Below are 57,671 nucleotides of genomic sequence, written 5' to 3' on the forward strand. Positions count from 1 at the left end.
ACCCGATATTGTTTCGCTTTGCCGTTTACCACATAACTGACTGTCGTGCGCGAAACGCCGGCCAGTTTCGCAAGCTCATCTAATTTCACATTAACTCCTTTCAAATGTCTGAAATTGCTAAAACGATTATAGCACCGATGATTTTGCCCCTTCAAAGTTCAAAGCGGCATAATTTGATCTTGCTCGCAAAAAATAAGTGCGGTGGAATTTAAATGAATTTCCGGTAATATCTCGCCAATGTTCAATAATACCGTTTATGTTTAAATTCCACCGCACTGAGACCGGTTAAGGATTTACAACAAGGCTTTCAGCGCGCTGCCGATTTCCGCCAGACTACGCACCGTTTTCACCCCGGCCGCCTCTAAGGCCGCAATTTTTTCCTCAGCGGTTCCCTTACCGCCGCTGATAATCGCCCCGGCATGTCCCATCCGTTTGCCTTTCGGTGCGGTAATGCCGGCAATATAACCGACCACCGGCTTGGTTACATGGGATTGAATGAATGCCGCCGCCTCTTCTTCCGCCGAACCGCCGATTTCGCCGATCATCACGATCGCATCGGTTTCCGCATCCTGCTGGAACCGTTTTAATATATCAATAAAATTCGAGCCCGGAATCGGATCACCGCCGATGCCTACGCAGGTGGATTGCCCCAGCCCTTCATCGGTGATTTGTTTTACCGCTTCATACGTTAAAGTGCCGGAGCGGGAAACAATTCCGACGCGGCCTTTTTTATGAATATTGCCCGGCATGATGCCGATTTTGCATTCCTCCGGCGTAATCACCCCCGGACAGTTCGGCCCGATCATCACCACATCGTCGCATTGATTAAGTTTCTGCTTAATCTGCAACATATCCAGCGTCGGAATCCCTTCGGTAATACAAACGATTAATTTCAGCCCTGCCGCAATCGCTTCCAACACGGCATCTTTACAAAACGGCGCCGGCACATAAATCACCGTTGCCGTCGCCCCGGTAGTTTCTACCGCTTCATGCACCGTATTAAACACCGGCAGCCCTAAATGCGTGGTGCCGCCTTTGCCCGGCGAAACGCCGCCGACTAACTGCGTGCCGTAGGCAAGCGCCTGCTCGGAATGGAAGGTTCCCTGTCCGCCGGTAAATCCCTGACAAATCACTTTAGTCGTTTTATTAATCAAAATTGCCATCGTTACGCTCCCGCCGCCGCATTCACTACCTGTAGCGCAGCGTTTTGTAAACTTTGCGCCGCCATAATATTTAAGCCGCTTTTCGCCAGAATATCGCGTCCCAGCGCGGCGTTGGTACCTTCCAGACGCACCACCACCGGCACGCCGACGCCCACTTCGTTCACTGCGGCGATTACCCCTTCGGCAATCAGATCGCAGCGTACAATACCGCCGAAAATATTCACCAGAATCGCTTTGACCGACTGATCGCTTAAAATAATCTTAAACGCTTCGGCCACCCGCTCTTTGGTCGCTCCGCCGCCCACATCAAGAAAATTAGCCGGTTCGCCGCCGTAGAGCTTCACAATATCCATAGTACCCATGGCCAGCCCGGCGCCGTTTACCATACAGCCGATATTGCCCTTCAGCGCCACATAATTCAGGTTCCATTCTTCCGCCGCCGCTTCGCGCGGGTCTTCCTGCGTCAAATCGCGCATTGCCAGCAAATCCGGATGACGGAACAGCGCATTACCGTCCACCACAATTTTCGCATCCAGACAGTGCAGTTCGCCGTTTTGCAAAATCACCAGCGGATTAATTTCCAGCAGAGCCAGATCTTTTTCAACGAATAACTGCCCCAGCTGGCAGAACAGGTGAGTAAACTGTTTTATCTGCGCACCGCTTAATCCCAGCTTGAATGCCAGTTCACGCCCCTGATACGGCATGGCGCCGACCAGCGGGTCGATCACCATTTTATGCACCAAGTGCGGTGTGTTTTGCGCCACTTCTTCAATATCGACGCCGCCTTCCGTCGAAGCCATAAAGACGACACGTTGCGAACTGCGATCCACCACCGCACTTAAATACAGTTCTTTTTCAATCTGTACGCAAGGCTCAAGATAAATGCTGTTGACCGGTTGTCCCTCGGCATCGGTCTGGAATGTTACCAACCGTTTGCCTAAAAACTTATCAAAAAACGACCGCACTTCCTGTTCGGATTTCAGCACCTGCACGCCGCCCGCTTTGCCGCGCCCGCCGGCATGAACCTGACATTTGGCGACCCACTGGCTGCCGCCCAGCTTCCGCATTGCTTCCAGCGCCTGTGCCGTGTTTTCGCAGATATAACCTTCGCTTACCGGCAAACCGTACTGCGCAAAGAGCTGTTTACTTTGGTATTCGTGTAAGTTCATATTCACCCTTTCACTTAACTGTTGATCTGTGTTTGCAATGTATTGGTTTATTTGAAACGGGACGGCAGTCCGCCCCGCGCTTTTCGCTAAAGAACGCCCAAACGGTTAAATTTCCAGCAATAAACGGGTCGGATCTTCAAGCAGCTCTTTTATCGTCACTAAAAATCCGACGCTTTCACGCCCGTCAATCAAGCGATGATCATAAGACAGCGCCAGATACATCATCGGACGAATCACCACCTGACCGTCAACCGCCACCGGACGTTCTTTAATGGCGTGCATGCCGAGAATGGCGCTTTGCGGCGGATTAATAATCGGGGTGGACATTAAAGAGCCGAACACGCCGCCGTTAGTGATGGTGAAATTACCGCCGGTCAGATCGTCCACCGTCAGCTTACCATCGCGACCTTTTTCGGCCAGAGCTTTAATCTCTTTTTCAATATCCGCCATGCTTAAGCGGTCACAGTTGCGCAGAACCGGGGTGACCAAACCGCGCGGCGTAGATACCGCAATGCTGATATCGAAATAATTGTGATATACCACATCGTCGCCGTCGATAGAGGCATTTACTTCCGGATAACGTTTCAGCGCTTCCACCACCGCTTTAATGTAAAAAGACATAAACCCTAAGCGGGTGCCGTGCTGTTTTTCAAATTTTTCGCCGTAGGTTTTACGCAGCCGCATAATCGGCTGCATATCCACTTCATTAAACGTGGTCAGCATGGCGGTGGTGTTTTTCGCTTCCAGCAGGCGCTCGGCAATGCGTTTACGCAAGCGGGTCATCGGCACCCGTTTTTCATCCCGCTGAGCAAGCGTCACGGCGGAAACCGACTGCGCCAATGCGGCGGCCGGTTCCTGCTGCTGCGCCGCTTGTTGTGCGATCACCCGTTCCACATCCTCACGGGTGAGGCGCCCACCGACACCGCTGCCTTTGATCTGTTGCGCGTCCAGCTCATGCTCCGCCAGCAAACGGCGCACACCGGGACTGACGGCGTCGCTGTTGGTCGGTTCGGAAGTCAGTTTTGCGGCGTAACGATCCGCCGGTGTTTTTTCCATACTCTGAACGGTATCTTTCGTTACCCCGCCGGCCACCGCCAACGCCGAGACCTTGCCTAACAGCTGTTTGCTCACCACCGTCGCCCCTTCCGGCTCCACAATGCTTTCCAGCACACCGTCTGCCGCCGCCGGCACTTCCAGCACGACTTTATCCGTCTCGATTTCAACCAGAATCTCATCGCGTTTAATCGTATCGCCGACTTTCTTATGCCAGGTCACCACGGTAGCGTCCGCGACAGACTCGGGTAAATCGGGGGTAATAATCTCAAAATCGCTCATATCCTGTTCCTTCTTGTCAAGTTTGCGAAAGTGCGGTGATTTTTACCGCACTTTTATCAGTTAAGCCAGTGCTTCAGTCACTAACGCCTGTTGTTGTTCCGTATGCAACGCCATATAGCCCACCGCCGGCGAAGCGGAAGCCGGACGGCCGACATAACGCAGTTTGCCCGCCGCCGGAAGCGATGTCACAAAATTATGCTGGCTACAATACCAAGCGCCTTGATTTAACGGTTCTTCCTGACACCAGACATAATCCGTGACGTGGTTATAAGGCGCCAGTGCCGCTTTCATTTCCTCATGCGGATAAGGATAAAGCTGCTCTACCCGGATAATGGCCACATCGGTCTGTTGATTTTTACGGCGTCGCTCCAGCAAATCATAATATACTTTGCCGGCACACAGCACGACCCGTTTGACCTTTTTCGGATTAAGCTCATCAATTTCACCGATGACATTACGGTATTTGCCCTGCACCAGTTCTTCTTTGCTGGAAACCGCCAACGGATGACGCAATAAGGATTTCGGCGTAATCACCACTAACGGGCGGCGCACCTTGCGCAGCATTTGACGGCGCAGTAAATGGTAAATCTGAGCCGGGGTGGACGGCACGCAAACCTGCATATTCTGCTGGGCGCAAAGTTGCAGATAGCGTTCTAGACGGGCGGAGGAATGCTCCGGCCCCTGTCCTTCATAACCGTGCGGCAGCAACATGACCAGCCCGCACATTCTGCCCCATTTCTGTTCGCCGGAGCTGATAAACTGATCCATCACCACCTGCGCCACATTGGCGAAATCGCCGAATTGCGCCTCCCATAGGGTTAAGGTGCGCGGGGTTGCGGTGGCATAACCGTATTCATATGCCAGCACCGCCTCTTCCGACAATACCGAATCCCAGACTTCAAAATGCCCCTGCTGACCATGCAGCTGGGTTAGCGGAATATATAACGTGCCGTCTTTCTGGCTGTGCAGCACCGCATGACGATGGAAGAACGTACCGCGCCCGCAATCCTCGCCGGACAAACGCACGTTATAGCCTTCGTCCAGCAGCGTGGCATAGGCCATGGTTTCCGCCATGCCCCAGTCAAACAGTTTCTCGCCTTTTGCCATCAACAGGCGATCGTCGTAAATTTTCTTCACCCGCGCATGCAGCGGATGAGAGGCCGGATACTCGCAGACCTTATTTGCCAGACCGTCGAACCGTTGCGGGTCGATACTGCTTTCGTATTCCGTCCATTCCTGACTGAGGAATCGGGTCCAGTCCATGGCCTCCATATCCATTTCGCGCCATTCCGACACCACACAATCACCGTTATCCAAGGCGTCGCGGTAGTTATTGATTAATTCCGTGACATATTCTTCGTCCACCACCCCGGCGGCCATTAAGCGATCGGCATAGACTTTGCGCGGCGTCGGGTGCCGTTTGACTTTTTCATACATCAACGGCTGAGTGACCGACGGTTCATCGGCTTCATTATGCCCGTGGCGACGGTAAGAAATCAGATCAATAAAAATATCGCGTTTAAATTTAACCCGGAATTCCACCGCCATACGCGCGGCATAAGCCACCGCCTCCGGATCATCGCCGTTGACATGAATCACCGGCGCTTCAATCATTTTAGCGATATCGGTACAGTATTCCGTCGAACGGGTATCATGCGGGTTGGAGGTGGTAAAGCCGATCTGATTATTGATTACCACCCGAATCGTACCGCCGACGAAATAACCGCGGGTCGCCGACATATTCAGCGTTTCCTGTACGACGCCCTGTCCGGCCACGGCGGAATCGCCATGCACCGTAATCGGCAGCACTTTAGCGCGTTCCGTATCCTGAATCCGGTTCTGGCGCGCCCGCACGGAACCTAACACCACCGGGTTGACGATCTCCAGATGCGACGGGTTAAACGCCAGCGCCAAATGAACAATACCGTTATCGGTCATAAAATCGGAGGAAAAACCCTGATGGTATTTCACATCGCCGGTGCCGTTGCCATGGTGTTTGCCGGCAAATTCGTCAAACAGTTCCGCCGGCTTTTTACCCAGCACGTTCACCAGCATATTCAAGCGTCCGCGGTGCGCCATGCCCATCACGATTTCATTGATCCCGTTGCGTCCGCCGTGGCGGATAATTTCTTTCATCAACAGAATAAACGCATCGCTGCCCTCTAACGAAAACCGTTTTGCGCCGGGAAATTTGGCGCCGAGATAACGCTCCAGCCCGTCGGCGGCGGTCAGTTCTTGCAGAAATTTAAGCTGTTCTTCTTTGTTAAACAACGGTTTATTCAACCGGTTTTCAAGTTTGCTCTGTAGCCAAGTGCGCGCCTCAAGATCATTGACGTGCATAAATTCCAGCCCGATGGTGCTGCAATACGTTTCTTTCAAAGCATGCGCCAAATCACGCAGGCTGATTTTATCTTTATCGTAAACATAACCGCCGATATCAAATTCTTCGTCCAGATCCGCATCGCTGAAACCGTAAAATTTATAGTCCAGCGTCGGGGCATCCATACGCTGCCACAGTTTGAGCGGGTCAAGATCCGCATGTAAATGCCCGCGGTTGCGGTGCCCGTTTATCCATTGCAGCACTTTGACCAGTCTGGCGCTGACGTTCGGGTCAATGACGGTGGCGCCGTTGTGCGATTTATCGCGCGCCAGCCGTTTAAAATAGTCACGAACCGGGGAATGGGGTTGTTCAAGTGCGGTTGATTTTGGAAGAGAATTAAAGATGTGTTGCCAGCTTTCATCGACGGAATCCGGATCCCGGAGGTAATCCTCATAAAGTTGTTCCACATAAGACTGATTTGCGCCGCCAAGCGCGCTGGAGGCTAACCATTCGCTGATTGGATTGTTTTGTTTCATTGCGACCACCTGATTCGATTTGATAGCGATATAGGGTGTAAAACCGTATTCAACCTATTATACATAGGATTCGGTAATAAACATCCTCTGTTTTAAGTTGAATAGTCACCCGAACAATTAAAAAACAAATTTCCCCGATAATCAACAAATTTACTTAACAAATTCTTAACATTTTTTCTATTTTTTGATCTCCCTCTCATTTTTAAAAATAACATTTATTTAACAAATATTTTTTTGCAAAATTATAAAGACAGTCGGTAAATAACAGGTTATATTGAACCAACTATAAAAAAGACACGCCTATACAAACACAACGTCAATCTTACTATTAAATTAAGAAGGAATATCCTATGACTGAATTAACCGCAAAACTTTCTCTCAGCGACGGTCGTGAACTGAATCTGCCTGTGCGTCAGGGTACGCTCGGTTACGACACCATTGATGTTCAACAATTGGTCAAAAATAAGTTATTTACCTTTGACCCGGGCTTTATGTCCACCGCCTCCTGCGCCTCGGAAATTACCTATATCGACGGCGACGAAGGTATTTTGCTGCACCGCGGCTATCCTATCGCCGATCTTGCGCAAAATGCGGATTATCTGGAAGTGGCTCACCTGCTGTTATTCGGCGAACGCCCGAATGCCGAAGAATATAAAAACTTCGTTCAGCTGGTACGCAAACACACGCTGGTTCACGAACAGATTTCCCGTTTCTTCCACGGTTTCCGCCGCGACTCGCACCCGATGGCGATCATGTGCGGGGTGAGCGGCGCGCTGGCGGCGTTCTATCATGATTCACTGGATATTAACGATATTGAACACCGTGAATTAACCGCCATCCGTTTATTGGCGAAAATGCCGACGCTGGCGGCGATGTGTTACAAATATTCCATCGGTCAGCCGTTTATGTTCCCGGTCAATAAACTGTCTTATTCCGGTAACTTCCTGCATATGATGTTCGCCACCCCTTGCGAACCTTACGAAGTCAATCCGGTGCTGGAACGGGCGATGGACAGAATTTTTATTCTGCACGCCGATCACGAACAAAACGCCTCCACCTCGACCGTGCGTACCGCCGCCTCTTCCGGCGCCAATCCGTTTGCCTGTATCGCGGCGGGCATTGCCTCCTTATGGGGGCCGGCGCACGGCGGGGCAAATGAAGCCTGCATCAATATGCTGGAAGAAATCGGCAGCGTCGATCGTATTCCGGAATATATCGCCCGGGCAAAAGACAGAAATGATCCGTTCCGCTTAATGGGCTTCGGCCACCGCGTATATAAAAACTACGACCCGCGCGCTAAAGTGATGCGTAAAACCTGTCATGAAGTGCTGCAGGAACTCGGTATTAGCACACCATTATTTGAAGTGGCCATGGAACTGGAACGTATCGCGTTAAGTGATCCGTATTTTATCGAACACAAACTCTACCCGAATGTGGATTTCTATTCCGGCATCATCTTAAAAGCCATCGGTATTCCTACCTCAATGTTCACCGTGATGTTCGCACTGGCAAGAACCGTCGGCTGGATCGCTCACTGGAAAGAAATGTTCAAACCTGGCAATATGAAAATCGTTCGCCCGCGCCAGCTTTATGTCGGCCATACCCAGCGTCCGTTCGAACCGATGGATAAAAGCTAATTAAAACACCGCAAAAAAATACCGCACTTATGTCTCACAGTGCGGTATTTTTTATCATCGATAAATTAATAAGTTAAATGCGGTGCGATTTGTTCAGCCGTTTTACGACCGATTCCCGGCACCTTGGATAAATCCGCGGCGGATTTGATTTTACCCGCTTTATTACGGTATTCGATAATCGCTTTCGCCTTTTCTTCACCGATGCCGGATAATTTCTGCAAAGTGGCGGAATCGGCTTTATTAATATTGATTTTACGTTTTACCGTCACCGTTTCTTTTTTCACTGCCGAACCGTGCTCAGTGACCACTTTTTTGACGTGAGTGGTTTTATCCACCGCATTGGAACGCACTTTTTCCACCGACTCGGTTTTCATCGTACCGGTTTTTTCTTTCACAGCCGCCGCTTTATCCTGCATATTCCGCTTCGCCGACTGCATTTCGCCGAGGCTTTCCTGCTTCATTGTCTGAGCAGTTTTTTTCGCACTATCCTGTGCACTCTGCATCGGATTTTCCGCCGCAAAAGATACCGCAGAAACCGCCAACGCGACACTTAATGCCAATACTGATTTTAATAATTTCATATAAGCTCCTTAGTTATTAAACAGTAACAAAACTGTAACGTTAGACTCACAAAATCCTCATTAGTTCAATCCGTTAATTATTTCCACCGCACTTTATGTACCGAAACGGCTTGATTTTATAGATAAAAAATAAAATATTTGTTAGATTTTTAAATCAATTATAAAAAAATAAACGCCTCTAATATTTCCGTAAAAATTCATTGCAAGCCGCGTCAATCTACTGTATATCTTTACTTCGTCTGTAACAAAATGCCGACGCAACATCGCTTAATTATGCTTAATTCACAATAGGAGCAACGATATGAAAAAATTACTAAAACTCTCTCTTATTGCCGGAATGGCCGCCACTGCGTTTTCCGTTCAGGCGGAAGACAAATTCGTGACCATCGGCACCGGCGGTCAAACCGGTGTGTACTATGTCGTGGGGCAGTCTATCTGTCAGCTGGTCAACCGCGATACCGCCAAAACTCAAATCAAATGCAATGCGCCGTCCACCGGCGCATCCGTGGCGAACCTGAATGCTATCGCCGCTCATCAAATGGAAATGGGTATTGCGCAATCCGACTGGCAATATCACGCCTATAACGGTACCAGCTCCTTTGCAGGGAAAAAGAATGACAAATTACGCGCCGTATTTTCCCTTCACCCGGAACCTTTTACACTCATGGCGCGTGATGATTCAGGCATTAACAGCTTTGATGATCTGAAAGGCAAACGCGTCAATGTCGGTGATCCGGGTTCCGGCACCCGTGCAACGATGAATGTCATTCTGGCGGCAAAGGGCTGGACCGATAAAGAGTTCAAAGTGGCTTCGGAACTAAAACCGGCGGAAATGGCCTCGGTTATGTGTGACAACAATTTAGATGCCATCACCTATAATGTCGGTCATCCGAACGGTGCGTTAAAAGAGGCGGCGGCATCCTGTAATGCTCATTTGGTACCGGTTTCCGGCGAAGCCATCGACAAACTGGTCGCCGATAATCCTTATTATGCCAAGGCGACGATTCCGGGCGGTTTATATAAAGGCACCGACAATCCGATAGACACATTCGGGGTGTACGCCACGTTAGTGACGTCTGCCGATGTGGATGACGATCGCGTTTATGCCGTCGTTAAAGCGGTATTCGATAATTTTGACCGTTTCAAACGCCTGCATCCGGCATTTGCCAATCTGAAAGAGCAGGATATGATCAAAAACGCCTTATCGGCACCGCTGCATGACGGTGCGGTACGTTATTATAAAGAACGCGGCTGGATACAATAACGCTGATCGCCGCCTCAGGCAGGCTTTGCCTGCCTGTTTCCTTTAATAAAACATCATTTTGACATCAATATCATTATTTCCGGAGAGCTTATGTCCGTAAAATCCAAAACCGTCGATTATGATGATTTGCAGGATATCGTCGCGTCCAATGATTCCGGCGGGCGTAATCCTGCCGGATTCACAAAAAAACTGATCATCGTGACTGCAATTTTATGGTCGCTTTTTCAACTTTATTACACCTCCCCTTTGCCTTATTGGTTACAGGAAGTTATCCGCGGCTGGGGATGGAATCTGAATGTAGTGATTGACGATACCAAAGCACGTTCCGTTCATCTGGCTTTTGCACTGTTTCTGGCTTATCTCGCCTTTCCCGCATTTGCCACATCGCCGAAAAACCGCGTACCCTATCAGGACTGGTTGTTCGCCGTACTGGGAGCGTTTTTAGGTGCATACTATATTTTCTTTTATGAAGGGCTGGTGACCCGTTTCGGCGCACCCAATATGCAGGATATTATTGCCGGCTGTCTGGGGGTCATCTTATTGCTGGAGGCCTGTCGCCGCAGTCTGGGCTTACCGTTAGTTATCATCGCCGTTGTATTTCTACTCTATAATTACTTTGGCCAGTATCTGCCGGGTGATTGGATCATCAGTCACCGTTCCGGATCGCTGTCACAAATCGTTAACCAGCAATGGGTCACCACAGAAGGCGTGTTCGGCGTTGCACTCGGTGTATCGACCAAATATGTGTTCTTGTTTGTGTTATTCGGCGCCTTATTGGATAAAGCCGGTGCCGGCAACTATTTTATCAAAACCGCATTCGCCTATCTGGGGCATTTACGTGGCGGCCCGGCCAAAGCGGCGGTGGTTTCTTCCGGCTTAACCGGTCTGATTTCCGGCTCCTCCATTGCAAATGTTGTCACCACCGGAACATTCACTATTCCCATGATGAAACGGGTCGGATTTTCCGCCGAGAAAGCCGGCGCGGTGGAAGTGGCCTCATCGGTCAACGGGCAGATTATGCCGCCGGTAATGGGAGCGGCTGCGTTCTTAATGATCGAATATGTCAACATGCCGTACAGTCAGCTCATTGTTCATGCCGCATTGCCGGCATTAATTTCCTATATCGCACTCGTGTATATCGTACATCTGGAAGCACTGAAAATGAATCTGCAAGGGCTGCCGCGCACGGATCCGCCGAGTTCACTGCCGGTAGTCTTGTTAAAAATCGTCACCGCAATATTAGTGGTGATCGGTCTGGTTATCGGTGTGAATTTCTCCCTCGGCTGGATCAAAGGGCTGACACCGGATTATGCGTTTTTCATCGTCTGCGCGATTCTTGCAGTGGTTTACCTTGTTTTGATTCGGCGTGTGGCAAAATTTCCCGATCTTGACATCGACGATCCGAATGCGCCGGTAATGCGTCTGCCTTCCGCCAAACCGACGGTTAACGCCGGGCTGCATTTTTTAATTCCGGTCGTGATCCTGATTTGGTGCTTAATGGTAGAAATGCTGTCGCCGGGGCTTTCCGCATTCTGGGGTATTGTTGCGCTGGCGGTGATTTTAGTTACGCAACGGCCGTTACTGAATTATTTCCGCCGCCAGCCCGTTAACGCACAGCAATTTCTTAGCGGTCTGCAAGCGTTTATTCAGGGATTGGAAACCGGCGCACGCAATATGATCGGTATCGGTATCGCTACCGCAACCGCGGGCATTATTGTCGGCGTCGTGTCATTAACCGGTTTCGGCGTACAGCTTTCCGGTATCATTGAAATGCTGTCCATGGGCAATATCGTACTGATGCTGATTCTGGTGGCGATCTTCAGTTTAATCCTCGGAATGGGGCTGCCGACCACGGCAAACTATATCGTCGTTTCCTCCCTAATGGCGCTGGTGATTGTCGAGGTGGGCAAACAAAACGGTTTAATTGTGCCTCTTATCGCCGTCCATTTGTTCGTGTTTTATTTCGGCATTATGGCGGATGTCACCCCGCCGGTCGGGCTGGCGTCTTTTGCGGCGGCGGCGGTCTCCGGCGGAAATCCGATCAAAACCGGTATGGTGGCGTTTTTCTATAGTCTGCGTACCGCAATTCTGCCTTTTCTGTTTATTTTCAACACGGATTTACTGCTGATCGATGTCGGCTGGGTTAAAGGCACGCTGGTCGCCGTAGTTTCCACCATCGCCATACTGGCATTCACCGCCGCCACAATGAACTATTTCTTTGTGAAAAACAAATGGTGGGAAACGCTGGGGCTGATTATTGCCGCCTTTATGATCTTCCGTCCGGGATTCTTTATGGAATATATCTCGCCGACCTCACATCATGTAGCGCCGGTGAATTTCGTGCAGGAGCTGGAAAACACACCGGCAGGAAAAACCGTCACGCTGAAAGTTGCCGGCGTCAATCCTTACGGCAAGGCGGTCGAGTTCTACTCCGAGCTTGAAGTGCCGGAAGGTGCAACAGGCGAAGCGCGCCTTAACGCACTGGGGCTAACCTTATTGAACACGCAGGAACAGATTGAAATCAACGGCAATACCAGCGATAAAATCATTATTGATATGGTGGAAATGGATTCGCCGGCGGCAAAAGCCGGTCTCAACTGGGATCAAACCCTGCTTGACGTTTCATTGCCGCTAGTTTCTGTACCGAAAGAATGGATGTTTATTCCCGGTTTAGTCATCATCGCCGCTCTCGGCTGGAACCAACGCCGCAGAGCGAAAAACGTGTAAAAAACAGACCGTACTTTTGCCCCGCTAAGTGCGGTTAATTCATCCCAAGGATATGCTATGTATAACAATCTTTTGATAGCCATTGATTTGAGTAACCTGACCAGCGCCAAATATGTCGTTGATACGGCGCTTAAGCTCACCGGCGATAATCCTGATACGATTTACCGCGTGGTCACGATTATCGAACCTATTGACGACAGTTTCATCTCGGCGTTTTTACCGAAAAATTTCGATAAATCCGTCATTGAAGAAGCCAATAAAACATTACATGAATTTACCCAGGCAAATTTCCCGCAAACGGCTAAAGTGCAGCACATTGTCGCACACGGCACGATTTATGAGGAAATCAACCGGATTGCCGAAGAAAAATCGGTAGATTTAATTATCATGCTGGCCAGCAGCAAACCGAATTCCAAAGGCCTGAGCAGCAACACGGTTAAGGTGGCGCGCAACGGTGACAAACCGATTCTGATTTTAAAATAGCCATAAGCAAAATGCGGTCAAAATTCTATCTGTTTTTTGACCGCACTTTTCAACTTTTCAATTAACGTATTCCGTGTCGGTTCGCCTTAACCTGCCGTCAGAAACGGGTTATGTTGTTTTTCCTGTCCGATTGTGGTGTAGGCGCCGTGTCCGGCGATAATGATCATGTCATCCCCCAAAGGGAATAATTTCTGCCGAATCGAATTTAACAGCGCCTGATGATCGCCGCCGGGAAAATCCGTTCTGCCGATGCTGTTTTGAAATAACACATCGCCGGTAAACGCCACCTGCTTACTGTGTTCAATAAAACCGATATGTCCCGGCGTATGTCCCGGCAGCTGTAAAACCTCCAGCTGTAATTGGCCGATGCGGATGATCTCGCCGTTTTCATTCAGCCAGCGATCGGGCCGAAAGCTGTCGACTTCAAATAACATACCGAATTTTTGCGACTGCTGCGGCAGATTGGCAAACCAGTAATCATCCGCCTGATTCGGCCCCCAAATCTCGACCTGAAAATGTGCCTTTAATTTCGGCGCCGCCCCGACATGATCCAGATGACCGTGAGTCAGTAAAATCCGTTTTAACTGTAATCCGAGCGCTTCGATACGGCGGATGAGTTTGTCCGCTTCGCCGCCCGGATCGATAATCGCAGCGTTCTTTTCCTCATCCCAGATTAACGAGCAATTTTGCTGAAATCCGGTAACCGGCATAATTTCAATTTCCATGTTATGTCCTTTTATTCCCAATAAACAAAACCGCAGTAAACTGCGGTTCCGGTAAAAATAGCGCCTGTGCGAATAATCAGCTGCCACTCCAGCTGCGCACCGGGCCGGTATCCACATGCACAAAATTACTGCGCGGATAATAGCCCACGCCACCGTTTTTCAGCCCTTCCGCCGCTTTTTTAACTTTCGCCAGCGAGACACCGTCGATGCGGAAATCGATCGCCTGACCGCGCATGTGATAACTATTGCTGGCAACCCCGCGGCTCTGGCGACGCATGGCCGCGTTACTGGCCGGCGAACGGTATCCGCAGATAATCTGAATTTCCGTGTGACGCAGTCCCAGACTGTTCTGAATACGATAAAATTTAGAAAACAGGTTAGGATCCATGCGGTGAATCTGATTATTGCGTTTATCGCGCAGCAAGTAATCCAATTTTTTCAAATGCGCGGAAGAAAAGCCTTTGCCAATACCGAACTCAGCGCTGAATTTATCGCCGGTATTGATATTTCTGAAACTGAGAATGCGCGGTTTAGGTGTGGACACCGTGGCTAACACGGAATGAGGTAAGAGAGACGCCCCTAAAATAATGCCGCCGAGCGATAACCATTTGCGGCGATGCTGATCAATTTCATTCATTATGTTGACTCTAAATTTACAATAATTTACTTACGGCAGTTATAATTACCATAAGTTGGTAAAAAGGTCAAAAAAATATCATTCTTAATAGCAAAAAAGCGGGAAGATTCACCGCTTTTTTGTTCTATACAGCTAAAAAGACAACGTGCCGCTCTCCTCTGCGCATTGATATATCATGCCGTAAATGAATCCGCAGCGGTTGAACGACGCCCGAACCGTCAGTTAGTGCAAATATTTTTTTACCGTCTGCCAGTTGATGTAACTTAAATTCGGGATCACATCATAGTCATAAATATCCGGCAGGGTGTAAATCTGCCCTTTATCCACCCAGCGGGTAACATAATATAAATAAACGGGATTGTCGGACTGAATATTCGCCCAAGTCGTCCGACGGCTGTCCAGCACCTTACGTTTTTTATCGGCGGACCAGCCGGCTTCGTTTAACAGAATTGTCGCCAGCTGATCGGATTGTTCCACCCGGATACAGCCGGAACTCAGCGCGCGGTCTTTCTGCTTAAATAAATTATGATTCGGCGTGTCATGCAGATAAATGGCATCCGAGCTTGGCATGTTGAATTTATAATTGCCCAGCGCGCTGTCGCCCGGCGCCTGACGCAGGCGATAAGGGAATTTACTGCCGATGGTTTCCCAGTTAATCGAATACGGATCAACCGCATTGCCTCTGGCATCCAGAATCGTGTAACCATTACGCGCCACATAACTCGGATCCCGTTTGATTTTCGGTACCAGATCCTCATTGATTAAACGGGTGGTCGGATTCCACGGCGGATTGACCACCACATTATTTAATTTACTGTACATCACCGGGGTTTTACGCGCCTTTTTCCCCACAATCACCCGCGAATCCAAAATTAAACGCCCGTCGCGGTAATAATTCAGTTTATAACTGGGAATATTCACAAAAATGCCGTTGTCAAAGCTCGGAATCACGCGCAGCCGCTGCGCGTTAATGGCCAATTTATATACGTCGGCAATATTGTTTCCTTCGCTGCCCACCAACATGGCGAGCTTATTAACCGTTTGTTTGTACAGACTGTTGCTGCTCGACAGCCGCGCCACAAATGCCGCATTTTCATTATGTTTCACCGCACCGAGCCAGTCTTGAACGGTGTTTTCATCGGGCAGCGCCGACTTATAGCCATTGGCCGAATACAACCATTTCTGTGCCGAATTCATGGCATTTTTCGAATAATACAGATAATCCAGAAAGGTATCGGTCAGTACAATATCATAAATCAGGCCGCCGGTTTGTGCGGCGGCGTCGATATGTTCTAAATTCTGCGCCGCGCGGCGGGAAATACCGCTGGCGACAAACGCGGCGTATTCATGCAGAAACTGCTTGCGTGCCGCCTCGTCTTCCCACAGCAGCACATAATCGTTTTGCGCATAAATTTTGGCGATTTCGGATTTAAACTGTAATTGCCGGGTATCGATCACATCGGCCAGACGCGATTCCGCCTGTTCCTGCTGTTCGGCGTAAAGGCGCGCTTCTTCCGCTTGTTTTTCTATCGCCAGTTGTTGTTCAATCGCCTTTTGTTCCACGGCCAACTGTTCGTCCGTCAGGGTAATGAGTTCCTTCGCCTCGGTAAGTCCCGCCTGCACAATCGGTGCGGGATCAATCACGCCGTTTTTCGCATCGGCGACCGCACTGCCGATATAAGCGCAAGACATCAATAAAGCCGCTGCATTTGCAAACTTGTATGAAGTCGGTTTTAACATTCCGTCGTTCCTTAAAATTAACAAAAAAACTACCGCACTTTGGGGTTGTGAAGAAAACAAAGTGCGGTCAAAAAATAATTAGTTTTTCACATTCGGCTGCGCGTCTCGGGTTTTCTCGCTGTCAATCCTCACCCAATCCGCCGCCATTTTCTCCGCTTCTTTCAGATAAAAATCCGGCCCTTCATAATCTTTCGGCAGGCTGTCGAGATCTTTCAGCGCTTTCCTGCCCTCCCGTTTAAAGCGGGCATTGAGATCTTTCAGCCGTTTCGCATCGTCTTTATCATTTTCCGCCTTGCGTTTGGCAAAGTTAAGGGATAAAAACTTACGCTCGCGGCGTTCATCACGAATGTTTAAATCTTCATTCAGGGTAATAAACTCCGGATCTTTGGCAATACGCGCAACATGTTTTTCCTGCAACGCGGCAACCGCATCGCGCGCATGACCGCTTTCGGAATAAGATGCCGGCGGCACTTTATCCCAAGGCAGGGCATTATCTTCTTTTTCCTCGCCGTTTTCCTTCGCATCAATCACTTCCGGGAAGGTAATATCCGGCGCCACACCTTTTAACTGCGTGCTGCCGCCGTTAATGCGATAAAATTTCTGCACCGTATATTGAATCAGTCCCAGCGGGGTTTGATCCAAATCGTACACAAAATTCAACGAACGGCTTTGCTGTACGGTGCCTTTACCGAACGTATTCTGTCCGATAATAATACCGCGGTTATAATCCTGAATCGCCGCCGCAAAAATTTCCGATGCCGAGGCGCTGAAACGGTTGATCATCACCAGTAACGGGCCGGCGTAAACCTGTGCGGTATCCGGATCTTCATGAATGCGGATACGTTGGTAAGCGTCGCGCACCTGAACCACCGGACCGTCGCTGATAAACAGCCCGCTGAGCCCTACCGCTTCGGTTAAGGCGCCGCCGCCGTTCTCACGCAGGTCGATGATCAGCGCACGGGCTTTTTTCTCTTTAATTTCCGCCAGCAATTTTCTGACGTCTTCCGTTAAGCCCAGATAAAAACTCGGGATTTTAATCACGGCGATCTTTTCACCATCAACCTTCTCAACCGTCAGTTTAGCGGCCTGATCCTCCAGCCGGACTTTATCGCGCACCAGCGTAATAATGCGGGATTTTCCGCCCTTCGCCGGTTCGATTTCGAGCCGGACTTTACTGCCTTTTTTCCCTTTAATCTTGTCAACGATATCTTCCAGACGCCAACCGACGACATCTTCAATTTCGCCGCTTGCCTGCCCGATACCGATAATCTTATCGCCCGCTTTAATCTTTTTGCTGCGTTCCGCCGGGGCGCCGGGCACTAAGGATTTAATCACGGTTTCATCATCTTCCGACTGCAAAGTCGCGCCGATGCCTTCCAGAGACAGATTCATGCTTTCGTTAAAACTTTTCGCGGTTCTCGGCGCCAGATAGCTGGTGTGCGGGTCAATTTCGCGGGCGAAAGCATTCAGATAAATCTGTACGATATCGTCCGCTTTGGTTTGGGTTAAGCGGCGGATCGCCAGATTATAACGGTTGGTCAGTTTGCTTTTGATTTCCGGCCATTTTTTATCTTTCAGTTTTAAACCGATAATATCGTTTTTAACCCGCTGTTCCCAAAGTTTATTCGCCTCTTGCTCGGTGGCCGGCCAAGCGGCTTTTTCACGATCGATTTCGATTTGGTCATCATCGTTCAGGCTCGGCTCTTTGTCCAGCAGCGACAACGCATATTTATAGCGTTCATAGCGGCGTTTGCTCATTAAATCGTACATCTCGAAAGCGATATTCAGTTTGCCTTCGTTCAGTTCATCATCAATTTTATCCGCATAGTTGGCGCGCATTTCATCCACATCGGATTGCAGAAAAGTATTACGGTTAAAATCCAGACTTTTCAGATAACGATCAAACACTTTGGTGGAAAATTCGTCATCCAGCTGGAATTTACGATAATGCGATTGGGTCAGACGTGTCGTGGCACGTTTGGTCGCCAGCATATTTTCTTCCGTCGGCTGAGGAATAATAATGTCCGTCGGTTTTAATTTAGGCGCAACCGCAACGGCCGGATTAACATTAATAAATAAAGTACCTAGCACCAGTGCGGCTAAATAACCTTTTGTTTTATTAAATCTCATGTAAACTTTCCTGGTTTTAGAAAAACGCCATACCATCGCAGGCACAGACATCGTCCCGCGTTGTGCGGGACGACACAATATTTTTAGGCAAACAACCGATCCGGCGTTACCGAGACGGTCAAACCGTTTTCCAGTGCGACCCGAACGCTGTCTTTATTGATCTCCAGCACAGTAGCCCGTTTGACGCTGTCACCGGCTTTCACTTTTACCCGGCTGCCTTTTTCCAGATTGCTCGGATCAATGGCGCATAAATCCGGTTTTGGCTTGCGCGGGGCTTTTTTGCCGAGCTCTTTTTTCGGTTCGCCCTGCCCATCAGCCTGACGGCGTGGCGACGGTTTTTTAGCGGCTTTCGGATTCGCGGCTTTTTCCGCCGCGCGCTGCTGCGCAATTCGGGCTTTTGCTTCGGCCAACTGCGCCGCCGCATGTTCTGCGTGTTCCGGTTCAAGAATACCGCTCGCTTCGCCGTTTAAGCCCACCCGCACGGCGCCGACTTTACAACCGTATAAATAACGCCAGTTTGAGGTATATTGACGCAACGCGTGGCGCAATTGGGTTTTGCTGACTTTCTCGTCATCCGCCAGTGCTTCTGCCAAATCCTGAAATATACCGATTTTCAACGGTTTCGCTTCGCCTTCCAGAGAAAAGCAAAGTGGGAATTTTTCCGCTAAATAGGCAATAATTTCTTTATTATTGGTTAATTTTTGGACTTCTGTCATTGTGATATTCCTGCGTACAGCCATTTTTAAATAGAAAAACGAGCGATATTTTAGCGTAAATTACGCGACAATGACAATTCTTTGATCCGAGAGAATCAGCATTTCATGCGAAATTAAGCGGCTTTATTTGAAAAAAAGTCAACTCGGTATAAAATGCGATCCCTTACGAAGGCAATTAACAGACAACATTCATGGCAAAAGCACCGGTTCACTTACAATATGCCAAATATCATATCGCATCCTGCGCAAACTGTGATGCGACGGTAGCCGTATCCGCATTGGCGCCGAATCAGCATGCCGAATGCCCGCGCTGTCATAATACGCTCAGTTCCGGCAGCCGCTGGGGATTACACCGCTGCGCCATGATTGCGCTGTCTATTTTAATTTTGATGCCTTTCGCACTGAACTATCCGCTGCTGAGTATTGATTTGCTCGGCACCCGAATCGACGCTTCGGTCTGGCAGGGCGTATGGAAAATGGCAACCCAGGGCTATCCTTATACGGCGTTTATGATTTTTTTCTGTGCGGTGTTTATGCCCATTGCGTTTGCCTTGCTGGTGATATTATTACGTCTGGCGCAGCTCATCGGGCTGAAACCGCGCAAAGTGCTGCTGGCATTGGGTTATATCAAGCCCTGGGTAATGTTCGACGTGTATCTGGTCGCCCTCGGCGTCACCATGTTTAAGGTGCGTGAATATGCCACGTTGCAAGTGGATATTTATTTGATCGCGTTTGTGTTTACCGCACTGCTGACTACGCTGCTGTTTATTAAACTGAACCTCAATGCACTATGGAACGACTTTTATCCGCAGCAACGCCTGCTGACCCGTCTGCCGCCGCAGGCGCCCTGCCTGTGTACGGAATGCCAATATACATTCCGTACGCCGCTTTTCGACAAAAAACACCGACCGCACTGTCCGCGTTGTGACAGCCGGCTGGACACACCGCCGGAAATTAAGCTACAGCGTACCTGGGCGACATTGATTGCGGGCATTATCATGATGTTCCCCGCCAATCTGCTGCCGATTTCGGTGATTTATCTCAACGGCGCAGCCTCCGCCAGCACGCTGATGTCGGGCGTTATTTCATTTGTCGAATCAGGCAGCTACTTTGTCGCTTTCGTGGTATTTACCGCCAGTATTTTCATTCCGGTCAGCAAAATATTTATTTTGCTGTATTTGCTGATTTGTGTACACTTTAATCTCAAACAGCCTATCCGGCGCCAGATGCGGTTACTGCATATCGTACATTTCGTCGGACGCTGGTCGATGCTGGATTTATTTGTGCTGGCGCTGATGATGTCATTGGTCACCCGCGGGCAGATTATTGATTTTTCCGTAGGCCCCGCCGCCTTTTATTTCGGCGCGGCGGTATTTTTAACCATGATTTCAGCGTCACAATTCGACAGCCGTTTACTTTGGAAAATTTATGACAGACAACAATCAAACCCACGCCAGCCGGGACAATGAAACCAAAATGACCGCCACAATCCGCCAGAACAGACATATCTCGCCGTTCTGGCTGCTGCCTTTCGTCGCATTTTGTATCGGGGCGATTTTATTTTTTCAGATCGTCCAGGAACAGGGTAACAGCATAAAAATCACCTTTGATAACGGCGACGGCTTAGTGGCGGATAAAACGCAGATTCGTTATCAGGGATTACAGATCGGGATTGTCAAAAAAGTCAACTTTACCGAAGATCTGAAAAAAGTCGAAGTGGTCGCCAATATTTACCCGGAAGCGAAAACCGTATTACGCAAAAACACCAAATTCTGGCTGGTACGCCCAAGCGCATCGCTGGCGGGCATTTCCGGCATTGATGCGCTGGTTTCCGGTAACTACATCACGCTACAGCCGGGAGACGGCGAAGAGGAAGACGAATTCGTGGCAGAAAGCGAAGGCCCGATCGCACAGGTTAACGACGGCGACCTGCTGATTCATCTGCTGGCCGATGATCTGGGTTCTATTTCGATCGGCGCATCGGTTTATTTTAAAAAGATCCCGGCGGGTAAAATTTATGATTACCGCTTCACCAAAGATCAGAAAAAAATCGAAATTGATGTCGTGATCGATAAGGCCTATACCCAGTTCGTTAAAAAAGACAGCCATTTCTGGAATGTCAGCGGCATTAACGCCACCGTCGGGCTTTACGGCATGCATGTCAATGTGGACAGCCTGAATGCGGTGGTTCAGGGCGCCGTCGCTTTCGACTCGCCGGCCAACAGCGCACCGGCGCAAAGCAACGAACGCTATACCCTGTATTCCAACTTACAGGCGGCGAAACGCGGCGTGGAGATTACGGTTTCGCTGCCGAATACGCCGGATTTACAGGCCGGACAGACCAGTGTGTATGCGCAGGATGTGCAAATCGGCGTGCTGTCGGAATTAAGTGCGGTGGAAAATGACGATAAAATTCTGACCGGTAAGCTGCTGATCGACCCGCACAATGCTGATTTATTTAAAGCCGGCACCAATATCGTGCTGCGCAACCAAAAGCCGAATCTGGGCGATATTACCAACTTTAAGAAAATTCTGCGCGGTCAGTATCTCGACGTGATTCCGGGCGGCGGAGAAGAAAAAACCGAGTTCACCGTTATCAAAGAAAGCGAATTGCTGCTCAAACAGCCGGATACGCTGATTGTCCACCTCACCGCCGCGGAAACCTACGGCATCAGCGAAGGTCAGGGCATTTATTACAATAATATGACCATCGGTCAAATCATCAGTCAGGATGTCCGGCCCGACGGCGTTACCTTCAAAGTGGCGATTGCCGGCGATTTCCGTTCACTGATTCATCAGGATACTCTGTTTATTGCAGCGTCGAATTTCGAGGTCAGTTTCGGCGTGGACGGTTTGCGTATGGAAGCCGCTTCGCCGGAAAAATGGCTGCAGGGCGGCATCCGCCTTATCAGCGGCAATAAACGGGGCAACGCGCGGGAAAGTTACCCGCTGTACCGGGATTTAGCCAACGCGGAAGCCGGCATTACCGACAATCAGCCGGCACCCAGCATTACCCTGACCACTAAAACCCTGCCGAGTATCAGCAAAGGCTCGCTGGTGCTGTATCGTCAGTTTGAAGTGGGCAAAATTCTGGATATCCGCCCGACCAGCAGTCATTTCGATATTGATGTGCTTATTTATCCGAAATACCAACATCTGCTGACGGCAAAAAGCCTGTTCTGGGTGGAAAGTGCGGCGCAAATCGACATCACGCCGAAGGGCATCAGCATTCAGGCTTCCCCGGTGGGACGCTCGCTGAAAGGCGCCATCAGCTTCGACAACAGCGGTTCGGGCGGCAATAAAACCCTGTATCCGAACGAACTGCGCGCCAAATCCGCAGGTCAGGTAATTACGTTAACCGCGGAAGACGCCACCAATCTGAGCAAAGGCATGAGTCTGCGCTATATGGGATTAAACGTGGGCGAAATCGACCAGATTCGTTTGTCAAAAGAACATAAAATTATCGCCACCGCTCTGATTAACCCGAATTACATGGCGCTTATCGCTAAAGAAGGCAGCAAATTCCGCCTGATTTCACCACAGATTTCCGCCGGCGGCATCGAAAATCTGGACAGTCTGCTGCAACCGTATATTGATGTGGAAACCAACGGCGGCAACCGAAAAACGGAATTCCGTCTGGCCCAGTCCGCGCCGGCTAACAATAAATACGGCAACGGTTTCCCGCTGGTGCTGGAAACCACCGATGCCACCAATATTACGGCCGGCTCGCCGGTGATGTACCGCGGCGTGCAGGTCGGCACAATCCGCTCGCTAGAACTGAACAGACTGGGCGATCGGGTGTTTGTGCATATTTTAATCGCCGACCAACATAAACAGCTGGTTCGCCAGAATTCGGAATTCTGGATTGCCGCCGGTTACGGCATGGAGCTGGGCTTAAACGGCCTTTCCATCAATACCGGTTCAATGCAGCAATTACTGAAAGGCGGCATTGCATTCTCCACGCCGTCAGGCACGGTGATACAGCCGCAGGCCAAACCGAATCAGCATTTCTTATTGCAGATAAAACGGCCGAAAGAGGCGCCGAACTGGAATTCCGGCGTATTGGAAAATTAATCTTACGGGCGGATAATCCGCCCCTCTTCGATTATCGGCGGCATCGCAGAAATCAACAAATTGCCCTGTCAGCATGCCGCGCGGAAGCGGAAAAAGCCAGATTCAATCCGCCGGCTCAAGCAGCCGAATATCAAAGGCGCACCGCCATGCCGTTTCCGCTAAACGATACGGCGTTTTCAGCGCCGGGCCGCAGGAGTTGGAGCCGATGCCGCTCATTTTATAATCCACACACAACAGCGTATAGCCGCTTTCCGTCAGCTCGTCATTATGCCTTTGAGATGCCAGTTCTTCCTGCGTATAAGGTGACAGATTAAAGCTGAACGGCTGCTCGGCACAAATATGAAGCGTCGTATTTTCCGACCGCACTTTAACCAACGAACAGCCGTAATGACTGCCGTTTTCCTGCGGTTTTAAATAAGGCTGATGATTTTGCCGCGGAGTGGTTCGATAAAAACCGAGTCCGGCGGCATGATGTTTGTCAATATAGCTTTCTGTAGGCCCGTAGCCGAAATATTCCGTTTGAGCAAACTCCGCCGGCAGATAAAAACGCAGCCCGAAGCGCGGCAGAAACGGTAAGTGCGGTGCTTTTTGCGCCTGAATTTCAATCCGCAAACCGCCATCGGCATCCAGCCGATAAACTACCGTTAAGCTGACAATGCGCGCTTTCGCCACCGCAACCAACGCACTTTTTACCCGCACAATCACCTGCCCCGCCTGCTGTCGGTACTCACATGCATAAGCGCGGCTATAAGCCTGATGATAACCCGCCTCAATCCAATGGGCTTTAATCAAACCATCGTTATCCAGCGGCGCACGCCAGATATTAAAATCCAGCGGCTGTTGCAGGATGCTGTTTTGCCGATAAATCAGCTGAGTTAAAATGCCTTTTTTCTTATCAAAAACATACCGCACTTTTTCGCTTTGTATGCTCAGCGTGGCGGCGCTTTCCTCAATGCGAAAACGCCGGAAACGCCCTGCCTGCGGCGGTGCCAACATTCTCGGCAGCATTCTGCGCCCGAACAAGGCCAGTTGATCAAACCCCAGTTGATGATTTTTCTCCACCAGCGGGGTGGCGTATTTCTGATAATAGATTAAATCCAGCAGCCATAAACTGCCGTTATCCTGCGGCAATTTCAGCGGCAAAAGTGCGGTCTGTTGCGGCGCAATTTGTAGGTTATCCAGATAGCCTTCTTCGGTGACAATGCCGTTTTCCGACAGGCGGTAATGCAGGGCGATAAAATCTTGGCTGTCGGTAAAATCCAGATAATTTTTCAGCTCGACACCCTGCTCGGTCAGCCTTGCCCGCAACGGGCGCTGGACGTTTTTCAGTTCAAGCAGACTGCTCTGAACCCGCCGATCCGCAGTGACCAGCCCGTCGGCGCAGAAATTGCCGTCGTGCATATTTTCGCCGAAATCGCCGCCATAGCCCATACGTTCGGAAGCGGGCAAATAAGGCGAATGATTGCACCATTCCCACACAAAACCGCCGCAGGCGCCGGGATATTGCTGCATCGCCTGAAAATAATCCTCCGCATCGCCGCAGGAATTGCCCATGGCGTGCAGATATTCGCATAACAGATAGGGTTTGCGGTTACGCCGGTCCGCAAAATAAGCCGCCATCTCTTCAGTCGAGGTGTACATTTCGCTGTGCAGATCTAAATTCGAACAATCGTTGCGATGTGCCGAATGCTGGAAAACGGCATTTTCATAATGCACCAAACGGCTCGGATCAAACGTTTTAATCCATTGCGCCGCCGCCTCGAAATTCTCGCCGTAGCCGCTTTCGTTGCCCAGCGACCAAATCACCACCGAGGGACGGTTTTTATCGCGCTGCACATTGGCGCAAGTGCGGTCTAAAATCGCTGCGTTAAATGCCGGGTCGCGCGCCATATAACAATAATTATCAATCATTTGCTGACGCACTTGGGCTTGATCCGCCGGCGGTTTGGCCGCGAGCAGAATGCTGCTTTCCGCATGTTTTACATATACCGCATTACTGCCGTGACTTTCGATATCCGCTTCGGCGATCAGATAAAAACCGTATTGATCACATAATTCCGCAAACCACGGCGCATTGGGATAATGGGCGGTACGGATTGCGTTGAAGTTATGCCGTTTCATCAGGCGCAAATCCTCCAGCGCCTGCGCACGGCTGATACAATAGCCGGTTTTCGGATCGCTGTCGTGACGATTGACGCCTTTAAATTTAATCGGCCGTGCGTTCAGCAACAGCACGCCGTCGCGCACCTCAATGCGGCGAAAACCGATACGCTGGCAAATCACTTCCGTTCCGCAGCGGAACAACAGCGTATAAAGCCGCGGCGCTTCCGCATGCCACAATTCCACTTTATGCAGGGTAAATTCAAACTGTTTTTCCGTCACCGCCGCCAACAGCACTTCGCCTTGCGGGTCACTCAGCTGCCAGCTGATTTCGCGGGTTTGCGGCATTGCAGGTAAACCGGCGAAAGAAACGTCGATTTTCAGCACCGCACTTTCCAGATCCGCCGACAGCTCGGTTTGAATAAAAAAATCCTGTACATAATGCCGATCCCGTTCCAGCAGATACACATCGCGGAAAATGCCGGACATCCGGAATTTGTCCTGATCTTCCAGATAACTGCCGTCGCACCATTTCAGCACCGCCACATCCAGACGGTTTTCGCCGCTCAGCAGATAATCGGTAATCTCAAATTCCGACGTGCAATGGCTTATCTGGCTATAGCCGACAAACTGCCCGTTAACGTATAAAAACAGGCAGCTGTCCACCCCTTCGAAATTCAGCAGGTAGCGCTTATCGCCTTGCGGTTCAAGGTAAAAATGCCGCCGATACAGCCCGCACGGATTTTGCTGCGGCACATAAGGCGGGTCAAACGGGAAAGGATAATTGACATTGCTATATTGGTGACGGTCGTAACCGTAATTCTGCCAGTTGGCGGGCACCGGTATGCGAGCCTCCATAGGCTGGGTCAGAAAATCCGCCGGCATATCCCAGTAGCTGTCAAAATAACGAAAACCCCAGTCGCCGTTTAAATCCATAAAACAGGCGGATAATTCGCGCGGATTTTTCACCGCACTTTCCACACTGCGGTGAGGAATAAAATAAGCGTGATGCGGCGTGGTATTGACATGCAGAATCTGCGGGTTCTGAAAATAATTCGGTAAGACCATGAGCGGTTCCTCGGCAGACAACGGATGACGGCACTATAACGTACTTTTAACGCCGAAATCCCGCCGGGACGGAAAAACTGTGAACGGTATCACAAACAAAAGGCTTATTCCGCGAATAAGCCTTGCAGTATGTCATGCCGACATTAGAAGCGATATGCCAGACCGGCAAAGAACACTAACGGATCCAGTTTGATTTTCACTTCGTGATCCAAACCCAGTGCGCTAAATTTAGCCGTTGTTTTAATATGGGTGTACCACACCGCGGTATTAAAATACACATTGTCCGCCAGCTTAATATCGATACCGGCGTTCACGACCGGCCCGAAGGAATGTTTTTTCACCTCTAAATTGGTAACGTTAGGATCCAGCGCTTTTGCGCCGAAGAAACGGGTATAGTTCAGACCAGCGCCGATATACGGGCGAGAACCGGCATCCTTATCCAGAAAATAATACTGCGCATACAGGCTCGGCGGTAACTGTTTCACTTTTACCGCATTCGGAAGATAAGCCGCAACCTTACCGTTGACTACCGCCTGCGCGTTAATTTTGTGCGAGAACGGCGTTGCGCCCAATAATTCCACCCCGATATTATCGGTCAGCATATAGGTGGCGGTTAATCCCAGCTGCTGATTGTTTTTCACGTCCAGATTGACATCGACATGCGCGCCGTTTTTATTCGGGTTTTGCGTGGTCGAATCCGAGTTGGCATACACGAACACGCCACCCAAACGGCCGATAACACTTCCCGCTTCATGTGCGCTGACCGAACCGGCAACCAACGCTGCCGCCATACCCAATGCTAATGCAGTTTTTTTCATATATGAATTCCTCTATATTCAAAAAATAAATGTTTTTATCTGAAAAGGGCGATATACCCATATAGAATTTGTGTCTATTTATGACGCCGTGCAATATACCACTTTATGATTAGCTTTTTCGTGACGGAGATCAAATTTTAAAAAATTTGTTAAATCATTTTAAACCGCACTTTACACAGTTTTTTCATTGTCGGACAATGTCATTTATTTGATCTAACGCAAAAATCATCATTTTTGTGCAATTCGGCGCAAACGTTGTATAATGCCGGCATTACATTTTATTCACAATTCGGATCGAGATAATGCCAATTAATTTCACGCAAATCTTTCAGGACAGCTGGAACTTTATGCGTAATCAGCAAAAGATTACGCTGCAATTCAGCGCCTTTTTCTTTGTTGTCGCGTTTGCCGTTAATCTGCTGGCGTCAAACCTGCTGCCGGCCAATATCATGCCGGATGAGGCGGGTTCCAACGCGGCGGATCTTGAGGTCGTCGGCAATCTTATGCTCAGTAAAGACATTGTGGTACTCGGCGTGGTTCAGGTGCTGCTGAATCTGTTTATTTCCTGCTGGGGCATCATGACCTTTCATCAATTAAGCGAACGCCGCAGGCTGTCACTCGGCCAAACGCTCAATATGACGGCAAAACGTTTTGCCGGGGTATTTTTCATTAACCTGATCATTGTCTTTCCGCTGGTCATCGGATTGGCGGAATCGCTGGTCGCGCTGATCGGCAAAAACGCCCCTTCGCTGTTTTCCGTTTTCACCATTACGCTGGGAATCTTCATTTTTATCCGCCTGAATCTTGCCACCGTCCATTATCTGATCACGCAAACGGGGCTGGCGCAAACCCTGAAAGTCATCTGGCTGAGCGGTTTTAAACGAACCGGTGTGTTATTTATTTACTGTTTACTGATTTACTTCGCCCTGCCGCTTATCGTCAGAAATATTGCGGCGTTGAGCGACAATATGCTGTTCGATATCGTTATTTCATTTATTATTTCGGCGATTAACGTCTTTTCATTAATCTTCAGTTATCGCTTTTATACTTTATTTATGCAAAAGGCTCAGGCATGAAACAATTATTAGAATTTATTCCGCTGATTTTATTTTTCGCCGTTTATAAGCTGGTCGGTATCCGTGAAGCGGCACTGACCTTAATTATCGCAACGGTTATTCAGCTGGTTGTACTGAAGCTCAAATACGGTAAAATCGAAAAACAGCAGCTGGTGATGGGCGTTGCGGTGGTCTTTTTCGGGACGCTGACCGCTTATTTCAACGAACTTGAATTTTTGAAATGGAAAGTCACCGTGGTGTACGCCGTCTTTGCTTTGGCGCTGCTTATTAGTCAATACGGTTTTAAAAAGCCGCTGATTAAACAATTACTGGGCAAAGAGATTGAACTGCCTCAGCAGGCATGGGAGAATCTGAATCTGGGCTGGGTCGGCTTTTTTATCCTGTGCATGCTGGTTAATATCTTCATCAGCCGGTATTTTTCCGACGATATTTGGGTGGATTTTAAAACCTTCGGCATTCTGGGGATGACGTTTATAGCGACGCTGGCAACCGGCGTGTATATTTATCGTTACCTGCCGAAAGCGGACAATAAAGAAAAACAATAGGAAGCATCATGTCAGATTTTATTGAAACCACGACGGGCCGTCATTCAAAAGGCAGTCTTTTATTAAGAACGCTGGCAATGCCGTCGGACACCAATGCCGCCGGCGATATTTTCGGTGGCTGGATTATGTCGCAAATGGATATGGGCGGTGCCATTCTGGCGAAAGAAATCGCTCACGGGCGGGTCGTAACCGTCGCGGTGGACAGCATGACCTTTATCCGCCCGATTGCGGTCGGCGATGTGGTTTGCTGTTACGGCGAATGCGTCAAAGTCGGGCGCTCCTCCATTCAGATAAAAATCGAAGTATGGGCGAAAAAAGTCGCCAGCGAACCTATCGGCGAACGCTACTGCGTCACCGAAGCAGTCTTTACTTTTGTCGCAGTGGATCCGCAAGGCGCGCCGCGCGCGATTCCGCGCGAAAACAATCCGGAACTGGAAAAAGCATTAGCACATATTGCCGAACAGGCGCAACCATAAGGAGAACAGCATGTACTATGTCATTTTCGCACAAGATAACCCCAATACGCTGGCTCAGCGGCTGGCCGTTCGCGAACAACATCTCGCACGGCTGAAAGCTCTGCAGGCGCAAAACCGCTTACTGACCGCCGGACCGAATCCGGCAATCGACGATGAAAATCCGGCCGACGCGGGCTTTACCGGCTCGACCGTAATCGCCCGATTCGACAGTCTGGCTGCGGCTCAGGCTTGGGCCGCTCAGGATCCTTATGTTGAAGCCGGCGTCTATGGCGAGGTGATCGTCAAACCCTTTAAGAAAGTATTTTAACCGCTTGACCCGGCACTCTCCCGTTAGCCGGGAAAACACGCTTTCCTAACCCCTAATGCAAACTCAACAACAAGGAAAAACGCTATGTCAGACTTTCTACAAACTTACCAACAACATGCGGACGAACGCGCCGCGCAGGGCGTCGTAGCGAAACCACTGGACGCAGAACAAACCGCACAACTGGTGGAATTACTCAAAGATCCGCCGCCGGGAACCGAACAAACCTTACTCGAATTATTTACCGACCGCATTCCCGCCGGGGTGGACGAGGCGGCCTATGTCAAAGCGGCATTTTTAGCGGCCATTCTCCGCGCGGAAACCGCCTCGCCACTGATTTCGCCCGAAAGTGCGGTCGAATTATTGGGAACAATGCAGGGCGGTTACAATATTGAGCCGTTACTGACCGCACTTGATGATGAAAAACTCGCGCCCTATGCCGTTAAAGCCCTTTCCGCCACCCTCTTAATGTTTGATAATTTCCATGATGTCGCCGAACGCGCCGCGCAAGGTAATGAACATGCCCGCCACGTGCTACAGTCTTGGGCGGACGCCGAATGGTTTTTGTCACGCCCGCCGTTAGCGGAAAAGCTCACGGTGACGGTTTTTAAAGTCAGCGGCGAAACCAATACGGATGATCTTTCACCGGCGCAGGATGCCTGGTCGCGCCCGGATATTCCGCTGCATGCGCTGGCTATGCTGAAAAACGCCCGCGACGGTATCCGGCCCGATGACGACGGCAATATCGGCCCGATCACACAATTGCAAGCCTTAAAACAAAAAGGCTACCCGCTTGCTTATGTGGGCGATGTGGTGGGCACCGGCTCATCGCGCAAATCCGCTACCAACTCGGTATTGTGGTTTATGGGCGAAGACATTCCCCATGTGCCGAACAAGCGCGCCGGCGGCGTGGTGTTAGGCGGCAAAATCGCCCCGATTTTCTTTAACACGCTGGAAGATGCCGGCACATTGCCGATCGAAGTGGATGTCAGCAATCTGGAAATGGGCGATGTTATTGATATTTATCCCTATCAGGGCAAAATCTGCCGCCACGACAGCGATGAGGTGCTGGCCGAATTCCGCCTGAAAACCGACGTCTTGCTGGATGAAGTGCGCGCCGGCGGACGTATTCCGCTGATTATCGGGCGCGGCTTAACCCATAAAGCACGTCAAACGCTGGGGCTGGAAGAAAGCGACGTATTCGCCAAACCGCATGCCGTGCAAGACAGTAAAAAAGGCTTTACGCTGGCGCAGAAAATCGTCGGCCGGGCCTGCGGTGTGGCGGGTGTTCGTCCCGGGCAATATTGCGAACCGCATATGACCTCCGTCGGCTCACAGGATACCACCGGGCCGATGACCCGCGACGAATTAAAAGATCTCGCCTGTCTGGGTTTTTCCGCCGATTTGGTGATGCAGTCTTTCTGCCATACCGCCGCTTATCCGAAACCGGTGGATGTCGTCACCCAGCACACGCTGCCGGATTTTATTATGAACCGCGGCGGTGTCTCGTTAAGACCGGGCGACGGTATTATCCATTCCTGGTTAAACCGCATGCTGTTGCCGGATACTGTCGGCACCGGCGGCGATTCGCATACCCGTTTCCCGATCGGTATTTCATTCCCGGCCGGTTCCGGCTTGGTCGCCTTTGCCGCGGCGACCGGCGTGATGCCTCTGGATATGCCGGAATCGGTGCTGGTTCGCTTTAAAGGCGAAATGCAACCGGGCATTACCCTGCGCGATCTGGTACACGCCATTCCTTATTATGCCATTCAGCAGGGCTTGCTCACGGTGGAGAAAAAAGGCAAGAAAAATATTTTCTCCGGCCGGATTCTGGAAATCGAAGGGCTGGAGCACTTAAAAGCGGAACAGGCGTTCGAACTGTCCGACGCCTCGGCGGAACGGTCGGCAGCGGCCTGTACCATTAAGCTGGATAAAGCGCCGATCATCGAATATCTCAACTCCAATATCGTTCTGCTGAAATGGATGATCGCCGAAGGTTACGGCGATCGCAGAACGCTGGAACGGCGCATCAAAGGAATGGAAAAATGGCTTGCCGACCCGCAACTTTTAGAAGCGGATCCCGATGCCGAATACGCCGCGGTGATCGAAATCGATTTGAACGACATCAAAGAACCGATTTTATGCGCCCCGAACGATCCCGACGATGCCCGCTTATTGTCCGAGGTGCAGGGCGACAAGATCGACGAGGTGTTTATCGGTTCCTGTATGACCAATATCGGTCACTTCCGTGCCGCAGGCAAATTACTGGCGAAATTCAAAGGCATGATCCCGACCCGCCTGTGGGTCGCGCCGCCGACCAAAATGGATGCAGCCCTGCTGACGGAAGAAGGCTATTACAGCATCTTCGGCAAAAGCGGCGCGCGCGTGGAAATTCCCGGTTGTTCCCTGTGTATGGGCAACCAGGCACGCGTCGCCAATCATGCCACCGTGGTGTCCACCTCCACCCGCAATTTCCCGAACCGCTTAGGACAAGGCGCGAACGTTTATCTGGCGTCCGCCGAACTGGCGGCGGTTTCGGCCTTGCTGGGCAAACTGCCGACTCCGGAAGAATACCTGTCTTACGCGGCGGATTTGCAGCAGGATAAGGACGACACCTACCGTTATATGAACTTCGATCAAATCGGCAGCTACACCAAAAAAGCCGATGAAGTGATCTTTCAAACTACGGTATAACACGATTGGCTGTCTCAGCTTATCTCTTTAAAGCAAAGTGCGGTTATTTTCACCGCACTTTTTTAGTGCACCGCACAACGCGATAACATTTAAGGATAAACACCATGACAAGGACATCGATTCTGGCTACGCTGGCCATGCTTTTCGGATTCATCCATACCAACCCGGCACAGGCGGCGGGAAAACTCACCCTCTATTGCAGCATGCAATATGACGTATGCGAACGGGTGGCAAACGTTTTCGGCCAAAAATATCAGGTTGACACTCGCTTCGTGCGCCACAGCACCGGCGCCGCGTTGGCGAAAATCAAATCCGAGCAATCCCTGCCGCAGGCAGATGTCTGGTACGGCGGCACCATTGAACCGCACTTTCAGGCCGGTGCGCTGGGTTTGCTGCACGCCTACCGTTCGCCCCGTCAGGCGGAAATTCTGCCGGTATTTCAGGAATTGATGCGCCAAAAAGGAGAATTCACCTCCATCGGCTATATGATCATTTTCGGCCTCGGCATGAACCACGAAAAACTGCGTCAGCTCGGCATATCGGATTATCCCAAATGTATGCGGGATCTGCTCGATCCGCGCCTGAAAAATCAGGTTCAACTGCCGGATCCGAGAAGCTCCGGCACCGGTTATACCTTTTTAACCGCCGCGGTACAATTATGGGGCGAAGACAAGGCGTTTGACTATTTGAAAGCGCTTAATCAGAATATTTCCCAATATACCAAAAGCGGGGTGGAACGAACGCTGCTTTCACGCGGCGAGGTGGCGGTGAGCATCGGTTTTTTAAGCGGTTATGCGCTGGAAAAAGCCAAAGGCGCCCCCGTGACGATGCAAACGCTGTGCGAAGGCACGCCGTATTCGCTGGGCGGAATCAGTATTCTGCGCAATGCGCGCAATCTGGACAATGCCAAACTGTTTATGGACTGGGCATTAAGTGCCGAAGCGCAGCAACTGGCGCTACAGGATGAGAAAATCTATCAGTATCCGACCAACGTCAACGCCGAATTATCGCCGGATGCTCCCGCTCCCGAGGCGTTAAATCTCATTCCGTTTGATTTCGACCGTTTCGGCTCCGATGCGGAGGCAAAACGCTTGATCGAACGCTGGGTGCGGGAAGTGAAACTCAACTGAGTCCGACTGCCGCAAACCGGATAATAAAATTGCCGGCCTCAACGCCGGTTGAACAACATCACATCGGATTTTGACAATTCAGCAAAGCCGATTATACTAAAGCGCTGTCGATCATTGCCGCACCGGTGCCGTGATGATCGACGCATTGAACAACCGTTAGTCGGGGTGCTAGCAATAGCTGAGATCATACCCGTGAACCTGATACAGTTAATACTGACGTAGGAAACTAATCGCAAACCGCCGCCGTTATGCTGGCGGAGGTTGAATCTGCCGTTCTGCTTCGTCAATATTGCTGGTCGATCTTTTATATAAGGAAACACTATGCAATTATTTTCTCCCAAACCAATCACTGTCCCTCAACGCCGTCGTATTCCGTTCAGGCTGCTTTTATTATTCTGGCTGCCCTTTGCCGGGCTGAACGGCGCACAAGCGGCGGGCAAGCTGACGGTGTATTGCAGCGTGCAGCATAATGTGTGCGAAAAAATGGTGAAAACATTCGCCCAAAAATATCATGTGGACACCAAATTCGTACGCAACAGCACCGGCGCGACCCTTGCGAAAATCAAAGCGGAACAGGCGCTGCCGCAAGCGGACATCTGGTACGGCGGTACTATTGAACCGCACTTTCAGGCCGCCCAGTTAGGTCTGCTGCAACCTTACCGCTCCCCCTATCAGGCGGAAACCATGCCGCAATTTAAACGCCTGCTGGAAGAAAAAGGCGATTACACCGCCATCGGTTATATTATCGTGCTCGGCATCGGGGTGAATACGGAAAAATTCAAACAACTCGGCATTCGGGATTATCCTCGATGCTGGAAAGACCTGCTCGATCCGCGCCTGAAAGATCAGATTCAAATGCCCGACCCGCGCAATACCGGCACCGGCTATACCTTTATCGCCACGCTGATCCAGCTGTGGGGCGAAGAAGAAGCCTTTCGTTATTTAAACGCGCTGCACAACAATATTTCGCAATATGCCAAAAGCGGTACGGAAAAATCCAATCTGTCGCGCGGCGATGCGGCGGTAACGATCGGCTTTGTGAACGGTTATGCCTCGGAAAAGGAAAAAGGCGCGCCGGTGGAAGCCATTCTGCCTTGTGACGGCGACAGTTATTCGCTGGGCGGCATCAGCATTCTGAAAGGCGCACGCAATCCGGACAATGCCAAGCTGTTTATGGATTGGGCGCTGACGGCGGACGCGCAGGAAATCGCCTGGCGCGAGGAGAAAATGTATCAAATCCCGACTAACATTCACGCTCAAGCCTCGCCGAACTCCGTCAACCCGAAGGATCTGAAACTGATTGATTTTGATTTCGAGCGTTTCGGATCCGATACGGAAAGCAAACGTTTAATCGAAAAATGGCTCACCGAAGTGAAGCTCAACTAAGATTGCGGCTTTCAATTCAGCGAAAGTGCGGTTAAAATCACCGCACTTTTTTACATTTGAAAGCAAGGAAAGCAATGGAACTTCGTCATTATATTATTTTTGCCGTCTCGGTTATCCTGTTACAGCTGTTTATCCATCTGTTCAACCGCACGCTGTACTGGCTTCTCAGCGGCAAAATCGGGCATAAAACCCGCCGAGCTATCGCTATCTTTAATTATCTGGCGGCCAACGGCATTATTCTGCTGACCGTGTTCCGCCTTCAGCCGATGTTCCGTTTAAGCGCGTTAATTCTGGTTTTTCTGCTGTTTGCCGCGTTTATCAGTATCGCTGCCGCGCTGATTTACCGCCTGCTGCGCAATAACGTAAACCGCGACAAACTGAACCGCACTTTACGCCTTGCCTATCTGCCGGCACTGGCGGGGTTGCTCGGGCTGAGCGTCTATAATGCCTACACGCCGACAGTGCGACATTATCAAATCACCCTCGACAAACCGCTGCAACCGTTACGCCTCGGCGTGGCGAGCGATTTGCATTTAGGCACGCTGTTCGGCGCCCGGCAATTGGATCGGCTGGCACAGATTATGCACGAGGAAAACGTGGATATGATTCTGCTGCCGGGCGATATCATGGACGATAACACCGATGCCTATCTGGCGCAAAACATGCGGCCTCATCTGGCGCAACTGAGCGCGCCGCTGGGCGTGTACGCCACCCTCGGCAATCATGATTTTTTCGGTCATCAACAGGCTATCGCGCATGAAATCCGCCGGGCGGGCATTACCTTGTTAATGGATCAAACCCTGCCGGTGGACAACCGCATGGTGCTAGTCGGGCGCAATGACGATCTGCTCGGCGATCGCCCGAGCACCGCACAACTGCTGCACGGCGTCGATACGCGCCTGCCGGTCTTTTTGCTCGATCACCGTCCGACGGAAATTGCCCTGCATGCCGAATTGCCCGTTGATCTGCAAGTGTCGGGGCATACCCACAAGGGGCAGATTTTCCCCGCCAATCTGATTACCTCGCTGATGTACCGTTTGGATTACGGCTATGCCAAAATCGGCAACGGGCATTTTTTCGTCACCTCCGGTTACGGCTTCTGGGGCATTCCGCTGCGTTTGGGTTCGCAATCTGAAGTGATGATTATTGATGTGAAAGGCACGCCGTAGCGCCACAGCGAAACCGGCGAAATTTTCACCGCACTTTTGCCGTTCCGGTCGGCAGTGAAAACAGATTTTATGCCGACAGGCACAAAAAAGGGGCGAATCACGCCCCTTGTCTAATTAATCCTGTAACCGCGCAAAACCCGCTTCCAAATCGGCGATCAGCTCCGCCACATCCTCAAACCCGATATGCAGGCGAATTAAGGTGCCGCTTAATTTGCGCGGAATTCCCGGGCGGATGCGCGCAATATCCTCCGGTTGATTATATAAAATCAGCGATTCGAAACCGCCCCAAGAGTACGCCATACTGAACAGTGCAAAATGATTCATAAAATTTTCCAGCTGGGTCGGCGTCAGTTTTTGTCGCAGTTCAAATGAAAACAGCCCGCTTGAACCGCTGAAATCCCGGACAAAATACTCATGTCCCGGGCAGCTCGGCAGCGCCGGATGATAAACCGCTTTCACTTCCTCCCGCTGCGCCAGCCATTGTGCCACCTCGATGCTGCTTGCCTCATGCTGTTTTAAACGCACTCCCAGCGTACGGATACCGCGGGCGGTGGTATAAGCGCTGTCGGCATCCGCCATTTGTCCCATTAAATAAGACTGTTCGCGCAGCTGATCCCAGCAGCGCGCATTGGCAACCGCCGTGCCGATCATCACGTCGGAATGCCCGACCAGATATTTGGTACCGGCTTGAATGGAAATATCAATATCATGTTCCAGCGCTTTAAATAATATTCCGCCGCCCCAAGTGTTATCGATCATAATTACCGCGTCGGGTTTCTTACTGCGTACCGCCCGCACCATCGCTGGAATATCCGGAACTTCCATGGTCAGCGAACTGGGCGATTCCAGAAACACCACTTTGGTATTCGGCTGCACCAGCTCGGCGATGCCCGCGCCGCACAGCGGATCATAAAAGGTGGTCTCCACCCCCATTTTTTTCAAGATAATATGACAGAAATCCTGCGTCGGCTCATAAGCCGCACCGGTCATCAGCACATGATCGCCGCTGGAGACAAAAGACAGAATACTATTCGTCACTGCCGCCGCACCGCAAGGATAGAGATAACAACCCGCGCCGCCTTCCAGCTCGCACATCAGATCCTGCAGCGCAAAGTGCGTCAATGTGCCGCGCCGCCCGTAAAACAGGCCGCCCTGCGCCCGCTTGCGGGTCGCCTGCCGTTTGTCCTCCAGCGATTCAAATACCAAAGAAGAAGCGCGCTGAATCACCGGATTCACACTGCCCTGCGTTACCCGTTTGTTGCGTCCGGCATGCACCAATGCGGTGGATAATGAATGTTTATGCGTCATAATTCGTTCCTGTCGTTTTTAATTTAAGATTATGATAATCGGTTTAATAGACAAAATCGACTATTAAACTGCGGTGTGTTTTTTTACAATAAAACCCGTTAATTTTGCTTTTCTTTCAATTAACGGCAAAATTTTTTATTCATTTTCAATAGGAGATTTTTACTATGGTATTAGTGACTCGTCAAGCACCGGATTTTACCGCATCGGCAGTTTTAGGCAACGGTGAAATCGTTGATAACTTCAATTTAAAACAACATATCGCAGGTAAAGCGGCGGTCGTCTTCTTCTATCCATTAGATTTTACGTTCGTTTGCCCGTCCGAACTGATCGCCTTCGATCACCGTTATAAAGAATTTCAGGCGCGCGGCGTTGAAGTTGTCGGCGTATCGATTGACTCACAATATACCCACAACGCATGGCGTAACACGCCGACTGAAAACGGCGGTATCGGTCAGGTGCAATATGCGTTAGTCGGCGACGTTAAACACGAAATCGCCCAGGCTTACGGAATTGAACACCCAGCGGCGGGCGTGGCATTGCGCGCATCGTTCTTAATCGACAAAAACGGCGTAGTTCGTCACCAAGTGGTTAACGATCTGCCGTTAGGCCGTAACATCGATGAAATGCTGCGTATGGTTGACGCACTGCAATTCCACGAAGAACACGGCGAAGTCTGCCCGGCGCAATGGGAAAAAGGCAAAGAAGGGATGAAAGACAACCCTGAAGGTGTCGCAAAATACCTGAAACAAAACGCCGACAAACTTTAATCGACGGATTGTAGTTTAAGATTATTTTATTAGGACGTTGATCAATAACCCCCGCTTACTGCGGGGGTTATTTTTTGATTTAACCGGCCAATCATCATAATCAGATGCAATGCGGCGGCCTGTCGCTGATATTCCGGCACAACCGCATAGCCCATGTTACCATGGTCGCGATGGCGCATTTTTTACTTTATTCACTCCGCCGCCGAGCGGTTTTGCTCCGTTTCCGGCTGTAAATCCAGTTTGGCCATCAGCAGCTGATCGCCGTCTTCTTCCGGATTTTCAGTCACCAGCAATTTATCGCCGTAGAAAATCGAATTCGCACCGGCCATAAAACACATCGCCTGCATTTCTTCCGACATTCCCTGCCGGCCGGCGGATAAACGCACATAACTTTTCGGCATCACAATACGGGCGACCGCCACCGTACGCACGAATTCCGTCCAGTCCAGCTCCGCGGCGTCCGCCAGCGGCGTGCCTTCCACTTTCACCAGCTGATTAATCGGTACCGATTCCGGCTGCGGATCCAGATTGGCCAGACTGGCGATAAACGCCGCCCGTTCCTTGCGGGTTTCATCCATTCCGACAATGCCGCCGCAGCAAACTTTCAGCCCGGCTTTGCGCACTTTACCCAAAGTATTCATCCGATCGTCGAACTGACGCGTACTGATTACATTGCCGTAATGTTCCGGCGCGGTATCCAGATTGTGATTGTAATAATCCAGCCCCGCATCTTTCAGCTCTTCCGCCATGCCGTCCTGCAATAATCCGAAAGTGCCGCAGGTTTCCATGCCGAGGGCTTTCACCGCTTTGATAATGGTAGTAATTTTTTCAATATCTTTCGGTTTCGGCCCGCGCCAGGCGGCGCCCATGCAAAAACGCGCCGCGCCGCGGGATTTGGCGATGCGGGCTTTTTCGACAATCTGTTCCACATCAATCAACTGCTGATTCTGCACGCCGGTCTGATAACGCGCCGATTGCGGGCAGTAACCGCAATCTTCCGGACAACCGCCGGTTTTAATCGACATTAAGGTGGACAGCTGAATCGCCTGCGGATTGAAATGTTGGCGATGCACCTGTGCGGCACGATAAACCAGTTCTAAAAACGGCGTTTCAAATAAGGCTTCCACTTTGCACACCGACCAGTATTCCAGCGTAGGATGCGGCGTAATCGAGGGGATTTGAATGGTTGTGGTCGTCATAAATCATCCTTGTTCGTTAGCGTAAAAGTGCGGTCTATTTTAGACTTAAAAACTCGCGCATGACAATCAATTCTCACAGATCTTACCTTGCTCAAGCCTGATCATCCGATCAATTCTGCCGCGTAATTCCGCCGGTTGATGGGTCACCAGCAGCAATGTCATGTTTTTTTGCGCGCACAGCGTATCCAGCAGATTCAGCATATCCACGCGCAAATCGGGGTCAAGGGCGGAAAACGGTTCGTCCAGCAATAAAATCGGCTTGGCGCGCAGCAGACAACGGGCAAGCGCCACCCGCTGCTTCTGCCCGCCGGACAATGCCTTCGGCAAGCGCGCCAGATACGGGCTTAATCCTACCGCGTCGGCCACCCGTTCAATCTGCTGCCGTTCGGCGGCGCTAATCCGCAGCGTCGGTTTTATGCCCAGTGCGATATTTTGCAGCACGCTTAAATGAGCGAATAAATTATTTTCCTGAAACAACATGGAAACCGGCCGCAGATAAGGCTCGGAATGGGTATGGTTTACGCCGTTCAGCCAGATTTCGCCCCGATCCGGCCGGGCAAAACCGGCGATCAGATTAAGCAGCGTGCTTTTCCCCGCCCCGCTCGGGCCGATAAGCGCCACTTTTTCCCGCGCCCGGATATGCAGATTGAAATCCATCGGCATGGCCGGATAATTGAAATGCACATTAAGTTTAATCATCGTGGTTATGTTTTTGCTCCACCAACATAAAAATACCGCCACACAATAATAACAGCAGCAACGCGGTTACAGCGGCATCCTGCCCGCGATAATGCCCCAGCTGCTGATACAGTAAATGCGGCAGAGAAGTAAAATCCTGACTGCCGAACAGCGCAATCGCCGTAAAATCGCCCAATGATAAGGCGCAGGCCAAGGCAAAGGCGTAGCGCAGCGGCGCGCGCAGGGTATGCCGTTCGATCACGCGCCAGCGCTGCCAGCCGCGAATGCCCAGCGACTGACAAAGCCGCTCGTAATATTGCATATTGTTATTCATCGGTACCGTCAGCACCCGCAGAACAAACGGCATCGCCGCCAGCGCGTTGCACATCACGACCACCAGAAACAGCTGAATACGACCGAAATCCATATCCTGCAGACGAATAAACAGCCCCATCGCCAGCACCAACGTCGGTATCGCCAGAATCAGCATGCCGGCATTGATGATTCCGTCGGCCAGCGCCACATGATAGCGCCAGCGCAAACGACGGGATAACAATAACAGCAACAGAGAAAATCCCAGCGCCGTCAGCGCGGAAGCCGGCGCAATCGACAAAGAATAGCCCAGCGCGCGCCATAGCTGCGGATTGCGCCACGCGCTGAACAACGCGTCTGCGCGAAGTGCGGCGCCGATAATGCTGAATAACGGCGTCAGAATAAACAGCAACACCGCCGTAATGCAGAAAATCTGCCAGATTCTGACCGCACTTGACTGCTTATCCCGCCACAATGCCGTGCTGTGCACATGGCTGTCGGGCGTTTTGCTTAACCCGCTCATAACGGCAAACAGCATAAAACAAAATCCGAATTGCAGCAGGGCGAATAGCGCGGCTTTGGGTAAATCGAATTCGAAGATAACGGCCTGATAAATCGCCACTTCCAGCGTGGTATATTGCGGGCCGCCGCCGAGCGTCAGCACAATGGTAAAACTGGTGAAGCACAGCATAAAAATCAGCGCGAAAACCGCCGGCAGCTGCTGACGCAGATAGGGCAGTTCAATCAGACGGATAAAGCGCCAGCCGCGGATATTCAGCTGTGCCGCCAGCTGACGCTGCTGGTGCGGAATACTGTGCAGTACCTGCAAAAACAGGCGCGCGGCAAGGGGAATATTAAAAAACAGGTGAGCGATTAAAATACCGCTTAAGCCGTAAATCTCCGGCCGCCACTGAAAACCGAGCCACGCACTCAGCCGCGCCAGCCAGCCGGCATGGCCGTAAACGCCCATTAAGCCGAAAACCGCCACCAGCGCCGGCAGCACAAAGGTGAGGGAAAACAGCCGTAATACCGCATTTTTCAGCACCAGTTTCTGATAAAAAAAGGCTCTGGCGAACAGCGCGCCGATCAGCACGGATAACAGCGCCGACAAGGCGGCCTGAGCAAAACTGAAAGCGATAATATGCCGCAGATAGTCATCATGCCGCACATCCTGCCAGCCGTATTGTCCGCCGGCGGCAAATACCGCCTGCAACGCAACGGCGTAAAACAGCACTAAAAACAGGATAACGCCGATACCGCCCCAATAATCGCGCGGCCAGAAACGGCCGGTAAATCGCCGTGCCATTATCGGGTCAGGCTGATCTGCCAGGTGTGGATCCAGCGTTTGACCTGTTCCGGACTCAGCTTCAGGGTATCCAATACCGGCGCTTGTCGCTGACGGGCGGTTAAGGCATCAAAGTGCGGTTCGATTTCCGTCTGAATAACCGGCAGCATCACGTTATTCAGCGCGATTTCCTTTTGCGCCGCCGGGCTGATTAAAAACTGTAGAAACTGCCCGGCACAGGCATTGTCCCGATTCGCCACCAGTGCCGCCACTTCAATCTGCAACACGCCGCCTTCGCTGAATTCCGCCGCCGCGTAATGATCTTTTTGCTCCTGCAACAGATGATACAGCGGAGAGGTGTTATAACTTAATACCAAATCCGCCTCGCCTTGCAAAAACGCACCGTAAGTCTCCGACCAGCCCTTGCCCACCGTGACCGTATGCTGCGCCAGCGTGCGCCATGCCTGCGCAACCTGCTCCGCCGGATACACCGCATTCATCCACAGCACCAGACCGCGCCCGACGCTGCTGACCCGCGGATCCTGATAAATCACGCGCAAATCCCGGCGTTCCACCAAGTCTTTCAGGCTGGCGGGCGGATTTTGCAGTTTGGTTTTATCGTAAATAAACGCATATTGCCCGAAATCATAAGGCAAAAAGGTGTTGTCCTGCCAGTCCGACGGCAACGCCAGCCCATTCAGATCCACCTGATTTTCAGCGAACAGGCCGGTTTTGCGCGCCTCCTCCAGCATATAATTATCCAGCCCCAGCACTACATCAGCAGCGGTTTTCCGCCCTTCCAGCCGCACGCGGTTAAATAAGGTGCCGGCGCTGTCAAACGAAACATAATTGACCTGACATTGCGTGTGAGCCTGCTCAAACAAGGTTTTCACTTTCGGCCCGGCGCCCCAATCCGACGTGAAAGTATCGTAGGTATATACGTTTACCGTTTGCGCCTGCACGGCGCAGGCCGTCGCGCAAAGTGCGGTCAGAAATAAGACGGATTTTAATTGAAACATAGCATCTCCTGATTATCCTTGCTGATAAGCCCAGTGATTGGTCGGGCCGTGTCCGTGGCCAATGCCGAGAGGATGGCTGATGGCGGCGGTAATGAAATCTTTGGCGGTGCGAATCGCCGCCTCCACCGACTGACCTTTCGCCAGCTCCGCCGTAATACAGGCGGAAAAGGTACAGCCCGTGCCGTGCGTATGACGGGTCGGATAGCGTTCGCTTTGCAGGGTAAACCGTTCCGTCGGCGTAAAGATCCAGTCACGGCACAACGGGCTGCGCGAATCAGCGCTGTGACCGCCCTTGATCACCACGTTTTTTACTCCCAGTTCCTGCAAACAGGCGGCGGCACGCTGCGCACTGTCGTCATCGATAATGTCGATCCCGGTCAGTGCCTGCGCCTCCGGCAAATTCGGGGTCAGCACTTCCGCCAGCGGCAACAAGGCAGCTTTCATCGCGCTGACGGCATTTTGCTGCAATAAAGGCGCGCCGCCTTTTGCAATCATCACCGGATCCAGCACCAGCGGGCCGAAGCGATACCGCTTCAATGCGGCGCTGACACATTCAATTACCTCGGCGCTACCCAACATTCCGATTTTAAACGCCGCGATCGCAAAATCCTGCGCCACCGCCTGCAACTGCGCTTCAATTGTCGGCAGCGGAACGGCATGAATATCAAACACGCCCAGCGTATTTTGCGCCGTTATCGCGGTGATCACCGTCGTTCCGAACACACCGCGCATCTGGAAGGTTTTCAGATCCGCCTGAATACCGGCACCGCCGCCGCTGTCGGAGCCGGCGATAGTCAACGCCTGAGGAATATTAGACATAGTTCACCTCCGCGCGTTGGCGCACCTGTTGCGCGCTGACCGCCGCCAGCTGATCTAACAGTGCGGTGCAAAATGAACCGGTTTGGGTAGGCAATAACCCTGCCGCCGCCAATTCACCGGCAACGGCGTACAGCGTGCAAGCCTCGACGCAGGCCTGAAAATAATCCGTTTTTTCAACCACGCCGGCAAAGGCGGCGCACACCGCGCCCAATAAACAGCCGGAGCCGGTAACCCGCGGCAATAACGGCGTGCCGTTGGTAATTTTGGCGACCTGAACACCGTCGCTGATGACATCGGTTGCGCCACTGAGCGCGACCACGCAACGATAGCGCTCGGCTACACGTTTCGCCGCCAGTACCGGATCAGCCTCACCGCAGCCGGCATCCACGCCTTTCGCCTGCCAGTCGATTCCCGCCAATGCGGCGATTTCACCGGCATTGCCGCGAATCAGCGCAAATTGCACCTCCGCCAGCAGCCGTTGTACCGCCGCCCGCCGGCATTGGGTCGCACCGACGCCCACCGGATCCAGCACCACCGGAATACCCACTCGATTGGCGCTTTGTCCCACCAGACTCATCGCCTCCACATCGGTACCGTTTAAGGTGCCGATATTCAGCAGCAACGCCTGCGCAAAGCGGGGAATCTCCGCCGCCTCCGCCGGATTGAGCGACATCAGCGGCGAGGCGCCCAGCGCCAGCAAACCGTTCGCCGTATAATTGGCGACCACCAGATTGGTCATGCAATGCACCAGCGGCTGATGTTCACGAATAAGATTGATCGTATTGAATTGCATAGTTTTTCCTTTCAGTGAAAAAAGAATGACCAGCAATATTGACGGTATAGAAAGGCAAATCGGACAATTAGTTTCCTACGTCAGTATTAACTGTATCAGGTTCACGGGTATCATCTCAGCCATCTCGGCACCCCGACTAACAGCGCTTAAGTCTATAATGTTTGGCGCGGCGAAACAATACCTTTGACACACAGTTTTATATCGCCAACGCCGCCGATTTCCCTTACAATTTCGCCATGCCGTTTTTTACATAAGGATTTTCTATGCCGCCGTCCCTTCCGCCTTGCGCCGCCACATTGCGTCAATTCGCCGCGCTGCTGCGCGTTTATTTTCCCGAACATTACACTGAAGACACCGAGCGCCAAATTGCACAGACGCTGCAAAATCCCGACACGCCGCTCGCCCGACTCGGCTATGCGGCGGCGATGTCGACATTCTGCACCGAAGTACTGCAAAAACAACCGCACTTTTTGCACCAATGCTGGCAGCATATTCCGCAACTTGAGCAGTGCGGCAATTACGCCCAACAATTGCGGGAATTGCTGGCGCCGGTGCAAACCGAAGCCCAGCTGTATAACAGCTTGCGCCGGTTTCGCTATCGGGAACTGGCTAGGCTCAGCATCTGCCAGAGCCTCAATGCCGGCACGGTGGAAGCGATTTTGCTGCGCTTATCGCAGCTGGCGGAAAGCCTGATTATCGCCGCGCGGGATTGGCTGTATGTGCAGGCCTGCGCAGAAATGGGCACGCCGGTCGATCAGGACGGCAAACCGCAGCAGCTGTATATTCTGGGAATGGGAAAACTCGGCGGGTTCGAGCTGAATTTTTCATCCGATATTGATCTGATTTTCACTTATCCCGCTAACGGCGAAACCGTCGGTGCCCGTCGGGCGGTGGAAAACAGCAAATTTTTCACCCGTCTGGGTCAGCGTTTGATTAACGCGTTGGATCAATACACGCCGGACGGTTTCGTATATCGTACGGATATGCGTTTGCGCCCCTTCGGCGACAGCGGCGCGCTGGCGCTCAGCTTTAATGCCATGGAACAGTATTATCAGGAACAGGGGCGCGACTGGGAACGTTACGCCATGCTCAAAGGGCGGATTCTGGGTGCCGATCCGCAGGATCCGAACGTTAAGACGTTGCAGCAACTGCTGCGCCCTTTTGTGTACCGCCGTTACATTGATTTCAGTGTGATTCAGGCGCTGCGGGAGATGAAAGGCAAAATCGAACGCGAAGTGCGTCGCCGCGGCTTAACCGACAACATCAAACTCGGCGCCGGCGGCATTCGGGAAATCGAATTTATCGTGCAGGTGTTTCAATTGATCCGCGGCGGGCGGGAAATCAGCCTGCAAAGCCAGCAACTATTACCCCTGCTGCCGCGGCTTGCCGCCTTACAATTGCTCAGCACGCAGCAGGCGGAACAATTGCGTCTGGCGTATTTGTTTCTGCGGCGGGTGGAAAATGTGCTGCAGGCGATAAACGATCAGCAAACCCAACTGCTGCCCACCGATGAGGCCGATCGTCGCCGTTTAATCGCCGCCTGCGCCTGTTTCACCCAGCAAAATCCGCAGGGACAAATCGAAGAAATTCGTTATCCGATTGAAAACTGGGAAGATTTTTACGCCGTATTACAATCTCATCAACAAAAAGTGCGGTCGGTTTTTCATCATTTAATCGGGGAAGAAGATGAAAAAGAAAATCATACGCAGGCCAATGGCTGGCATGATTTTCTGGAGGCGGATCTCAACGAGGAAGACATCGAAGACATGCTGCGCAGCAACGGGATCGATGCCCAATATCACGCCGAGATTATTGCCAAACTGGCGCAATTCCGCACGGATTTATCGCACCGCGCCATCGGCAGCCGCGGTCATGTGGTGCTGGCGCAATTAATGCCGGTGCTGTTGGCGCAGGTGTTTTGTCATCAGCAGTATCAGGCGCTACTGCCGCGCATGCTCAATATTGTGGATAAAATCGTCACCCGCACCACCTATCTGGAACTGTTAGTGGAAAATCCGCAGGCGCTGACCCAGCTAATCGAACTGTGTTCACAATCGGAAATGATCGCCGCGCAAGTGGCACGCTATCCGATTCTGCTGGATGAATTGCTGGATCGCAACGCGCTGCTCAATCCCGTGGCTTACCGCCAGTATCCCGCCGAATTGCGGCGCTATCTGCTGCGTCTGCCGCCGGATGACGAAGAGCAGTTTATCGACGGTTTGCGCCAGTTTAAACAATCCGTTTTGCTGCATGTGGCGGCGGCGGATATTCTGGGCGCCCTGCCGGTGATGAAAGTCAGCGATCATCTGACCTTTCTGGCCGAAGCCATTATCGATGCGGTGGTGAATTCCGCCTGGCAGCAGATCAGCCGCCGTTTCGGTGTGCCGGCGTTTCTGAGCGAAAACCAACGGGGTTTTCTGGTGATTGGTTACGGCAAACTGGGCGGCATTGAGCTGGGTTATAAATCGGATTTGGATCTGGTGTTTCTGTATGACGGTTCGCGCAGCGGGCAAACCGTCGGCGGCAAAAAAACCATCGACAGCCACCAGTTTTATCTGCGGCTGGCGCAGAAAATCGTCAGTATTTTCAGCATGAATACCAGCGCCGGCGTGTTGTATGATGTGGATATGCGTCTGCGCCCTTCCGGCGATGCCGGACTGCTGGGCTGTTCGCTGGCCGCCTTTGAAAACTATCAGCTTAACGAGGCCTGGACTTGGGAAAAGCAGGCCTTGGTGCGCAGCCGTGCGGTTTACGGCGAGCCGTTATTGCGGGAACGCTTTGAAAATATCCGCCGCAACGTGCTGTCGGCAGCGCGCGATTTGGACGGCTTACGGCAAGATGTGCGCGAGATGCGCGAGAAAATGTATCAACATCTGAGCCGAAGCGGCGCAAATGAATTCAATATCAAAACCGATCGCGGTGGTATCACCGATATCGAATTTATCGCTCAATATCTGGTGCTGGCCAATGCGCCGCAAAATCCGTCGCTGGCGGTCTGGTCGGATAATGTGCGCATCTTTGAGGTGATGGCCGAAAGTGCGGTCATTTCCGCGCCAGTTTGTGAACGGCTGAAAAAATGCTATGTGGATTTGCGCGATCGCATTCACCATTTAAACCTACTCGGCCGGCCTCCGGTAGTGTCGGCGCAGGAATTTACTCAAGAGCGCGCCTTTATCAGCCGAATCTGGCAACAATTACTCGGTTAGGTCATTGTAAAACCACGCGGTTATGCTATTGTGAGTTTTTTTATTTACACAGGATAATTTTCATGCAGGCACTACTCAAATTTACCCAATTTATCAGTAAAACCTTTGCCCTCTGGGTGTTGATTTTCGCTTATCTGGCATTTTGTTTTCCGCACTATTTTATCGAACTGCGCCATTACATTCCTTATTTGCTGGGGATCGTGATGTTCGGCATGGGCATTACGCTGACCTTTCAGGACTTCGGCGAAGTGTTCAGACATCCGAAAGCCGTACTTATCGGCGTGATCGGACAATTCGTGATTATGCCCTCCATTGCCTTCGGGCTGGCAAACGCCTTTGCGCTGCCTGCCGATCTGGCTATCGGCGTCATTTTAGTCGGCTCCTGTCCGGGCGGCACGTCATCTAACGTGATGACCTATCTGGCCAAAGGCAATACGGCGCTGTCCGTCGCCTGCACCACCATTTCCACCCTGCTCGCGCCGTTGCTGACGCCGGCCATTTTCTATGTACTGGCCAGTCAATGGCTGGATATCGACGCCTCGGCAATGTTTATGTCGGTGCTGAAAATGGTGCTGTTTCCGATCTTTTTGGGACTGCTGGTGCGCGCGCTGTTTAAAAAGCGCATCGCCGACATCAGTCGTACCATGCCGCTGCTTTCCGTCGTGGCGATTGTGCTGATTCTGGCGGCGGTGGTGGCCGTCAGTAAAGACAAAATCATTGAATCCGGCCTGCTGATTTTCGCCATCGTGGTGCTGCATAATTGTTTGGGTTATCTGATAGGTTTCGGCGTGGCAAAACTGCTGAAGCTCAATAATGCGGACAGTAAAGCGATTTCCATTGAAGTGGGCATGCAAAATTCCGGTTTAGGCGCGGCGCTGGCGGCGGCGCATTTTAACCCGATCGCCGCGGTACCCAGCGCGGTATTCAGTTTCTGGCACAATGTTTCCGGCCCGATTTTAGCCAACATTTTCTCCAATCTGAAAAACGACGACAAAGCCTGATTACGGCATAAAAAACCCGCTGATTTATGACTACTCAGCGGGTTTTCCGATCAACCTGTTGCCGAATTACACCGGTCTGACCGCCAGTTCGGCGATTTTGGCGATCACCCTCACCGCATCCAGCATACCTTCCAGCGTGATCAGTTCGTGCTTACTGTGAAAATTATAACCACCGGTAAACAGATTCGGACAGGCAATGCCTTTTTCCGCCAGTTTCGCCCCGTCCGTACCGCCGCGAATCGGCTGATGTATCGGTTCAATGCCGCATGTTTTCATCGCTTTGTCGGCAAGATGCACCGCAGCCGGCACTTTCTGAATGGTTTCATACATATTGTAGTAAGTATCGCTCAGCACCAGTTCGGCTTTTTTGCGCAGTTTTTTCTTACGGTTGAAATCCACCACCAGCATGGATAAAAACGCTTTGCGCTGCTCGAAGCCGACCCGGTCGAAATCGCGGATCAAATAACGCAGCTCCACTTTTTCAATATCGCCGCTGAAACTTTCCAAATGGAAAAATCCCTGCCGGCCTTCGGTTTTTTCCGGCACTTCATCGGCGGGAAAGCCCTGCTGAAATTCGCACGCCAGCGCTAAGGCATTTTGCATATTGTTTTTCGCCGAGCCGGTGTGCATATTGCGCCCGTAAATCGTAACCTGCGCGCTTGCGGCGTTAAAGTTTTCGTATTCCAGCTCGCCCACTTCGCCGCCATCCACGGTATAAGCCCAGTGGCAGGCAAATTTTTCCGTCGGGAAGAAATGCATACCCAAACCGATTTCTTCATCGGGAGTGAAAGCAATGCGAATATTACAGTGAGGAATGTGGTTTTCTTGCAGATAAGCAAGTGCGGTCATAATTTCGGCGATTCCCGCTTTATTATCCGCCCCCAGTAAGGTATTGCCGTCGGCGACAATCAGGGTTTTGCCCACCAGTTTCTGCAAGAAATGATAATACACCGGGCTGATAAACTCATCGCCCACGCCAAGGGAAATATCGCCGCCGCGATAATGTTCGATCACTTCCGGGCGCACATGTTTGCCGCTGCATTGCGGCGAGGTATCCAAATGCGCAATAAAGCCGATGGTCGGCATTTTCGGGCTGACGTTCGACGGTAAAAAGGCGGTCACCACGGCATGTTTACTGACCTCAATATCCTGCAGCCCCAATGCGAACAATTCCTGCTGCAAATGTTTCGCCAGTCTCATCTGTCCGGCGCTGCTCGGTGAGGTTTTTGCCCCCGGTTTGGACTGCGTGTCAAAACCGACATAGTGCAAAAAACGCTCCAGCACTCCGTTTCTGTATTGTGTTATTTTTTCCATAGCATTCTCTTTTGCCGTCCGACCGAAATCAACGATTTTCATTCTATACACAGATTCCACGCCGGATATTGATATATGACAAAGTTATACCGGATTTACCCTGTAAATACCCCGTAAAAACGGCTTTTTTTTATTAAAACACAATTAATTACTTTTAATTGCGGGGTAATCGCTATATCATTAGCATTCATTTTTTATCAGGCCGCTTACAGCATTTCTGTAAGTATTTTTTGTTTCTACTCGATACCGATGACAGGCTCGGCACATTAGGGAGAAAACCAAAGCTAGTGGAAAATTCAGTTCAACGTAAACCGATTATTGAGCTTCGTTCTCTGACTAAGTCTTATGATAGTAAAACGATTATCAACAACTTTAACCTCACCATTAATAACGGTGAATTCCTGACCATTTTAGGCCCTTCCGGCTGCGGCAAAACGACGGTTTTACGCCTGCTTGCAGGATTGGAAGAATTGGATCAGGGCACCATTATTCTTGACGGCGAAGATATCACCGACGTTCCCGCCGAACGCCGTTTCGTGAATACCGTCTTCCAAAGTTACGCCCTGTTTCCGCATATGACTATCTTTGAAAACGTGGCTTTCGGTCTGCGCATGCAAAAAGTGCCGAACGACGAAATCAAACCGCGCGTAATGAACGCGCTGCGCATGGTGCGTCTGGAAGAGATGGCGGAACGCAAACCGACCCAGCTTTCCGGCGGTCAGCAGCAGCGTATCGCCATTGCCCGTGCGGTGGTGAATAAGCCGAAAGTGTTATTGCTGGACGAATCCTTATCCGCGCTTGATTATAAATTACGCAAAGAAATGCAGAACGAGCTGAAAGCGTTGCAGCGCCAGTTAGGCATCACCTTTATTTTCGTCACCCACGATCAGGAAGAGGCACTGACGATGTCCGACCGGATTATCGTGATGAACAAAGGGCATATTGAGCAGGACGGTTCGCCGCGCGAGATTTATGAAGATCCGAAAAACCTGTTCGTCGCCCGCTTTATCGGTGAAATCAACGTGTTTGATGCGAGCGTCATCGAACGTACCGGCGAAAAAACCGTGAAAGCGAACGTTGAAGGCCGTATCTGCGATATTTATACCGATCTGCCGGTCACCGCGGGGCAGCGCCTGAAAGTGTTGTTGCGCCCGGAAGATATTGTGATTGAAGAACTGGATGAAAACGAACATTCCAAAGCCATAATCGGTCACGTTTCCGACCGCACTTATAAAGGTATGACGCTGGAATCCAGCATTATTCTGGATCATAACGAGATGAAAGTATCGGTCAGCGAATTTTTCAATGAAGACGATCCGCATATCGATCACTCGGTCGGTCAGAAAGTGGCGTTGACTTGGCATGAAGGCTGGGAGGTCGTATTAAGCGATGAAGATAGCCAGTAACCGATTTCAGAAAATCACTGTCGCCATTATCTTTGCGTGGCTGATATTCTTTGTGCTGGCACCGAATATTCTGGTGCTGGCCGTCAGTTTTCTGACCCGCGACGGCAGTAATTTTTACGCCCTGCCTTTTACCGTTGAAAACTACGGCCGCTTATTTGAGCCGCTGTATGCGCAGGTGGTATGGAATTCATTATACATGTCGGGTATCGCCACGATCATTTGCCTGATCGTCGGCTATCCCTTTGCCTTTATTATCGCCAAAATCAGCCCGAAATACCGGCCGTTGCTGCTGTTTTTAGTGGTGCTGCCGTTTTGGACCAACTCGCTGATCCGCATTTACGGCATGAAAATTTTCCTCGGCGTGAAAGGCATTCTGAATAATACCTTGCTAAGCCTCGGCCTAATCAGCGAGCCGATCCGCATTCTGAACACCGAAGCCGCGGTAATCATCGGTCTGGTTTATTTGCTGCTGCCGTTTATGATTCTGCCGCTATACGCCGCCATTGAAAAGCTCGATCACCGTTTGCTGGAAGCGGCGAAGGATTTGGGCGCCAACGGTTTTCAGCGTTTCGTTAAGGTGATTCTGCCGTTAACCATGCCGGGCATTATCGCCGGCTGTCTGTTGGTGCTGCTGCCGGCAATGGGAATGTTCTATGTGGCCGATTTGCTGGGCGGCGCCAAAGTGCTGCTGGTCGGTAACGTCATTAAGAGCGAATTCCTGATTTCACGCAACTGGCCGTTCGGTTCGGCGATCAGCATCGGGCTGACCCTGCTAATGGCGCTGTTAATCTTTATTTACTATAAAGCCAGCAAGCTGATGAATAAGAAAATGGAGTTGGAATAATGAACCGTTTACTGCGTAATGTCTTTATGTTGGTGGTGTACGCGTATCTGTATATCCCGATCATTATCTTAGTCACCAATTCCTTTAACGAAGATCGTTACGGATTAAGCTGGAAAGGCTTCAGCTGGAACTGGTACGAACGCCTGTTTAACAACGACACGCTGATTCAGGCGGCGATTCATTCGGTGACGATCGCCTTTTTTGCCGCCACGCTGGCCACCATTGTCGGCGGGCTGACCGCCATTGCCCTTTACCGCTACCGGTTCCGCGGCAAACAGGCGGTCAGCGGTATGCTGTTTATCGTCATGATGTCGCCGGATATCGTCATGGCGGTGTCCTTACTGGCACTATTTATGATTGTCGGCATTTCGCTGGGATTCTGGTCGCTGCTGCTGGCGCACGTCACTTTCTGTCTGCCGTATGTAGTCGTTACCGTGTTTTCGCGCCTGAAAGGGTTTGATGCCAAAATGCTGGAAGCGGCCAAAGATCTGGGCGCCGGCGAAGTGACGATTCTGCGTAAAATCATTTTTCCGCTTGCCTTACCGGCGATTGTTTCCGGCTGGCTGCTGAGTTTCACCATTTCGCTGGATGATGTGGTGGTCTCTTCCTTTGTCAGCGGGGTAAGCTATGAAATTTTACCGCTGAAGATTTTCTCGCTGGTCAAAACCGGCGTAACACCGGAAGTCAACGCACTGGCAACGATTTTAATTATTTTCTCCCTTGCACTGGTGATCTTAAGCCAGCTGGTGGCAAGAAAAGAGAAATAAAATCCGCGCCCAAAATAATACTTCACAATTCCGTGCATAGCACATAAAATACGCCTTGACGCAGTACAGCAAGGCGTTTTTTATGACCGCAGCTTCAGGCAAGTGCGGTTAATTTTTTTACTCTTAACAGGAGAATGATAGAAATGAAAAAATTTGCAGGTCTTTTCACAGCAGGAATGATCGCAGTTGCCCTTACCGCTTGTAACGATAAAGAAAGCAAAACCGCCGAAGCAAGTGCGCCGGAAGCGGCCAAACCGGCAAACGACACCGTGTACCTTTATACCTGGACGGAATATGTGCCGGACGGTTTACTGGACGAATTCACCAAAGAAACCGGCATTAAAGTGATCGTTTCAAGTCTGGAATCAAACGAAACCATGTATGCGAAGCTGAAAACGCAGGGCGAAACCGGCGGTTACGATGTTATCGCACCATCTAACTACTTTGTTTCCAAAATGGCGCGCGAAGGTATGCTGATGCCGTTAGACCACAGCAAATTGCCTGTTATCAAAGAATTGAACCCGGATTGGCTGGATAAACCTTACGACAAAGGCAACAAATATTCGTTACCGCAATTATTAGGCGCGCCGGGTATTGCGTTCAACACCAACGATTACAAAGGCACCGATTTCACCTCATGGGGCGATTTATGGAAACCGGAATTTGCCGGCAAAGTACAGCTGCTGGACGACGCCCGCGAAGTCTTTAACATCGCATTGCTGAAAATCGGTCAGGATCCGAATACGCAGGATCCGAAAATCATCGAACAGGCCTATGAAGAATTATTAAAACTGCGTCCGAACGTGTTGTCGTTCAACTCCGACAACCCGGCCAACTCCTTTATTTCCGGCGAAGTCAGCGTCGGTCAGTTATGGAACGGCTCCGTGCGGATCGCCAAAAAAGAACAGGCGCCTTTAGACATGGTATTCCCGAAAGAAGGCCCGGTGCTTTGGGTGGATACGCTGGCGATTCCTGCCACCTCGAAAAATCCTGACGGCGCGCATAAACTGATCAACTATATGTTGGGCGCCAAAACCGCCGCGCAATTAACCGAAGAAATCGGTTATCCGACGTCCAATGTCGAAGCGCTGAAATTGCTGCCTGCCGAAATCACTCAGGATCCGGCCATTTATCCGTCCGCCGAAATTCTGCAAAACAGCGTATGGCAGGATGACGTCGGTGATGCGGTGCAATATTACGAAGAATTCTACCAGAAGTTAAAAGCGGCGAAATAACCATTGTCGCCCAAATGCCTCCTGCGGGAGGCATTTTTATTGCCCGAAACGCCGCCAAAACGCACCGCACTTTTCGCTCAACTTGAATTGTCTGAAACTGCGCCAAAACGTACCGCACTTTTCGCTCAACTTAAATTGCCCGAAACGCCGTCAAAACGTACCGCACTTTTTGCTCAACTTAAATTGCCCGAAACACCGCTAAAACACACCGCACTTTTTGCTCAACTTGAATTGCCCGAAACTGCGCTAAAACGCACCGCACTTTTTGCTCAACTTAAATTGCCCGAAACTGCGCTAAAACACACCGCACTTTTTGCTCAACTTGAATTGCCCGAAACTGCGCTAAAACGTACCGCACTTTCCGCTCAACTTGAATTGTCTGAAACTCGACAAAAACGCACCGCACTTTTTTGCTCAACTTGAACTACCCGAAACGCCGTCAAAATGCACCGCACTTTTTGCTAAGGTCAAAGTAATCCGGCTTGGATAAAAAAGCGTTGATACGCCGCGACTTTTTTGTCAAAACTCAACGGATAAGCCCTTGATGTGGACGGCAGGCGATATAACCGCAACGCCGCGTTCGGGTAAGGATAAGGAATAAATTCATTGGTTTTCGGCGCCTTTACCTTTTCCGGCAGCAGCGACAACAGAATTTCCGTCGCTTTACCGCCGGTGGTAAATAACCAGCGACAATGCGGCACTTGCTTTAAGGCGGCGGCTAAATCCACTTTTTCCACAATAGTTAAAAATTTATCCGACGCATTATCCTGTTCACGAATCGCTTTTCTGACCGTCGGACACAGCGCAATACCGCGTTCATACAAAAAGGCTTTAATCCGTTCGGGATCAAAACGTTTTTCCCCCGCAACCTGAAAATAACCGGCATCGTTAAAAAACACCGCGCCATACACCCGCCACATATCGTTTTGGAAATTCGGATAATGAAACGGCATACAGCGTTTTTCCGCTTTCGGCGGAAAACTGCCCATCATCATAACGGTGGCATCCGGCGGCAGCACGGCGGGAAACGGGTGAGTTTCAATGGGTTTCGACATAAATTATCCTGATTGTGCAACTAAAACATTGAGGCTTATCTTACCAGATTTCCGCCCCAATCCTGTTGACATAAAAGCGGTATTTTTATCCTGCGGCTTGCCGCTTTGCGTATTTTATTTTCGCCATCAATTCGCACCGCACTTTACCGTACGAAAAAAATGCGCCCGCCGATAAAACAAAAAACCGCACTTTAAAAAGTGCGGTCGAAATATTAACGGTTTTTTTAAGCGGTGAACGGGCGTTCGCCCATTCCCGTTTTATCAGCTCAGCGCTTTGAGAATATCATCCACTCTTTCTTTCGCATCACCGAATAACATCTGCGTGTTTTCTTTAAAGAACAGCGGATTTTGCACGCCGGCATAACCGACCGCCATCGAGCGTTTGAAAACGATAACATTGGCCGCTTTCCACACTTCCAACACCGGCATACCGGCAATCGGGCTGTTCGGATCATCCATCGCCGCCGGATTTACCGTATCGTTGGCGCCGATCACCAGCACCACATCGGTATCGGCGAAATCATCGTTGATTTCATCCATTTCCAGCACCACATCATAAGGCACTTTCGCTTCCGCCAGCAGCACATTCATATGGCCGGGCAAACGACCGGCAACCGGGTGAATACCGAAACGCACATTCACACCGCGATCGCGTAATTTCTGTGTCATTTCCGCCACCGGATATTGTGCCTGCGCCACCGCCATACCGTATCCCGGCGTGATAATCACGGAACTGGCGTTTTTCAGTAATTCCGCCACTTCTTCCGCCGTGGTTTCGCGGTGTTCGCCCTGCTCGTCGTCGGATGACGCCACCGTATCGTTGCCGAACCCGCCGGCAATCACGCTGACGAAAGAGCGGTTCATCGCCTTACACATAATATAAGACAGAATCGCACCGGAAGAACCGACCAACGCACCGGTGACGATCAACAGATCGTTATTCAGCATAAAGCCGGCCGCCGCCGCCGCCCAACCGGAATAGGAGTTCAGCATGGAAACCACCACCGGCATATCCGCCCCGCCGATTGACGCCACCAAATGCCAGCCGAACGCCAGCGCAATCGCAGTCATCAGCAACAGCGGGAAGATATTATGCGGCGCCTGCAAAAACGCCACCATTAATAAGGCGGAAACCACCAGCGCCGCCAGATTTAATTTATGCCGGTGCGGCAGCATTAAGGCTTTTGAATTGATAATACCGCGCAATTTGCCGAACGCCACCACCGAGCCGGTAAAGGTGACCGCACCGATAAAGATCCCGAGGAACACTTCGACATTATGGATATTCGCCAACACCGCCTGCTCCGCATCGAACGCCGCTTTTTGCTGCGCCAGTAACGCCTGCGCGCTTTCGGTTACATATTCCACCCCGTCCGGCACCACAAACACAGCGTCCGCGTGCAGACCGAAGCTGTTGAACCCGACCAGCACCGCCGCCAGACCCACAAAGCTGTGCAGAATCGCCACCAATTCCGGCATTTCCGTCATCTCGACTTTCAATGCGCGATGAATACCGATCACCGCGCCGATAATCATGGCAATGATAATCCAGAATGTGCCTTCGGAGTGCGGCCCGAAAATCGTCGCGATCAACGCGATCGTCATCCCGACAATACCGTACCAGCAACCCGCTTTCGCAGTTTCATGTTTAGAAAGCCCTGCCAGACTCATAATGAAGAGTAATGCCGCGACAATATAAGCCGCTTGTACCAAACCTTCAGACATTGCTTGTTCTCCTTAACCTTTTCTAAACATAGCAAGCATACGCTGGGTCACTTTAAAGCCCCCGAAAATATTAATACTTGCAACTAAAATAGCGATAAATGCGAGTACGCTGACAAAGAAATTGCCCTGCGAAATTTGCAGCAGCGCGCCCACGATAATAATCCCGGAGATCGCGTTCGTCACCGCCATCAGCGGCGTATGCAGCGCATGGCTGACGTTCCACACCACATAATACCCCACCACGCAGGCAAGCACGAAAACGGTAAAATGGGATAAAAACGCCGCCGGCATCACCGAACCCAGCCACAGAAAAGCCGCACCCGCCAGCGCCATAACACCGTATTTCACCCGCGGATCGGTCGGTTTTTGCTCTTTCTTCGCCGCCGGTTCGACCGCTTTGGCCTGCTGCTGCGGTTGCGCCGAAACCTGAATCTGCGCCGGCGGAATTTCCTCGCCGTCACGCACCACGGTCACGCCGCGCAAGACCACATCGTCAAAATCAATATTGATATTGCCGTCTTTTTCTTTGCAAAGCAGTTTCAGCAAATTAACCAGATTGGTGCCGTAAAGCTGGGAAGACTGCGTCGGTAAACGGCTTGGGAAATCGGTATAACCGATCACTTTCACCTGATTTTCAGTCACCACCACTTCGCCGGCTTTGGTATAGTCGCAGTTACCGCCGGTCGCCGCCGCCAAATCCACCACGACGGAACCCGGTTTCATCGAATCCACCATCTCTTTGGTAATCAGGCGCGGCGCCGCACGTCCCGGAATCGCCGCGGTAGTGATAATAATATCCACCTCTTTGGCCTGTTCCGCATACAGTGCCATGGCGCGGCGGTTAAACTCTTCCGACATCACTTTCGCATAGCCGTCGCCGCTGCCGCCTTCTTCCGTGAAATCGATTTCCAGAAAACTGGCGCCCATACTCTGCA

46 protein-coding genes and 2 riboswitches (2 of these 48 running past the window's edge) are annotated in these 57,671 nt (G+C 51.0%); of the genes, 22 read left to right on the forward strand and 24 right to left on the reverse strand.

Going from position 1 to position 57,671, the window contains the following annotated elements:
* The 5 genes from cra to sucA all read right to left on the reverse strand — a co-directional run.
* On the reverse strand, window positions 1-89 hold the beginning of the coding sequence (gene cra, locus ACESOH_RS06110) for a catabolite repressor/activator (RefSeq protein ID WP_373100361.1). 901 nt of this gene lie to the left of the window's left edge; the window shows 89 of its 990 coding nt (coding positions 1-89); its start codon is at window positions 87-89; the stop codon falls past the left edge of the window.
* Window positions 90-293: 204 nt separating this feature from the next.
* Window positions 294-1,163, reverse strand: coding sequence for a succinate--CoA ligase subunit alpha (gene sucD / locus ACESOH_RS06115; protein WP_373100362.1), 870 nt, complete (start codon window positions 1,161-1,163; stop codon window positions 294-296).
* 2 nt (window positions 1,164-1,165) lie between these two features.
* Window positions 1,166-2,332 (reverse strand): ADP-forming succinate--CoA ligase subunit beta, encoded by a 1,167-nt coding sequence (sucC, locus tag ACESOH_RS06120; protein WP_373100363.1) that lies wholly within the window; start codon window positions 2,330-2,332, stop codon window positions 1,166-1,168.
* Between the two features lie 105 nt (window positions 2,333-2,437).
* Window positions 2,438-3,667, reverse strand: a complete 1,230-nt coding sequence (gene odhB, locus ACESOH_RS06125; protein ID WP_373100364.1) for a 2-oxoglutarate dehydrogenase complex dihydrolipoyllysine-residue succinyltransferase — start codon at window positions 3,665-3,667, stop codon at window positions 2,438-2,440.
* A 60-nt stretch (window positions 3,668-3,727) separates the two neighbouring features.
* Window positions 3,728-6,523 carry a 2-oxoglutarate dehydrogenase E1 component gene (sucA, locus tag ACESOH_RS06130; protein ID WP_373100365.1) on the reverse strand — a complete coding sequence of 932 codons (2,796 nt, stop codon included), beginning with the start codon at window positions 6,521-6,523 and terminating at the stop codon, window positions 3,728-3,730.
* 350 nt (window positions 6,524-6,873) lie between these two features.
* Between sucA and ACESOH_RS06135 the strand changes: the two genes are divergently transcribed.
* On the forward strand, window positions 6,874-8,160 hold the full coding sequence (locus ACESOH_RS06135) for a citrate synthase (RefSeq protein ID WP_032092955.1): 1,287 nt from the start codon (window positions 6,874-6,876) through the stop codon (window positions 8,158-8,160).
* 65 nt (window positions 8,161-8,225) lie between these two features.
* Here ACESOH_RS06135 and ACESOH_RS06140 read toward each other — a convergent pair whose 3' ends face one another.
* Entirely contained in the window at window positions 8,226-8,741 is a 516-nt protein-coding gene (locus tag ACESOH_RS06140; protein ID WP_373100366.1) for a ComEA family DNA-binding protein, read from the reverse strand.
* Between the two features lie 301 nt (window positions 8,742-9,042).
* Here ACESOH_RS06140 and ACESOH_RS06145 point away from each other — a divergent pair, with 301 nt between their 5' ends.
* The 3 genes from ACESOH_RS06145 to ACESOH_RS06155 all read left to right on the forward strand — a co-directional run bounded on the left by ACESOH_RS06145 (window position 9,043) and on the right by ACESOH_RS06155 (window position 13,215).
* The gene (locus ACESOH_RS06145) at window positions 9,043-10,005 is read left to right on the forward strand and encodes a TAXI family TRAP transporter solute-binding subunit (protein WP_373100367.1); all 963 of its coding nucleotides are present in this window, start codon (window positions 9,043-9,045) and stop codon (window positions 10,003-10,005) included.
* Between the two features lie 90 nt (window positions 10,006-10,095).
* Window positions 10,096-12,732: a TRAP transporter permease gene (locus ACESOH_RS06150; protein ID WP_373100368.1), complete on the forward strand. Its 2,637-nt coding sequence runs from the start codon at window positions 10,096-10,098 to the stop codon at window positions 12,730-12,732.
* A 57-nt stretch (window positions 12,733-12,789) separates the two neighbouring features.
* Window positions 12,790-13,215, forward strand: a complete 426-nt coding sequence (locus tag ACESOH_RS06155; protein WP_032092959.1) for a universal stress protein — start codon at window positions 12,790-12,792, stop codon at window positions 13,213-13,215.
* A gap of 86 nt (window positions 13,216-13,301) precedes the next feature.
* Here the strand turns inward: ACESOH_RS06155 and ACESOH_RS06160 are convergent, their stop codons facing one another.
* The 5 genes from ACESOH_RS06160 to proQ all read right to left on the reverse strand — a co-directional run bounded on the left by ACESOH_RS06160 (window position 13,302) and on the right by proQ (window position 19,163).
* The gene (locus tag ACESOH_RS06160) at window positions 13,302-13,940 is read right to left on the reverse strand and encodes an MBL fold metallo-hydrolase (protein ID WP_373100369.1); all 639 of its coding nucleotides are present in this window, start codon (window positions 13,938-13,940) and stop codon (window positions 13,302-13,304) included.
* Window positions 13,941-14,016: 76 nt separating this feature from the next.
* A complete protein-coding gene (mepK, locus tag ACESOH_RS06165; RefSeq protein WP_032092961.1) occupies window positions 14,017-14,577 on the reverse strand; it encodes a peptidoglycan L,D-endopeptidase MepK in 561 nt (186 codons plus the stop codon).
* A gap of 222 nt (window positions 14,578-14,799) precedes the next feature.
* Complete coding sequence (locus tag ACESOH_RS06170; protein ID WP_373100370.1) at window positions 14,800-16,317, reverse strand: L,D-transpeptidase family protein; 1,518 nt, start codon at window positions 16,315-16,317, stop codon at window positions 14,800-14,802.
* Window positions 16,318-16,395: 78 nt separating this feature from the next.
* Window positions 16,396-18,447: a carboxy terminal-processing peptidase gene (gene prc, locus ACESOH_RS06175; RefSeq protein ID WP_373100371.1), complete on the reverse strand. Its 2,052-nt coding sequence runs from the start codon at window positions 18,445-18,447 to the stop codon at window positions 16,396-16,398.
* 83 nt (window positions 18,448-18,530) lie between these two features.
* Window positions 18,531-19,163 carry an RNA chaperone ProQ gene (gene proQ / locus ACESOH_RS06180; RefSeq protein WP_373100372.1) on the reverse strand — a complete coding sequence of 211 codons (633 nt, stop codon included), beginning with the start codon at window positions 19,161-19,163 and terminating at the stop codon, window positions 18,531-18,533.
* A 191-nt stretch (window positions 19,164-19,354) separates the two neighbouring features.
* On the opposite strand from proQ, the gene ACESOH_RS06185 reads away from it, so the two are divergent.
* Together ACESOH_RS06185 and ACESOH_RS06190 are read left to right on the forward strand one after the other, a co-directional pair.
* Complete coding sequence (locus tag ACESOH_RS06185) at window positions 19,355-20,632, forward strand: PqiA/YebS family transporter subunit (RefSeq protein ID WP_373100373.1); 1,278 nt, start codon at window positions 19,355-19,357, stop codon at window positions 20,630-20,632.
* Window positions 20,592-23,237 carry a PqiB family protein gene (locus tag ACESOH_RS06190; protein WP_373100374.1) on the forward strand — a complete coding sequence of 882 codons (2,646 nt, stop codon included), beginning with the start codon at window positions 20,592-20,594 and terminating at the stop codon, window positions 23,235-23,237. Before ACESOH_RS06185 ends, ACESOH_RS06190 begins: the two co-directional genes overlap by 41 nt.
* A 102-nt stretch (window positions 23,238-23,339) precedes the next feature.
* Here ACESOH_RS06190 and ACESOH_RS06195 read toward each other — a convergent pair whose 3' ends face one another.
* Together ACESOH_RS06195 and ACESOH_RS06200 are read right to left on the reverse strand one after the other, a co-directional pair.
* Window positions 23,340-26,405 carry a glycoside hydrolase family 2 TIM barrel-domain containing protein gene (locus tag ACESOH_RS06195; RefSeq protein WP_373100375.1) on the reverse strand — a complete coding sequence of 1,022 codons (3,066 nt, stop codon included), beginning with the start codon at window positions 26,403-26,405 and terminating at the stop codon, window positions 23,340-23,342.
* A gap of 143 nt (window positions 26,406-26,548) precedes the next feature.
* A complete protein-coding gene (locus ACESOH_RS06200) occupies window positions 26,549-27,223 on the reverse strand; it encodes an OmpW/AlkL family protein (protein ID WP_032092968.1) in 675 nt (224 codons plus the stop codon).
* A gap of 302 nt (window positions 27,224-27,525) precedes the next feature.
* On the opposite strand from ACESOH_RS06200, the gene ACESOH_RS06205 reads away from it, so the two are divergent.
* From ACESOH_RS06205 to ACESOH_RS06240, 8 genes are all read left to right on the forward strand, one after another.
* Window positions 27,526-28,299, forward strand: a complete 774-nt coding sequence (locus tag ACESOH_RS06205) for a hypothetical protein (protein WP_373100376.1) — start codon at window positions 27,526-27,528, stop codon at window positions 28,297-28,299.
* A complete protein-coding gene (locus ACESOH_RS06210; RefSeq protein WP_373100377.1) occupies window positions 28,296-28,844 on the forward strand; it encodes a septation protein A in 549 nt (182 codons plus the stop codon). The genes ACESOH_RS06205 and ACESOH_RS06210 overlap by 4 nt, the downstream gene beginning before the upstream one ends.
* Before the next feature lie 8 nt (window positions 28,845-28,852).
* On the forward strand, window positions 28,853-29,320 hold the full coding sequence (gene yciA / locus ACESOH_RS06215; protein WP_032092971.1) for an acyl-CoA thioester hydrolase YciA: 468 nt from the start codon (window positions 28,853-28,855) through the stop codon (window positions 29,318-29,320).
* Between the two features lie 10 nt (window positions 29,321-29,330).
* Window positions 29,331-29,627: a YciI family protein gene (locus ACESOH_RS06220; RefSeq protein ID WP_032092972.1), complete on the forward strand. Its 297-nt coding sequence runs from the start codon at window positions 29,331-29,333 to the stop codon at window positions 29,625-29,627.
* Window positions 29,628-29,711: 84 nt separating this feature from the next.
* A complete protein-coding gene (acnB, locus tag ACESOH_RS06225; RefSeq protein WP_373100378.1) occupies window positions 29,712-32,318 on the forward strand; it encodes a bifunctional aconitate hydratase 2/2-methylisocitrate dehydratase in 2,607 nt (868 codons plus the stop codon).
* 104 nt (window positions 32,319-32,422) lie between these two features.
* Window positions 32,423-33,448, forward strand: a complete 1,026-nt coding sequence (locus ACESOH_RS06230) for an ABC transporter substrate-binding protein (protein ID WP_373100379.1) — start codon at window positions 32,423-32,425, stop codon at window positions 33,446-33,448.
* 151 nt (window positions 33,449-33,599) lie between these two features.
* Window positions 33,600-33,690, forward strand: a riboswitch (TPP riboswitch).
* 79 nt (window positions 33,691-33,769) lie between these two features.
* Window positions 33,770-34,834 carry an ABC transporter substrate-binding protein gene (locus tag ACESOH_RS06235; protein WP_032092975.1) on the forward strand — a complete coding sequence of 355 codons (1,065 nt, stop codon included), beginning with the start codon at window positions 33,770-33,772 and terminating at the stop codon, window positions 34,832-34,834.
* Window positions 34,835-34,908: 74 nt separating this feature from the next.
* Window positions 34,909-36,003 carry a metallophosphoesterase gene (locus tag ACESOH_RS06240; RefSeq protein ID WP_373100380.1) on the forward strand — a complete coding sequence of 365 codons (1,095 nt, stop codon included), beginning with the start codon at window positions 34,909-34,911 and terminating at the stop codon, window positions 36,001-36,003.
* 114 nt (window positions 36,004-36,117) lie between these two features.
* Here ACESOH_RS06240 and metC read toward each other — a convergent pair whose 3' ends face one another.
* Window positions 36,118-37,311, reverse strand: coding sequence for a cystathionine beta-lyase (metC, locus tag ACESOH_RS06245; RefSeq protein WP_373100381.1), 1,194 nt, complete (start codon window positions 37,309-37,311; stop codon window positions 36,118-36,120).
* 164 nt (window positions 37,312-37,475) lie between these two features.
* Between metC and ACESOH_RS06250 the strand changes: the two genes are divergently transcribed.
* Complete coding sequence (locus ACESOH_RS06250) at window positions 37,476-38,078, forward strand: peroxiredoxin C (protein WP_032092978.1); 603 nt, start codon at window positions 37,476-37,478, stop codon at window positions 38,076-38,078.
* A 191-nt stretch (window positions 38,079-38,269) separates the two neighbouring features.
* Here the strand turns inward: ACESOH_RS06250 and bioB are convergent, their stop codons facing one another.
* The 6 genes from bioB to thiM all read right to left on the reverse strand — a co-directional run bounded on the left by bioB (window position 38,270) and on the right by thiM (window position 44,183).
* Window positions 38,270-39,277: a biotin synthase BioB gene (gene bioB / locus ACESOH_RS06255; RefSeq protein ID WP_373100382.1), complete on the reverse strand. Its 1,008-nt coding sequence runs from the start codon at window positions 39,275-39,277 to the stop codon at window positions 38,270-38,272.
* Between the two features lie 66 nt (window positions 39,278-39,343).
* Window positions 39,344-39,976, reverse strand: a complete 633-nt coding sequence (thiQ, locus tag ACESOH_RS06260; protein WP_373100383.1) for a thiamine ABC transporter ATP-binding protein — start codon at window positions 39,974-39,976, stop codon at window positions 39,344-39,346.
* Complete coding sequence (gene thiP, locus ACESOH_RS06265) at window positions 39,969-41,573, reverse strand: thiamine/thiamine pyrophosphate ABC transporter permease ThiP (protein ID WP_373100384.1); 1,605 nt, start codon at window positions 41,571-41,573, stop codon at window positions 39,969-39,971. The genes thiQ and thiP overlap by 8 nt, the downstream gene beginning before the upstream one ends.
* Window positions 41,573-42,571, reverse strand: a complete 999-nt coding sequence (gene thiB, locus ACESOH_RS06270; protein ID WP_373100385.1) for a thiamine ABC transporter substrate binding subunit — start codon at window positions 42,569-42,571, stop codon at window positions 41,573-41,575. Before thiB ends, thiP begins: the two co-directional genes overlap by 1 nt.
* Window positions 42,572-42,583: 12 nt before the next feature.
* On the reverse strand, window positions 42,584-43,390 hold the full coding sequence (gene thiD / locus ACESOH_RS06275) for a bifunctional hydroxymethylpyrimidine kinase/phosphomethylpyrimidine kinase (protein ID WP_373100386.1): 807 nt from the start codon (window positions 43,388-43,390) through the stop codon (window positions 42,584-42,586).
* A complete protein-coding gene (gene thiM, locus ACESOH_RS06280) occupies window positions 43,383-44,183 on the reverse strand; it encodes a hydroxyethylthiazole kinase (RefSeq protein ID WP_373100387.1) in 801 nt (266 codons plus the stop codon). Before thiM ends, thiD begins: the two co-directional genes overlap by 8 nt.
* Window positions 44,184-44,238: 55 nt before the next feature.
* Window positions 44,239-44,328: riboswitch (TPP riboswitch) on the reverse strand.
* 118 nt (window positions 44,329-44,446) lie between these two features.
* Here thiM and glnE point away from each other — a divergent pair.
* Together glnE and ACESOH_RS06290 are read left to right on the forward strand one after the other, a co-directional pair.
* On the forward strand, window positions 44,447-47,389 hold the full coding sequence (gene glnE, locus ACESOH_RS06285) for a bifunctional [glutamate--ammonia ligase]-adenylyl-L-tyrosine phosphorylase/[glutamate--ammonia-ligase] adenylyltransferase (protein ID WP_373100388.1): 2,943 nt from the start codon (window positions 44,447-44,449) through the stop codon (window positions 47,387-47,389).
* A 62-nt stretch (window positions 47,390-47,451) separates the two neighbouring features.
* On the forward strand, window positions 47,452-48,390 hold the full coding sequence (locus ACESOH_RS06290) for a bile acid:sodium symporter family protein (RefSeq protein ID WP_373100389.1): 939 nt from the start codon (window positions 47,452-47,454) through the stop codon (window positions 48,388-48,390).
* Between the two features lie 66 nt (window positions 48,391-48,456).
* On the opposite strand, the gene pepT is transcribed toward ACESOH_RS06290, so the two are convergent.
* On the reverse strand, window positions 48,457-49,704 hold the full coding sequence (gene pepT, locus ACESOH_RS06295) for a peptidase T (protein ID WP_032093024.1): 1,248 nt from the start codon (window positions 49,702-49,704) through the stop codon (window positions 48,457-48,459).
* Between the two features lie 287 nt (window positions 49,705-49,991).
* On the opposite strand from pepT, the gene potA reads away from it, so the two are divergent.
* The 5 genes from potA to ACESOH_RS06320 all read left to right on the forward strand — a co-directional run bounded on the left by potA (window position 49,992) and on the right by ACESOH_RS06320 (window position 54,379).
* Window positions 49,992-51,110 (forward strand): spermidine/putrescine ABC transporter ATP-binding protein PotA, encoded by a 1,119-nt coding sequence (potA, locus tag ACESOH_RS06300; RefSeq protein WP_032092987.1) that lies wholly within the window; start codon window positions 49,992-49,994, stop codon window positions 51,108-51,110.
* Entirely contained in the window at window positions 51,094-51,954 is an 861-nt protein-coding gene (potB, locus tag ACESOH_RS06305; protein ID WP_032092988.1) for a spermidine/putrescine ABC transporter permease PotB, read from the forward strand. The genes potA and potB overlap by 17 nt, the downstream gene beginning before the upstream one ends.
* The gene (potC, locus tag ACESOH_RS06310) at window positions 51,954-52,721 is read left to right on the forward strand and encodes a spermidine/putrescine ABC transporter permease PotC (protein ID WP_373100390.1); all 768 of its coding nucleotides are present in this window, start codon (window positions 51,954-51,956) and stop codon (window positions 52,719-52,721) included. Before potB ends, potC begins: the two co-directional genes overlap by 1 nt.
* A gap of 143 nt (window positions 52,722-52,864) precedes the next feature.
* Complete coding sequence (locus ACESOH_RS06315) at window positions 52,865-53,956, forward strand: extracellular solute-binding protein (protein WP_032092990.1); 1,092 nt, start codon at window positions 52,865-52,867, stop codon at window positions 53,954-53,956.
* 39 nt (window positions 53,957-53,995) lie between these two features.
* Window positions 53,996-54,379 carry a hypothetical protein gene (locus tag ACESOH_RS06320; RefSeq protein ID WP_373100391.1) on the forward strand — a complete coding sequence of 128 codons (384 nt, stop codon included), beginning with the start codon at window positions 53,996-53,998 and terminating at the stop codon, window positions 54,377-54,379.
* A gap of 44 nt (window positions 54,380-54,423) precedes the next feature.
* Here ACESOH_RS06320 and ACESOH_RS06325 read toward each other — a convergent pair whose 3' ends face one another.
* The 3 genes from ACESOH_RS06325 to pntA all read right to left on the reverse strand — a co-directional run.
* Window positions 54,424-55,011, reverse strand: coding sequence for a DNA glycosylase (locus ACESOH_RS06325; protein WP_373100392.1), 588 nt, complete (start codon window positions 55,009-55,011; stop codon window positions 54,424-54,426).
* 261 nt (window positions 55,012-55,272) lie between these two features.
* Window positions 55,273-56,736: a Re/Si-specific NAD(P)(+) transhydrogenase subunit beta gene (gene pntB, locus ACESOH_RS06330; RefSeq protein ID WP_032092993.1), complete on the reverse strand. Its 1,464-nt coding sequence runs from the start codon at window positions 56,734-56,736 to the stop codon at window positions 55,273-55,275.
* 12 nt (window positions 56,737-56,748) lie between these two features.
* Window positions 56,749-57,671: the 3' portion of a Re/Si-specific NAD(P)(+) transhydrogenase subunit alpha gene (gene pntA, locus ACESOH_RS06335; RefSeq protein ID WP_373100393.1), read on the reverse strand. Its footprint extends 610 nt past the window's final position; only the last 923 of its 1,533 coding nucleotides appear in the window; its start codon lies beyond the right edge, outside the window; its stop codon occupies window positions 56,749-56,751.

This window comes from Necropsobacter rosorum (assembly GCF_964241405.1).
Taxonomy (GTDB): domain Bacteria; phylum Pseudomonadota; class Gammaproteobacteria; order Enterobacterales; family Pasteurellaceae; genus Necropsobacter; species Necropsobacter rosorum.

Coding starts and splice junctions, on each gene's coding strand:
- yciA (WP_032092971.1), top strand. CDS start 28,853: ATGTCAGATTTTATTGAAACCACGACGGGCCGTCATTCAAAAGGCAGT.
- ACESOH_RS06160 (WP_373100369.1), bottom strand. CDS start 13,940: ATGGAAATTGAAATTATGCCGGTTACCGGATTTCAGCAAAATTGCTCG.
- ACESOH_RS06325 (WP_373100392.1), bottom strand. CDS start 55,011: ATGTCGAAACCCATTGAAACTCACCCGTTTCCCGCCGTGCTGCCGCCG.
- thiM (WP_373100387.1), bottom strand. CDS start 44,183: ATGCAATTCAATACGATCAATCTTATTCGTGAACATCAGCCGCTGGTG.
- ACESOH_RS06210 (WP_373100377.1), top strand. CDS start 28,296: ATGAAACAATTATTAGAATTTATTCCGCTGATTTTATTTTTCGCCGTT.
- pepT (WP_032093024.1), bottom strand. CDS start 49,704: ATGGAAAAAATAACACAATACAGAAACGGAGTGCTGGAGCGTTTTTTG.
- glnE (WP_373100388.1), top strand. CDS start 44,447: ATGCCGCCGTCCCTTCCGCCTTGCGCCGCCACATTGCGTCAATTCGCC.
- thiD (WP_373100386.1), bottom strand. CDS start 43,390: ATGTCTAATATTCCTCAGGCGTTGACTATCGCCGGCTCCGACAGCGGC.
- ACESOH_RS06290 (WP_373100389.1), top strand. CDS start 47,452: ATGCAGGCACTACTCAAATTTACCCAATTTATCAGTAAAACCTTTGCC.
- ACESOH_RS06155 (WP_032092959.1), top strand. CDS start 12,790: ATGTATAACAATCTTTTGATAGCCATTGATTTGAGTAACCTGACCAGC.
- thiP (WP_373100384.1), bottom strand. CDS start 41,573: ATGGCACGGCGATTTACCGGCCGTTTCTGGCCGCGCGATTATTGGGGC.
- sucD (WP_373100362.1), bottom strand. CDS start 1,163: ATGGCAATTTTGATTAATAAAACGACTAAAGTGATTTGTCAGGGATTT.
- sucA (WP_373100365.1), bottom strand. CDS start 6,523: ATGAAACAAAACAATCCAATCAGCGAATGGTTAGCCTCCAGCGCGCTT.
- potC (WP_373100390.1), top strand. CDS start 51,954: ATGAACCGTTTACTGCGTAATGTCTTTATGTTGGTGGTGTACGCGTAT.
- ACESOH_RS06220 (WP_032092972.1), top strand. CDS start 29,331: ATGTACTATGTCATTTTCGCACAAGATAACCCCAATACGCTGGCTCAG.
- ACESOH_RS06240 (WP_373100380.1), top strand. CDS start 34,909: ATGGAACTTCGTCATTATATTATTTTTGCCGTCTCGGTTATCCTGTTA.
- ACESOH_RS06135 (WP_032092955.1), top strand. CDS start 6,874: ATGACTGAATTAACCGCAAAACTTTCTCTCAGCGACGGTCGTGAACTG.
- ACESOH_RS06150 (WP_373100368.1), top strand. CDS start 10,096: ATGTCCGTAAAATCCAAAACCGTCGATTATGATGATTTGCAGGATATC.
- potB (WP_032092988.1), top strand. CDS start 51,094: ATGAAGATAGCCAGTAACCGATTTCAGAAAATCACTGTCGCCATTATC.
- mepK (WP_032092961.1), bottom strand. CDS start 14,577: ATGAATGAAATTGATCAGCATCGCCGCAAATGGTTATCGCTCGGCGGC.
- ACESOH_RS06230 (WP_373100379.1), top strand. CDS start 32,423: ATGACAAGGACATCGATTCTGGCTACGCTGGCCATGCTTTTCGGATTC.
- ACESOH_RS06190 (WP_373100374.1), top strand. CDS start 20,592: ATGACAGACAACAATCAAACCCACGCCAGCCGGGACAATGAAACCAAA.
- ACESOH_RS06250 (WP_032092978.1), top strand. CDS start 37,476: ATGGTATTAGTGACTCGTCAAGCACCGGATTTTACCGCATCGGCAGTT.
- thiQ (WP_373100383.1), bottom strand. CDS start 39,976: ATGATTAAACTTAATGTGCATTTCAATTATCCGGCCATGCCGATGGAT.
- ACESOH_RS06145 (WP_373100367.1), top strand. CDS start 9,043: ATGAAAAAATTACTAAAACTCTCTCTTATTGCCGGAATGGCCGCCACT.
- odhB (WP_373100364.1), bottom strand. CDS start 3,667: ATGAGCGATTTTGAGATTATTACCCCCGATTTACCCGAGTCTGTCGCG.
- ACESOH_RS06235 (WP_032092975.1), top strand. CDS start 33,770: ATGCAATTATTTTCTCCCAAACCAATCACTGTCCCTCAACGCCGTCGT.
- bioB (WP_373100382.1), bottom strand. CDS start 39,277: ATGACGACCACAACCATTCAAATCCCCTCGATTACGCCGCATCCTACG.
- ACESOH_RS06200 (WP_032092968.1), bottom strand. CDS start 27,223: ATGAAAAAAACTGCATTAGCATTGGGTATGGCGGCAGCGTTGGTTGCC.
- prc (WP_373100371.1), bottom strand. CDS start 18,447: ATGAGATTTAATAAAACAAAAGGTTATTTAGCCGCACTGGTGCTAGGT.
- pntB (WP_032092993.1), bottom strand. CDS start 56,736: ATGTCTGAAGGTTTGGTACAAGCGGCTTATATTGTCGCGGCATTACTC.
- thiB (WP_373100385.1), bottom strand. CDS start 42,571: ATGTTTCAATTAAAATCCGTCTTATTTCTGACCGCACTTTGCGCGACG.
- acnB (WP_373100378.1), top strand. CDS start 29,712: ATGTCAGACTTTCTACAAACTTACCAACAACATGCGGACGAACGCGCC.
- metC (WP_373100381.1), bottom strand. CDS start 37,311: ATGACGCATAAACATTCATTATCCACCGCATTGGTGCATGCCGGACGC.
- proQ (WP_373100372.1), bottom strand. CDS start 19,163: ATGACAGAAGTCCAAAAATTAACCAATAATAAAGAAATTATTGCCTAT.
- ACESOH_RS06185 (WP_373100373.1), top strand. CDS start 19,355: ATGGCAAAAGCACCGGTTCACTTACAATATGCCAAATATCATATCGCA.
- ACESOH_RS06170 (WP_373100370.1), bottom strand. CDS start 16,317: ATGTTAAAACCGACTTCATACAAGTTTGCAAATGCAGCGGCTTTATTG.
- sucC (WP_373100363.1), bottom strand. CDS start 2,332: ATGAACTTACACGAATACCAAAGTAAACAGCTCTTTGCGCAGTACGGT.
- ACESOH_RS06195 (WP_373100375.1), bottom strand. CDS start 26,405: ATGGTCTTACCGAATTATTTTCAGAACCCGCAGATTCTGCATGTCAAT.
- ACESOH_RS06205 (WP_373100376.1), top strand. CDS start 27,526: ATGCCAATTAATTTCACGCAAATCTTTCAGGACAGCTGGAACTTTATG.
- ACESOH_RS06140 (WP_373100366.1), bottom strand. CDS start 8,741: ATGAAATTATTAAAATCAGTATTGGCATTAAGTGTCGCGTTGGCGGTT.
- ACESOH_RS06315 (WP_032092990.1), top strand. CDS start 52,865: ATGAAAAAATTTGCAGGTCTTTTCACAGCAGGAATGATCGCAGTTGCC.